We start from the raw sequence: 40,727 nt of genomic DNA, 5'->3' as shown, positions 1-40,727 counted from the left end.
CCGGCGGCGGGACGAGGAGCCGAGGAGACGAGGAGACGAGGAGACGAGGAGACGAGGGGAGACGGACGGGCCCGGTGGCCGCGGGCGACTATGGGCGGCGGCGCAGCGTGTGCGCGGCGCCGAGCAGGGCCGCGCCGAGCAGGAGCAGCGAGCCTGGCTCGGGCACGGCAGTTGCCCTGCTGGAGACGCTGTTGTCGAACCGGAAAGCGAAGCTGGCACTCGGGCCGGCCACCTCGGTCGACCCCGGACCCGCGAAGGCCCCGACCAGTTCGTCGTCGCCGTAGAACGGCAGTTCAGCCCCCCAGGGCAGCCCGAAGTGCTGCTGGTCGGCGGCCAACTCGATGGCTGTTCCTGTGTTGGGGTCGCGCGCCATGCTGACGGCGTCGGGATCGAACGTCGAGGTCACGATACCGTTCGAGCCGCTGCCGAAGCCGGGCATGAACCAGTTGTAGTCGTCGGGGCCGCCGCCGGGAACGGTGTACGGATCGGCGTGGGCCGTGGCCGCGGAGAGACCGAGAACGAGAAGCGATGAGAAGAGCGTGCGCGTCATGAGCCGTTGACTCGTGTGCGGCACACCCTCGGACGTCTGCCCGAAGGGTACCGAACCGGTAGACGGCGGCTGGGGCACCGTCGAACTGCCCCTTTGTGTAGCGAGGACCGTGCCATGGGCGCGGCCCTCGTCGTTTGTCGGCTATTTCAATGATTTCACGGGCAGGCGGCCGGTTTGTCGAAGCAACAGTCGCCCATGGGGCCGACTTTATGGCCTCGCGGAGACGCCAGGGAGATGCAGGGGCGACGCATGCGTCGCCCCTGCGCGGGGTCACTGGCGGCTCAGCTCATACGCCTGCATGATGGTGGCGTACTTCGTGATCATGTTCGGCACTTCCCAACCGGGGAGTGCGCCGGCCCTGAGGGACGAGAGGTAGTGCTCGGTGACCTGTCCGAAGTGCGCTTCGTGGCCCACGTTGTAGCTCGCCGGCACCTCCATCACCCACCGATTCCCATCGCGTGCCACCGACACGCCCGGGTACGTCGTCTGGATGGCGGCCACGGCGGCGTGCAGCGCGGTTTCGTGCTCGGCCACAGGGACCGCCTCCACGCGCTCGACGTACAGCTTCGGCGCGTAGCCCTGCTCGGCACCCTGCCGGATCACGAGGTTGGCGCGCGTGCCCCGCATCATCGAGAAGTGCGTGTCGCCCGCGCCGGCGGGAGCCTCGAAGTTCCACACCACCGACACGCGCGCATGGACGTCGCGCAGGCGATACGTGAACGCGCCGTTCGAGTAGACGTGCAGCACGTTGTTCTTCACGGCCCCCGACAGGTACGCAGGGAACGACTTCGCGTTGGTCACCTTCGCGAACTCCGCGCGCGTGACCGGTGTCGTCCACCGTCGTGCCTGGAGCACCGTGACGTCCGAAGGCGACAGCGTTTCGTCGGGGAACACCGCCCACTGGACCAGGTCCACCAGGTGTGTCGTGACGTCGATGATCCCTTCGCCCTGCTGTTCGACGTCGAAGAACCACGCCGGCCTGATGAGCGGCGATCCGGAGACCGTCTTGGAGAAGTGGTGCACGCTCTCCTTCGTGATCGCCGGTTCCTCCGGCGTGCCGCGCTGCAGTTCGCCGAAGAGGCTCGACACGCGCGAGAGCGCGCGCTGCAGGAGGCTCGTGACCTCGAAGCGCTCCGTCATGATGTCGTAGAGCAGCACGCCCTTGTCCTTCGCCACGGCGAAGGCCTGCTCCAGCGTCTTCAGGTCGGCGGGCGTACGCGCCATCGGCTTGTCGGCGAGCACGTTGAAACCCGCTTCGACGGACCGCAGGATGTACTCCGCCTTGCGCGCGTTGTTGCCGGCGATGACCACGATGTTGCCCGGGCGATCGGCGAGCATGCGGTCGAGGAAGTCGGCGCTCGTGTGGACACGCTCGTCCCAGTGCGTGGGATTCTCCGCGCGCGCGTTGTAGCCGGTGATGCGCGCGAGGTGCTGTTTCAGCTCCTCGCCCTCGGGCGCGAAGACGTGCACCACCGGATCGACGTCGGGGTACATCGACTTCTGCACGAGCGCGGCGTGGAAGTGGCCCGGGTCGAGCGTCATGAGGCGGAACCCGCCGGGCGCAGCGGGCGCTTCGGCTGGCGTCTCCGCCGGAGCGGGCTCGGGCTCGTCTGCGCGGCCGCAGCCCGCCATGAGCGCGGGCACCGACAAGGCACCGGCGGCCATCGCGCCGTGCTGCACGAACGCGCGACGCGACAGCAGATCCTTACGACTCACGGCAGCTCCCTCACGCGGATGTTGCGGAACTCGACGGGCGATCCTTCGGCCTCGAGGCACAGGAACCCGGTACGCGGGTCGGCGTTGCGCCCGCCGGACACCTCTTCGCCGTTCACCCAGAGCCGGATCTCGCCGTTGATGCCGCGGACGTAGTAGTGGTTCCACTCGCCCACGCCACGGCTCAGTTCCTTGCGCGGGAAGCTGCGCGATCCGTCAGGCGATCGCGGCTCGAAGTTGTCCAGCTTCGAGTTGCCGACGGGGAAGATGTCACCGTTGGTCGTGAACCAGCCGTCGGGTTTGCCGCCGCTCTGCTTGCGGAACCATTCGCGATAGCCGTGGTCCAGCATCTGGATCTCGATCCCGTAGCGCGGCAGCCGATCGGGCGGCAGCCCGTCGAGCGCCTTCATCGGCACCCACGCGAACACGCCGGAATTGCCGGCCGACTTCATGTGCCGCCACTCGATCACCAGCTCGAAGTTGAGGAACTGATCGCGCGTGCGCATCACGCCGATCGGCACGCCCGTCGACTTCAGCAGGTCGCCCTCCCACCTCCACGTGTCGGCATACCCGTTCACCGGCGCGAAGTCGTCGGGCCCGAGCGTGCGCCATCCCGGCCCCGTGCCGTCGATGAACGCACGCGGCGTCGTGGAGGGTGTCTGACCGGCGAGCCCGACTGGCAACGAGCCCGCCAGCATCAGGGCGGCGAAGGAAAGCAGGAGCGGCGGCGTGCGCATGATGAGCGACGGTACGGTGAGCGGGACATTCAGTCAATGCCGCGCTGCTGCGCTGCCGGAAACGCGGAGGATGACGAACGACGAATGCGCAATGACGAAACGCCGCGAGCTCGGCCGATGTCGGGATCCGGGCGCCGTTTTCGATGACTCCTGTGCGGCCCCTTCGTGGAGTCGTTTCATTCGGGACCGCATCGGTCCCTGTACCAAGGAGTCATTCATGAGCTCGAAGATTCGTCCACACAACATGCAGGCGGCAGGCGTCTGGAGCCGCGGCGGCGGCGCGTACGACCAGATCAGCCGCGGGATCGCCGATGCCATCGAGCACACGGTTCTGCGTCTGGACCCGATCCATGGCGAGAAGATCCTCGACCTGTCCACGGGAACAGGATGGGCTTCGCGCGTGGTGGCCCGTCGCGGGGCGCAGGTCATCGGCTGCGACATCGCGGAGGAACTGCTCGAGACGGCCAGCGCCCGGGCGCTGGCCGAGAAGCTGTCCATCGACTACCAGATCGGCGACGCCGAGCAGCTTCCGTTCGCAACGAGCGAGTTCGACGCCGTGATCTCGACGTTCGGCGTGATGTTCGCGAGCCGGCCCGAAGCCGCGGCGGCCGAACTCGCGCGCGTCGTGCGGCCCGGCGGGCGCATCGCCCTCGCGACGTGGTCGCCGGATGGCACCGTCTTCGGCATGTTCCAGGTCATGAAGGCGCACATGGCCGTGTCTGCCACGCCGCCACCTCCGTCGCCGTTTGCCTGGGGACGGACAACGCGGATCGAGGAACTGCTCGGCGCGGCGTTCGAACTGCGATTCGAGCCTGCCACGTCGTACTACCGCGAGCCGAACGCCGCGGCGGCGTGGTCCACGTTCTCGACGGGATACGGCCCGACGCGGACGCTCGCGGAAAACCTGAGTACCGAGGCGCGTGAGGAACTCCGCGAGGACTTCATCGCCTATCACGGGCGGTTCACGAACGCGCTCGGCATCTGCGTGCCGCGCGACTACTGGGTCACGATCGGAACCCGACGCTGAGCCTCCGGCGTCGGCGCCTCGCGCGCGGGCGTCGCAGCCCTTCGTGTTCCGGTGGCGGCCGCGAGCAGTGCGTTCGCGGCCGCCATGTCCCAGTCGTCGCTGGCCATGGTGCGCCGTCGCGCCGGGACCACGAGAGGCGCTCGCGATCGTGCGGTGACGGCCTCCGCAAGGCGTGGAAGCGCAGCCGCGGTCTCGCCCATGGCCACGTACGCTGCGGCCCTGTTGAGCGCGTAGATCGCCACGAGTTGATGCTCGGGGCCCAGCACGGGCTCGACGATGGCGAGCGCACGATCGAGCGTGAGCGCGGCATCGCGTGGACGCCCGAGCGCCATCTCGGCTCGCGCGAGGCTGTTGAGCGTCGTGGCCACCGTCGGGTGCGACGGTCCCATCGTCGACTGCTGCATGCCGAGTACCGTGCGAAGCTCGCGCTCCGCCTCTGCCCAGTTGCCACGGCCAGCCGTGACGAGTGCAAGGTCGTGCAGCGTGGTGGCGGTGTTGGGATGCGTGGCGCCTCGCGTCTGCCTGTTCGTCTCAAGGCTCAGTCGGAGCAACGCGTCGGCTCCATGGACGTCGCCGGCGAGCCGCAGCACCGACGCAAGGTCGCTCTGACTGACGGCCGTCTGGGGATGCTCCTCGCCAAGGACGGCTCGCCGGATGGCAAGGGCTTCGCGGTGCAGCGCTTCAGCACGGTCGGACAGTCCCTGGTCCTGGTACACGCGCCCGAGCTCGGCGAGCGTGATGGCCACGTCGGGATGCCGCGCGCCGAGCAGCGCGCGCTGACGTACCAGCGCCCGTTCCAGAGTGCGCGCTGCACCGGTGTAGTCGCCCTGATCCACGAGCACCACGCCCAGTTCGGCAAGCGCGCTCGCGCCGGCGCCCGGATCGGCGTCGGCCGCACGCGAGGCGTTGTCGACGGCCTGCACGAGGAGCGCCTGCGCCTTGTCGTACTCGCCCAGGCGGCGGTACGTGCGTCCCAGCAGCCCGAGCATCTCGGCCTGCAGTCCAGGTTCGTTGGCCAGTTCGCGCCGCACGCGATCCGCGCCCTCGTCAAGCATGCTCCGCATCGTCGGCTCTCCGGCGCCGCTGCGAATCGCGTACGGGTCGGCACTCGTCAGCACCGACATCAGCATCTCGCTCACCTTTACCGCCTTCGCGGCCTCGCGCTGCGCCCGGTCGCGTTCGGTGGCGAGGCGGGTTGCGTAGAGGAGTGCCATCGACACGAGACACACGACGGCGATCGCGACGCCGGCGACGCTGCGCACGTGACGTCGGAGGAAGCGGCCCGTACGGTATGCGACGGCGCCACCGCGTGCGGCGATCGGCTCTCGGTCGAGATACCGCCGGATGTCGTCGGCAAACGCCGCCACCGAGACGTAGCGCTGCGCCGGGTCGTTCCGCAGCGCCTTCGCGACGATCGTGTCGAGATCCCCGCGCAACGCGCGACGCAGGCGTGCGGTGCCGGAGCCGCGACGGGGGGCGTGTCCGGCAACCTCCTCGCTCCGGTCATCGATGACGGCCATCGAGACCGGCGGCGGCTCCTCGTCGAGGACGGCGCGAACGAGCGACGCCGACGCGTTCACCCTTCCGCCGGCGGGATGCCGGCCGCTGAGCAGCACGTACAGGAGGACGCCGAGCGCGTACACGTCGGTCGCCGTGGTGACGCATCCGCCGGCGAGTTGCTCGGGCGCCGCGAACGCCGGCGTCAGGGCCCGTCTGATCTCCCGCGTGAGCGGTCCCGCGACCGGCTCGTCTCCGTCAGACGCGCGCCGCACGAGTTGCGCGATGCCGAAGTCGAGCAGCTTCACGCGTCGGTCGACGCTCACCAGTACGTTGCCCGGCTTGATGTCGCGATGCACGATGAGGTTCGCGTGCGCGTGCGCGACGGCGGCGAGCACGTCGAGGAACAGGCGCAGGCGCGACGCGACGTCGAGCCCCTGCTCGTCGGCGTAGCGATCGATCGCCTGACCTTCGACCAGTTCGAGCACGAGATACGGCTGGCCTGTCGGCGAGACGCCGGCGTCGATCAGGTGCGCGATACCCGGATGCGTGAGGCGCGCGAGGATCGTGCCTTCGCGCCGGAACCGTTCCTCGCCCGATCGTCCGATCAGCGCAAGGTCGAGCAGCTTGATGGCGGCCTGGCCTTCGAAGCGACCGTCGCAGCGCTCGGCCCGCCACACCATGCCGCTGCCGCCCTGCCCCAACAACTCGACGAGCCGGTATGCCCCGATCACCTGGCCGGTCAGCGGCGGAGTATCGCTCGTGAGGGTCTCGAGCGCCGTGCCCTCGAGAAAGCCGGTGTGCGAGCGATCGAGCAGGAGCGAGCGGAGATCCCGGGCCAGTAGTGCGTCGATCGCCTCGAGCGAGGCAAGCCATGGGCCGCGCGCCTCGGGTGCGAGGTCGAGCGCCCGATCGACGTACGGGCTCAGGACGTGCCAGCGATCACGCGGGAACGGCAGCATCGGCGGGAGTGGCGTGGGGGTGCGCCTGCGCGATGGCGTAGTGCAGATAGAGCCGGCCCTTTTCCCAGGCGCGCTGGATGGTGCGCTCGGACACGCCGCGCATGCGCGCAATCTCGCCGAAGGAGAAGCCGCAGAAGAACTTCAGCTCGACGATCTCGGCCAGCGCCGGATCGGCCTGCGCGAGCGCGTCGAGCGCGTCGGCGACGCGCAGCACCTGGCTCGTGTGCGCGAGCACCGGTGCGTGCCGCGTGTCGAGTGCCGTGATGTGGAAGTCGCCGCCGTGCTTGCCCGATCGCAGTCGGCGGATGTCGTCGACGATGATGCCGCGCATCACGCGGGCGGCGTATGCCATGAACCGTGCGTGATCGACGAAGACCGTGCCTTCGCGCGAGGACATGGACAGATACGCTTCGTGCAGCAGCGTTGTCGCGCTGAACCCGCCGAATGGCTGGCGTCGCCTGACCTCTCGCCGCGCGAGGCGGTGCAGCTCGGCGTACAGCGTGCTGAACAACTCATCAGCAGGCATGCCTGCCTTGACGGCCGCGTCGGCGAATCCTGACGTCACGTCGCTGAAAACGAACCCGCGGTGAGAGACCGAACGGGGGCTGACGATTGGGGAATGGCTGAGCCGCGTCCTTACTGCTGCGAGCGAAGCGATCTCAGGACAGGATCGCCGTTTCGCCGATCGCGCGCAGCGCGAGTCGATCGTGTTCCTTCGCGAGCATCGCTTCAACGCGTTCCAGCGGTTCGTTCACGGGTTCGCGACTCAGCTTGAACGACAGGTGATGGATGGGTACGAACAGCCGGGCACCGGCGGCGTCGGCCATCTGCACCGCCTGTTCGGGCGTGCAGTGATTGCTGAGCCACGGGTTGTACGCGCCGATGGGCATGACGGCGGCATCGAAGGGACCGTGACGCCTGTGCGCACGGAAGGCCGGGGTCTCCGCGGTGTCTCCACCGAGGATCAGGCGCCGCCCCTCGCGCTCGACGATGAAGCCGGTGTAGCCGCGCCAGGTGTCGCGCTGGACGCGGGCGCCCCAGTGGCGGACCTCGATCGCGCGCACGAGAGCCTCACCGCGCGGCGTGCGCACGCGTACCGTCTCGTCCCAGCGCAGCTCGTGGATGCCGGCCGTGTCACGTCGCGGCAGGAGATCGGACGTGCCGTGGGCCATGACCACGACCGGCTTGCCCGGCACCGCGGCGAGCGACGGCGTGTCGAGGTGATCGAAGTGGGCGTGGGTGACCAGGACCAGATCCACGTGCGGTACGGCACCGGGTGCGAGCGCGCACGCCGACAGGCGCAGCGGACCGAGCGTGCCGACGCCGACGGACATGCCGATCCTGTTGAAGAACGTCGGGTCCGTGAGGATGCGCAGTCCGTAGAAGTCGACGAGCACGCTGGCGTGCCCGAGCCATGCCAGGGTGATGGCGTTGGCATTCCACGTCGCCGGCGTTGGCGTGAACGCGGCGGATGGCACGTCCTGCCCGATCTCGGCGATCCGGCCCCTGATGAAACGGGCCGCCCAGGACTCCGAGAGGCTCGCCCAGGCGGCGGTCCCCGTCGTGGCGGCAAGACCCGTGGCGAGAAAGGTTCGTCTGGTGTGGCGCATCAGGACTACTGACGCCGCAAGAGGACGGCGCGTTCCGTCCGGCCGGTGTCCGAGGACGCCGGTCACCGGCGATGCGCGATACACTGCGGAAATCCTCGATTCGGAGAGCTGGCCCGCGAATTGAATACTCACGGGCAGGAGCGTCCCATGATGTCCAGACAAGTGGTCACCGTAGCAGTACTCGCAGGGTTGCTGGTGGCGTCGCCCGCATTGGCGCAGCGACAGCGGAATCCCGGTGGGGACGGCGGATCCCGAGGCGGCGGAGGTGGCCGCCCGAGCGTCAGTCGGGATGGGGGCGGTGGTCGTCCGAGCGGCGGACGTTCGTACGGCCAGCCGCAGCAGCGCCAGTCGGCGCCCCAGGTTTCGCGTCCATCGGCCGGACCGCGTGGCGGCTCGGGCCGGTACGCCGCGCCTCGAGGGGACGGCGGACGCGGGTACTACCAGTCAGCGCGCCCAGCCACGCCCCAGTACTCGCGTCCCGGTTACGGCGTGCGCGGGGATCGCGGTCGTCCGGCGTACGCGCCGCGTCCCGGCTACTCGGCGCGCTCCGGCTACTACGGTCGTCCCGGGTACGCCGCTCGTCCGGGCTACGCGGTCCCGCGTGCGTACGTCTCGCCGCGCGCCTACAGCTACGGCTACTACGGCCGTCCGCGCTACGTGGCGCCGGGCTGGCGTGGGCCCTGGAGCTACAGCGTCATCTCGCCGCGCTTCATCTACCCGCGCGTGCTCGGCTTCGGGTACTGGCAGCCGTACTATTACCGCCCGAGCATCGGCGTCGGCGTCTACTACGGCGATGACGGTCTCTACCCGTTCGGCACCGTCCCGACGACGTACTACGACCCGACTCCGGGCGTGACGTACGGCGGACTGCGGATCACCGATGCGCCTCGCGACGCACAGGTCTTCGCCGACGACAACTACGTGGGCATCGTCGACGACTTCGACGGCGTCTTCCAGCACCTGAACCTGGAAGCCGGCCCCCATCGCATCGAGATCCACTCTCCTGGGCTCACGCCGATCGCCTTCGACGTGGAGATCCCACCGGGGCAGACGGTCACGCTTCGCGCTGAGATGCGGTGAAAAGGGAAAAGGTCAAGGGGTAACGGACAAGGGCAGCGAAAAAGGCGCAAGGGGCAAGACGAAAGAGGACAGAGGGAAGGCCAACGGTGCTCGCACACCGCTGCCACAGCCTTCCTTCTCCTTCCTTCGTCTTGCCCCTTGTCTCTTTGCTCCTTGTCTCTTTGTCGCTGTCCTTGTCCGTTGTCCCTTCCCCTTTTCTCTTTGACAGGTTCACAATGTGCCCCGTGGACATCGCCGTCATTGGCCTGGGTGTGATGGGGGGCAATCTCGCTCGCAACATCGAGAGCCGGGGATTCTCGGTCGTCGGGTACGACCTCGATGCGGCGAAGACGCAGGCGTTTGCCGTGGGTGACGGGCGGCGCGTCGTCGGGGCGTCGTCGGCGGCGCACCTGGCGGAATTGCTCGTGCGGCCACGCAAGGTGCTGCTGATGGTGCCGGCGGGCAAGCCCGTCGACGAGGTCATCGCCCACGTCACGCCCCACCTCGAGCCCGGCGACATCGTGATCGACGCGGGCAACTCCTTCTTCAAGGACACCGATCGCCGCGAAGCGGAACTCGCGGCGCGCGGGCTGCTCTACCTCGGCACCGGCGTGTCGGGCGGTGAGGAGGGCGCGCTGCGCGGCCCCGCGATCATGCCGGGCGGATCGACGGCGGCGTGGGAGGCCGTGGCGCCGATCCTCGAGGCCATCGCCGCACGCGCCGAGGACGGACAGCCGTGTGTCGGTCACGTCGGCGCCCGCGGGGCCGGGCACTACGTGAAGATGGTGCACAACGGCATCGAGTACGGCGACATGCAGCTCATCGCCGAGGTCTACGACGTCTTCAGTCGCGGCCTCGGCCTGCGAGCGCCGGAGATCGGTGCGCTGTTCGCGGAGTGGAATCGCGGCGAGTTGAAGTCGTACCTCGTCGAGATCACCGCCGCGGTCCTTGCGCAGGTCGACCCCGAGACCGGAGGCCCGCTCGTCGACGTGATCCTCGACGAAGCGCAGCAGAAGGGCACCGGCAAGTGGATGAGCCAGAACTCGTTCGACGTCGGCGCACCGATTCCCACGGTGAACGCGGCGGTGGATTCGAGGCTCATCTCCGCCCAGAAGAGCGCACGCGTAGCGGCAAGCAGCGTGCTCACGGGGCCGAGCGCCGCGTTCAGCGGCGATCGCGCCGCGCTCATCGACGCCGCTCGACAGGCGCTCTACGCGAGCAAGGTGTGTTCGTACGCGCAGGGGATGGCGCTGCTGCGGATGGCGTCGGCCGAGTACGGCTACGACGTCGACCCCGGCGAGGTGGCGCGCATCTGGCGCGCGGGCTGCATCATCCGCGCGACGCTGCTCGAGGACATCCGCGCGGCGTTCGCGCGCGACGCGTCGCTCGTCAACCTGCTGATGGACCCGTCGTTCAGTGCCGCTGTGGCCGAGCGTCAACAGGGCTGGCGTACCTTCGTGCAGACCGCGGTCGGCCTTGGCATCCCCGTGCTCGCCACGGGCGCGTCACTGGCCTACTACGACGCGTTCCGCAGCGCGAGGCTGCCTGCCAACCTCACGCAGGGCCAGCGGGACTACTTCGGCGCGCACACGTACAGGCGCACCGATCGCGACGGTTCGTTCCACACGCAGTGGGCCGATGCCTGACGCACGAAAACCGTCGGCCGAATGCCGACCCTCTCCCTGAACCGATCGCTCATGACTCTCTCCGTCCCCGCGCAAGGCTCGCTCGATCTCGTCTCTCTCGGCGCCATCATCCACAGGCTCGATCCCGGTCGCGTCCCGTTCAGGAAGGCGCGCTCGCTCGACATCCACGTGAGCGGCGGCGAGTTCAACGTCGCGGCCAACCTCTCGGACGGCTTCGGGCTGCGCACGGGGATTGCGACGGCGATGGTCAGATATCCCGTCGGCGACCTCATCGCGGAGCGCGTCAGGGCGATGGGCGTCAAGCCGTTCTACAAGTACTTCGATCACGACGGCGCGCGCGGGCCGAACATGGCCACCGTGTACAGCGACCAGGGCATGGGCGTGCGCCCGCCGGTGGTCTTCTACAACCGCGCAAACGAAGCGGGAGCACTCCTGAAGCCCGGCGACTTCGACTGGGCCGCCATCTTCGGCGAGGGCGTCCGCTGGTTCCACAGCGGCGGGCTCTTCGCCGCGCTGTCGGAGACGACGGCGGAAGTGATCATCGAAGCGCTGCAGGCCGCGCGCAAGGCTGGCGCCGTCACGTCGTTCGACCTGAACTACCGCGAAAAGCTCTGGAAAGCGCAAGGTGACGTGTCGCGCGCCGCCGGGGTCTTCTCGCGCATCGTCGAGCACGTGGACGTCCTGGTGGGCAACGAGGAAGACCTGCAGAAGGCACTCGGCGTGAAGGGCCCTGAGGCGGGCAAGGACTCGGCGCTCGACACGAGCGCGTTCTTCGAGACCATCCAGCAGGTCGTGGACAAGTACCCGCACATCAAGGTGGTGGCCACGACATTGCGCGAAGTCCACACCACCAATCGCCACAGCTGGTCGGCTGTCGCGTGGTTCGGCGGCGAGCGCGTCACGGCACCCGTGATGCAGCTCGACGTGCTCGACCGCGTGGGCGGTGGCGACGGATTCGCGTCAGGGTTGATTTACGGATTGCTCTCCGGCGAATCCCCCGAGCAGAGCGTCCGCCTCGGCTGGGCGCACGGCGCCCTCATCACCACGTTCCCCGGCGACACGACGATGGCGACGGTGGAGGACGTGCGTGCGCTCGCGAAGGGCGGTTCGGCGCGCATCCAGCGGTAGGAGAAGACCGGGCAACAGGGAAGGCGTGAACGAGTGACCACCAGCAAGAAGGTCATCGTACGGTGCGTCCTGGCCGCGGTGGTGGCCGGCGCGACCGCCGGCTGCGGCGTGCCGGGGCCAGCCGTCGAAGGACTGCCCGAGCGCGTGGACTTCGCGCTGCACGTCAGGCCGCTCCTCTCGGACAGGTGCTTCATGTGCCATGGCCCCGACGAGGCGGCGCGCAAGAGCGAACTGCGGCTCGACGTCCGTGACGTCGCGTTCGCGCGCCTGTCGTCGGGCCGCACGGCCGTGGTGCCCGGCCGCCCGGGCTCCAGTGAGCTCGTGCGCCGTATCCTCAGCGACGACCCCGCCGTACTGATGCCGGCGCCGGCGTCGCACCTCACGCTCACCGATTACGAGAAGGCCCTGCTCGTGCGCTGGATCGATCAGGGCGCCGAGTGGACGCCGCACTGGGCGTACACGCCGCCGTCGATGCCGGAGGTGCCCGCCCTGCCCTCGCACGATTCCGCGAGCAACCCGATCGACGCGTTCGTCAAGGCGCCACTCGCGTCGAAGGGGCTGTCGCCGCAGCCGGAGGCGCCGCGCGACGTCCTCATCCGCCGCGTGACGCTGGCGCTCACGGGCCTGCCGCCCACGCCGGCGGAAGTCGACGCCTTCGTGAGCGACGCGTCACCGAACGCCTACGAGTCGCTCGTCGATCGCCTGCTCGCGTCGCCGGCCTATGGCGAGCGGATGGCCGCCGAATGGCTCGACATCGCGCGCTTCGCCGACACGCACGGCTATCAGGACGACGTGCCGCGCGACATGTCGCCGTGGCGCGACTGGGTGATCCGCGCGTTCAACGACAACATGCCCGTCGACAGGTTCATCACCTGGCAGATCGCGGGCGACCTGCTGCCGGATGCCACGCGGGAACAGCGCCTCGCCACCGCCTTCAACAGGCACCACATGCAGAGCCAGGAAGGCGGCATCGTACCGGAGGAGTACCGCGTGGAGTACGTCGCGGATCGCGTGCAGACGCTCGGGCGCGCGTTCCTCGGCGTGACCCTCGATTGCGCGCGCTGCCACGACCACAAGTACGACCCGATCAGCCAGAAGGAGTACTTCCAGCTCTTCGCGTTCTTCAACACCGTCAACGAGTCCGGACAGGCGCCGTACTCGGGCATGGCGAGCCCCACGGTGATCCTGCCGTCGTCCGAGGCCGAGACGCGACTCGCGGATCTGCGCGCCAGGCGCGCCGGGCTCGAACCACAGGTCGCCGTCGAGGCTCCCGCGTACGACGAGGGCTTCGCGGCATGGCTGCGCACGACGAAGGGGACAGACCGCCTGCCCGCCAACGATGGCCTCGTGGTGCACCTGCCGCTCGACGACATGCGCCCGGGACGCGTGCTCGTGAAGGACAGGAAGGGAAACAGCACGCTCGTGCCGATGAAGACGTTCGTCAACACGGGCTCGGCGGCGGGGCCGGCGTTCCTCGGCGGCGACGAGGATCGCGCGCCCGTGACCGTGCCAGGTCGCATCGGCGGTGCACAGCGGTTGCGCGGCGACAGCGAGATCAAGGCACCGCAGGACGCGGCGTTGTTCGACAGGCACGAGCCGTTCTCGCTCGCCACGTGGTTCCGCATGGACGTGGCGGGCACGGCGGGTCCGTTGATCACGCGGTCGGGCAGCTTCGCGAACGGCTATCGCGGGTACCTCGTTCGTGTCGAATCCGACGGGACCGTGACAGCGGCGCTGCACCACGTTGCGCCTGATGACTCGATCGAGATCAGGAGTACGGAGGCCGTTGCACCCGACCAGTGGCGTCACCTCACCCTGACCTACGACGGATCGAGCCGCGCGGCGGGGCTTCGCCTGTTCCTCGACGGACGGCCGCTCGCCACGCGCACGCTCGTCGACAACCTCCACCGCAGCCTGTTCAACAGCGGCATCGAAGGGCGACAGATGTCGGGCGCACCGCTCGGCCTGCGTCTCGGGAGCGTCGGCGAACTGAGCAAGGAATCCCTGCGCGACGTGAGCGTCGACGACTTCCGCGCGTACGCCAGGCAGTTGAGCGCCGTCGAAGTCGCGGCACTCGCCGGTCGCGACGACGCGCTCGCGAGCCTCATCGCAAAGGTCCGGGCATCGGGCACCGGGCATCTGACACCGGGGTCGGTGAACCTGTCGGCCGACGAGCGGGCGGCGCTGCGCGAGCACTACGTCCTGCGCGTCGACAAGGCGCACCGCGAGCGCCTCGCCGAAATCACCACGATTCGCGGAGAAGAGAACGCGATCCTCACCGCGCAGCCCAGCGTCATGGTGATGCGCGAACAGGCGACGCCGCGCAAGACGTTCCTGCTCGCGCGCGGTGCCTACGACGCACCAACCGAGGAAGTCTCCCCGGGCACGCCGCAGGCCATCATGCCGTTCCCGGACGACCTGCCGCGCAACAGGCTCGGCCTCGCGCGGTGGTTGCTCGCTCCGTCCAACCCGCTCACGGCTCGCGTGTTCGTGAATCGCTACTGGGCGCAGGCGTTCGGTCGCGGGCTCGTGGCGACGGCCGAGGACTTCGGCAGCCAGGGCCGGATGCCCAGTCATCCCGAACTCCTCGACTGGCTCGCGACGACGTTCGTGAAGTCGGGCTGGGACGCCAAGGCGACGCAGCGGCTGATCGTGACATCCGCCACGTACCGCCAGGCGTCGGTGGCCGACGAACAGGCGCGTGGCATCGATCCGGACAACACATGGCTCGCGCGCGGGCCGTCGTTCCGCATGTCCACCGAGCAGATACGCGACAGCGCGCTGGCGGCCAGCGGGTTGCTCGTGCGCCACATCGGCGGTCCGAGCGTGTATCCCTATCAGCCGCCCGGCGTGTGGGAAGCGCTCGCGGCAGGCTCGACGTATCCGCAGTCGAAGGGTGAGGCGCTCCATCGGCGCAGCCTCTACACGGCGTGGAAGCGTGCGGCACCGCCGCCCTCGGCCACGGCGTTCGACGCATCGGAGCGCCTCACCTGCATCGTCACGCGGCAGCGGACCAACACACCGCAGCAGGCGCTCATCCTGATGAACGATCCGCAGTTCGTGGAGAGTGCCCGGGTGCTCGCGGAGGATCTCGTTCGCAGCGACGCGTCGCCGGCCGATCGCGTGACGATGGGGTTCAGGCGCGTGTTGTCGCGCACGCCATCATCGTCCGAGGTGGACACGTTGATGCGGCTTCACGCGACCACGCGTCAGCGGTTCGTATCGGATGCGCACGCGGCGAAGGCACTGCTCGGCACCGGCGAACGGCCACCCGACGCGGTGCTCGACGTCGTTGACGTGGCGGCGTGGACCGTGGTGGTCAACACGATCATGAACCTCGACGAAGCCGTGTTCTCGCGCTGACGGCGCGTCACTGCAGGACGTCGCGCACCTTGCGTGCGAGGGCCTGCGGTGTGAACGGCTTCTGCAGGAAGGCTTCGGCGCCGTTCGGCCCCCCGACGTCACTCGTGTATCCGCTCATCAGCAGCACACGCATGAGCGGATACTGTCGCTTGAGCATCCCGGCGAGATCGCGGCCGCTCGTGACGGGCATGATGACGTCGGTCACGAGCAGGGCCACGCCTGCGAGTGTCTCGGGTGCGAGACTCAACGCCTCGCGCGCCGACGCTGCCTCGATCACCTGGTACCCCTGCATCTCCAGCGCGAGCCGCGCGAAGCGGCGCACGGCGCCCTCGTCCTCCACGAGGAGCAGGGTCTCGTGTCCACGCGGCGTCGCCCGCCGTGAGCGCGACTCTCCGGGTTCCACGTCGCCGTCGACTGCCGGCAACACGACGTGGAAGGTGGATCCCCGGCCGACGGCGCTCTCGACGGTGATCGTCCCGCCAGCCTGCCTGACGATGCCGTAGACGGTGGCGAGGCCGAGCCCCGTCCCCTTGCCGACGGTCTTGGTCGTGTAGAACGGCTCGAAGATGTGCGACAGCACGTTCTCGTCCATGCCGTCGCCCGTGTCGGCCACGGTGAGGCGCACGTAGCGGCCCGCCGGCAGGTCCAGTGGTTGCGCGCACGGCGACGCGGGAACGCGCACCTCCGATGTCGCGACGCGCAGACGTCCGCCGGCTGGCATCGCATCGCGACCGTTCGCGACGAGATTCATCAGCACCTGTTCGAACTGCCCCGGATCGATGCGGATGGTGGGCAGGAACGATGCGAACTCCGTCGACAGATGGATGTCCTCACCTACGAGGCGTCGCAACAGGCGCAGCGCCGACTCGGTCGCGCGATTCAGATCGATCACGCGCGGTTCCACGACCGCCTTGCGGCTGAACGTGAGGAGCTGTGCCGTCAGCGCCGCGGCGCGCTCGCCAGCGTCGCGGACGGCTTCGAGCGCCTCCCGCTGCGTGGCGTCCGCCGGCGCGTTGTCGAGCAGCAGGGTCGTGTAGCCGTTGATCACCGTGAGCAGGTTGTTGAAGTCGTGCGCCATCCCGCCGGCCAGCCTGCCGATGGCTTCCATCTTCTGCGACTGCCGGATCTGCTCGGCGAGTCCCTTCTCCCTCTCCTGCTGGGCGGTTTCGGCGTCCTTGCGCGCCGTGATGTCCTCGGCGATGCCGAGGATGCCCACCACGGTCCCATCGTCTGCGCGCAGGGGGCGGATGCTGGCGTCGAGCCACACGCGCGTGCCGTCCTTGCGGTAGTCCTCACACTCGCCGTGCCACTCGTTGCCGGCGAGTATCGAGCGCATCTGTGCGGCCACCGCCTCGCGCTCGTGCTCGGGCAGACGTTCGACGAGAGGGCGGCCGACGCGTTCGTCGGCCGTCCATCCGAAGACACGCGTCGCGCCGTCGTTCCAGTACGTGACGGTGGCGTCGGCGTCGGTGACGACAACCGCTTCGCGGAGGGCGGAGACGAGCAGGTCCGCGAAGGACGAGGGGTGATCCGGCCACGCAGACGCGCCGGGATGGCTCATGGCAGGGCGAGTATAGCCCTTGTGACCTCGGCTGTAGCGCATGGCGGCGCGACGACGTCCGCGAAGGCAGATGCCCGCCAACGACAACGGCCCGAGTCCGCGAGGGACCCGGGCCGCGTGGCTCTGCAGTCGCAGGCGCGTGTCTTACCGTCGACGCCGGGCCACGCCCATGGCGAGGGCACCGAGGGCCAGGAGAGTCAGGCTGGCCGGCTCGGGCACGCTGGTGGCGGCGTTCTTCTCGAGGACATAGCCGCGAGCGAACTGATAGTAGCGGTGCAACTCGTTCGGCGCGTCGTTCCACCCGTACCCATCGCGCAGGTCATACGCCAGGTAGTCCTCTTCATCGTCGCCGTACGCGGCGTTGTTGGGCTCTCCACCCCAGAAGTTCGTGTACGAAAACGGAGTCCCGTCCACCCAGGTGAAGGGGCCGGTCCCGACATTCTCTGCGCCAATCCAGTAGTGCGATCGCAAGGCGACGTTCGTCGGGAGCAGCAACTGGACGAACGCGTCCTCTTCTGCGCTGCCGATCGTCGCCAGGTATCCCCCGGCGGCGGTTGCCGCGACCTGTGCCGCAGTCCAGGTGATGCCTTCGGCTGCGACCACCTCGTACCAGTGGTCGTTCCCGCCGTCGACGGTCTTCCACTGGATCGGTGCCGCCACGGCGGGTGCTGCCTGAATCAACACAGCGACGGTTGCCGCCGCGAGTACGTGCTTGAACATGAGGGTCTCTCTCCGGCCGAAAAGGAACTTCCACAAGTGGTCCTGCGCGCGCACGAGCGCGTATCAGACGAGTGGGAGCCGACCCATGTTTCGTGACACCATCAATACGTGTCAAGCACAGCCGTATCGGCCCTGGCCTTGCTGGCAGCCCTTTTCGTCGCTCCTGTCGTTGTCGGCGCGCAGGCGCCTCGTATCGTCCAACCGGGCGCGCCGGGACAGCCCACGCGCGAGATCAGCGCGGACGAGGCGACCGACACGCACGGCGTGCGGCATCGTCCTGCCGACACGGCGTTCATGCAGGGCATGATCGGCCACCATGCGCAGGCGCTCGAGATGGTGGCGCTCGTCCAGACGCGCACCATGAACGACGATCTGAAGCGGATGGCGCTGCGGATCGACGTGTCGCAGCGCGACGAGATGCAGATGATGCGTGAGTGGCTGGAGCATCGCGGAGAGCCGCTGCCCGATCCGCACGCGCACCACATGGCGCACGGACAGATGCCCGGGATGCTCACGCCCGCGCAGATGGCGCGCCTCGCCGCTGCGAAAGGCCCGGCCTTCGATCGCCTGTTCCTCGAAGGCATGATCCAGCACCACGAAGGCGCCTTGACGATGGTGCGGGAGCTGTTGGCGGCACCAGGCGGCGGACAGGAACCCGAGATGTTCGACTTCGTCTCCGACGTGGAGGCGGATCAGTCGATGGAAATCGCGCGCATGCGCGCGATGCTGAAGGAGCAGGGAAGATGAATCGTGTCGTTCGTGTACTGGCCGTGGCGACCCTCACGGCCACGATTGTTGCGCCTGCCGCCGCGCAGACGTCCTCGTCATCCACCGATCCGCGCGTCGGGTTGAAGGCCGGTCTGAAGGACGCCGGCGTCGCCGCTCGCGGAATCGAGCTGCTGGCCAACGTACCCAAGCCCCAGGGGTTTTTCGATCCCAAGGCGCCCGCCGGCGAGCCGAATCCGCGGATGCCGGACGAGGATGGGCCCCCGGCGAACGCCAAGGCGAAGAAGCCTGCCGCGAAGCCGAAGACGCCGCCGCGCCCGTGGGGTGGGCTGAACTTCGCCAACTCCGATCTGGCCTTCAGCGGGAATCACCTGTTCGTCGGGAACTTCAGCGGCTTCAACGTCTACGACATCAGCAACCCGGCGAGCCCGGCGCTCGTGACCTCCGTCGTGTGCCCGGGCGGTCAGGGCGACGTGTCGGTACACGGGTCGCTGCTGTTCATGTCCGTGGAGCAGACGCGCGGGCGGCTCGACTGCGGCGTGGGCGGCGTGGAGGATCCGGTCAGCAAGGATCGCTTCCGCGGCGTGCGCATCTTCGACATCAGCGACGTGAAGACGCCCAAGCAGGTGGCGGCCGTGCAGACATGCCGAGGCTCCCACACGCACACGCTGGTCACCGATCCGAATGATTCGGCCAACGTCTACGTGTACGGATCCGGCACCGCCGGCACGCGCTCGGCCGAGGAACTCGCCGGGTGCTCGGGCAAGGAGCCCGGCGAGGATCCCGAGACGGCGCTCTTCAGCATCGACGTGATCAAGGTGCCGCTCGCCAGCCCGCAGGACGCGCGCATCGTGGCGCGGCCGCGCATCTTCGCCGACGAGAAGGGCAACATCGCCGGCCTGTGGGCCGGCGGCGATCACGGTCCCGGCACGCAGAAGACCGCGGTGACCAACCAGTGCCACGACATCACCGTGTACCCGGCTGTCGGCCTGGCGGCCGGTGCCTGCTCGGGCAACGGCATCCTGCTCGACATCAGCGATCCGGCGAACCCGAAGCGCCTCGACGCCGTGGCCGACAAGAACTTCGCGTACTGGCATTCGGCGACGTTCAACAACGACGGCACGAAGGTCGTGTTCACCGACGAGTGGGGTGGCGGCATGCGTCCGCGCTGCCTGGCCACCGATCAGCCCACGTGGGGCGCCAACGCGATCTTCGACATCGTCGATCGCAAGCTCGTGTTCCGCAGCTACTACAAGCTGCCCGCGCCGCAGACTGCCACGGAGAACTGCGTGGCGCACAACGGGTCGCTCGTGCCCGTGCCCGGACGCGACCTGATGGTGCAGGCCTGGTATCAGGGCGGCGTGTCGGTGATGGACTTCACGGACTCGGCCAACCCGAAGGAGATCGCGTTCTTCGATCGCGGACCGCTCGACGCCAAGCGGCTCATCACGGGTGGCTACTGGTCGGCGTACTGGTACAACGGGTACGTGTACGGGTCGGAGATGTCGCGCGGTCTCGACGTGTTCAAGCTGACGGCGAGTGACGTCCTCACGAGCAACGAGCTCGACGCCGCGGGGAAGGTGCACGCGAAGAGCTGGAACGTGCAGCACCAGGACAAGGCGACGTGGCCGGCCGACCGCGCCGTTGCGCTGGCGTACGTCGATCAGCTGGTGCGATCGGGTGCCGTGCCGTCCGACCGCGTGGAGATGCTGCGCGGCCTCGTGACGAGCGGCGAGGCGAGCCAGTTGTCGATGGTCGCCGATCGCATCAACGAGCGCGCCGCCACGCTGTCTGGTGCCGACGCCACCCGCATGAGGGCGCTCGCCGCCCTGTTGCCATCGCTCAAGTAGAGGTTCCGTTGGAGGCCAGGGGTTCCAACCCCTGGCTCACCGCTCGAGGAACCCGAGCATCAGGGCGTTGAGCTCGGCGCCGTGCGTGGCGTTCAGCCCGTGCGGCGCGCCCTTCACCACTTCCAGCTTCGCGCCGCGGATCATCGCCGCGGCGCGCGCACCGGACACCTCGAGCGGCACGATCTGGTCCGCGTCGCCGTGGATCACGAGCGTCGGGACGTCGACGGCCGCGAGGTCCCGACGGAAGTCCGTGCGACCGAACGCGTCGATGCAGTCCTGCGTGCCCACCGGCGACGCGACCCATGCGATCGACTTGCTGTACGCGACCACATCGTCACTCGGCGTTCCGGAGCCAGGCGTCCAGTTGAAGAACGGCTTCATGAACGACTCGAGGAACGCGATGCGATCCGACGTGACGCCGGCCTTCATTCCATCGAACACGCCGCCGTCGACGCCCTCGGGGTTGTCGTCGGTCTTCAGCATGAACGGCGTCACGGCGCCGATGAGGATCGCGCCCCTGACGCGCGACGTCCCGTAGCGCCCGATGTAGCGCGCCACCTCGCCGCCGCCCATCGAGAACCCCGCAAGCGTCACGTCGCGCAGGTCGAGCGCGGTGATGAGGTCGTTCAGGTCCGACGCGAACGTGTCGTAGTCGAACCCGCCAGCTGGACGGCCCGACTCCCCGAACCCGCGCCTGTCGTAGGCGATGCACCGATGGCCCGCTGCCGCGAGCGCATTCACCTGCCCTTCCCACATGCGATGACTCAGCGGCCATCCGTGAATGAGCACGATCGGCGCGCCCTCGCCGCGCTCCTCGTAGTGGATGGTGGTGGTTGGCGTGGCGGTGGTGGTGATGACTGGCATGGCGATACAGGCACCGTACCGCATCACCGCGCCATCGGTCGAGCACGTGCATGGCCGCATCACAGCCGTTGTACGCTGTGCGCACCGATGCGCATGTACGCCCCTCTCGTGGGTCGCTTCGCCGTGATCGCCACCGTAGGCGTGAGCGTCGTTGCGGCTCAACCGCAGCCGCGGCCCTACACGGAGCCGCTCCGGCCGCGCATCCATTTCACGCCCGCGCGCCACTTCATGAACGACCCGAACGGGCTCGTGTACTACAAGGGCGAATACCACCTCTTCTACCAGCACAACCCGCAAGGCCCCACATGGGGACACATGTCGTGGGGACACGCCGTGAGTCGCGACCTGCTGCACTGGCAGCACCTGCCGCTGGCGCTGGGCGAAGAGAACGGCATCATGATCTTCTCGGGTAGCGCGGTGGTCGACCACCGCAACACGAGCGGCCTGTGCCGCGTGTCCGGCGGCGACCCCTCATGCCTCGTGGCCATCTACACGGGGCACAGCCGCGACACGCAGACGCAGAACCTCGCCGTCAGCCAGGATCGCGGGCGCACATGGCAGAAGTACGCGGGCAACCCCGTCATCGACATCGGCCTGCGGGAGTTCCGCGATCCGAAGGTGTTCTGGCACGCCCCGACGGCGCGCTGGGTGATGGTGGTGGCGCTCCCCGATGAGCACAAGGTTCGGTTCTACGCGTCGCGCGACCTGAAGGCGTGGACGTTCCTGAGCGACTTCGGGCCCGCCGGTGCGACTGGCGGCGTGTGGGAGTGTCCGGACCTCATGCAGGTGCCTGTCGAGCACGATCCCACGCAGTCGCGCTGGGTGCTCGACGTGGACGTCAACCCCGGCGGTCCGCAGGGCGGTTCGGGTGGACAGTATTTCGTGGGCGACTTCGACGGCACACGCTTCGTGAGCGACACGCCGGCGTCAGCGGAGGCGCTCTGGGCCGATCACGGCAAGGACTTCTACGCGTCGATCTCGTTCTCGGATCTGCCGTCGCAGGACCGCGGCCCCATCTGGATGGGATGGATCAGCAACTGGCAGTACGCCAACGATGAACCGACGATGACGTGGCGGGGCGCGCAGTCGATCCCGCGGCGCCTGCGGGTGCGCCGTACGCCTGACGGCTGGCGCCTCCTCCAGCAACCGGCCGGCGGTCTCGGCACCCTGGTGGCCGGTGACGCGCGGAAGCATCAGGAGTTGCGCAGCACCCCGCTCCCGTTGCCCCCCAGCGCCGACATCACGTTCGTCGTCACGGCCGGAGATACGGAGGACGTCGGACTCCGCTTCAGTAACGACAACGGCGAAGAGGCGATCGTCGCGGTGAGCGCGGACCACAGGACGCTCTCGATCGACAGGGAGCGGTCCCGCCTCGGCGAGTCGTCGAAGGGCTACGCCGAGCGTCACACGGCACCCCTGCGGCCGTCGGCCCAGATCCCGATTCGCGTGATCTTCGACGTCTCGGTCATCGAGGTCTTCGCCAACGAAGGCGAAACCGTCATGACCGACAGGGTCTATCCGACGCGCCCGTTCACCCGCGTGGAATGGCTCGGCGGTCGTCGTCCCGCCAGCGGCGCCACAAGGCTCCTGGCGCTCGATTCGGCGTGGTGATCTCGGCGTTTTGGCGGCGGGTACGGTAATCTGGCGGGTGACATGTTCCGCAGGACCGACGACCTCCGTATCGCCCAGACCCGCCCGTTGCTGCCGCCCGCCATCCTGCTCGAAGAGCTCCCGATCTCGGAGGCCGCCTCGAACGTGGTTGCCAACACGCGGGCGGCCATCTCCGACGTGCTGGCCGGCCGCGACGGACGCCTCGTGGTGATTGTCGGTCCCTGCTCGATCCACGACACCCGCGCCGCCCTCGACTACGCGAAGCGGCTCCTGCCCGTCGCCGAACGCTACAAGGACCAGCTCATCACGGTGATGCGCTGCTACTTCGAGAAGCCGCGGACGTCTGTCGGCTGGAAGGGGCTCGTCAACGATCCCGACCTCGACGAGAGCTTCCACATCAACAAGGGGATTCGCCTCGCGCGCCGCCTCCTGCTCGACGTGAACGAGCTCGGCCTGCCGACGGCGTGCGAGTTCCTCGACACGCAGCTGCCGCAGCACATCGCCGACCTCACCTCATGGGTCGCGATTGGCGCGCGCACCACCGAGAGTCAGGTCCACCGCGAGCTCGCGTCGGGCCTCTCGATGCCCGTGGGATTCAAGAACGGCACCGACGGCAGCGCCCAGGTGGCTGTCGACGCCGTGCTCTCGGCGCGCTCGCCGCACCTGTTCCCGTCGGTCACCAAGCAGGGCGTGTCGGCGATCTTCCAGACCACCGGCAACGACACGGGCCACGTCATCCTCCGCGGCGGCACGCGCACGGGGCCGAACTACGACGCGGCAGCGGTGCGCGAGCTGTGCGACCGCCTCAGGGCCAACGAACTGCCCGAACGCGTGATGATCGACTGTTCGCACGGCAACAGCCGGAAGGACCATCGCCTGCAGGTGGACGTTGCGCACGACGTCGCCGCGCAGGTCGCCGACGGGTCGTGGCCGATCTTCGGCGTCATGCTCGAGAGTCACCTCGTCGAAGGCCGCCAGAACTACGTCCCGGGCTGCGCGGCCGTATACGGCCAGAGCATCACCGATGCGTGCCTGTCGTTCGAACAGACCGAACCGCTCCTCGAACTGCTGGCGAGCGCGCAGCAGGCACGCGGCGTGCGCGCCGACGCCGACGTGGTCTCGCCGCGCTGACCGCGCATGCCCGCCGCCCTCCTCCGTCCAGAGGACCAGCAGCTCCTGAGCGACGAGCGCGCCACGCTCGCCGCGCTGCTCGACCTGCTCACGGGGCTCGAGGCGGCACCTGACGCGCTCGACGCACTGCGCCGGTCCGTCCAGCAGCTCGACGACCTGTTCCTCGTCGTCATCGTCGGTGAGTTCAACGCCGGCAAGAGCGCGTTCATCAACGCACTCCTCAGGACACCGGTCCTCGAAGAAGGCGTCACGCCGACGACGGCGCAGGTGCACCTGCTGCGCTACGGTGACGAGGCGAGCCGCGTGGTGCGATCGGACCACCTCCATGTGATCGCGGCGCCCGTCGACGTCCTTCGCGAGATCACGCTCGTCGACACACCGGGCACCAACGCCGTCATCCGCGAACACGAAGCCATCACGGCCGAGTTCGTGCCGCGCTCGGATCTCGTGCTGTTCGTGACGTCGGCCGACAGGCCGTTCACCGAGAGCGAACGGCAGTTCCTCACCGCGATCCGCGAATGGGGCAAGAAGGTCGTCCTCGTCGTCAACAAGATCGACCTGCTGGAGACCGAGGCCGACATCGCGAAAGTGACCGCCTTTGTGGCCGATCACGCCCGCGAGACGCTCGGCACCGCGCCCGAGACGTTCCCCGTGAGTGCGAAGCTCGCGATGCGCGCCAGGCAGGGCCACCCCGAAGTGTGGACCGCGAGCCGCTTCGAGGCGCTCGAACGCTTCGTGCACGACAGGCTGGACCAGCGCGAACGCCTGCGCCTGAAGCTCGCCAATCCCGTCGGGGTCGGCGCGGCGCTCGCATCGCGCTACCTCGGCGTCACCGACGGCCGCCTTGCGCTGCTGCAGGATGATCTGCGCCTGCTGAGCGACGTCGATCAACAGCACGCGATCCACCGCGCCGACGTCCAGCAGCAGTTCTCGCTGCGCATGGGCGACATCGACAACGTCCTGCTCCGGATGGAACAGCGCGGGCAGGCGTGGTTCGACGATGTGCTGCGGTTCGCGCGGGTGATGGAACTGCTGGACAAGTCGCGGGTGCAGGAGCGCTTCGTCAGGGAAGTGGTGGCCGACGCCCCCGCGGAGATCGAGCGGAAGGTGTCGGATCTCATCGACTGGATGGTCAGCACGGACCTGCGTCAGTGGCAGCAGGTCACGTCGCACCTTGCCGACCGTCGTCGTCAGTATCGCGATCGGATCGTCGGCGATCCGGAGCTGGCGGGATTCCACCTCGAACGTGGGCGCCTGCTGGAGTCCGTCGGCAGGGAAGCGCAGCGGGTGGTGGACGGGTTCGATCGGCAGCGCGAGGCGGCGGTGATGGCCGAAGGCGCGCGCAACGCCGTTGCGGCAGCCGCGGCGGCGGGAGCGGGTGCGCTCGGTCTCGGCACGCTGGTGACCATCGCCGCGACGACGGCCGCGGCGGACATCACGGGCATCGTGCTGGCGGGCGTGATCGCGACCGTGGGCCTGTTCATCGTGCCGGCGCGTCGCCGCAAGGCGAAGCAGGAACTCCGCCAGAAGGTCCACGATCTGCGCGAGACGCTCGCCACGGCGCTGCGCGCGCAGTTCGAGCGCGAACTGCAGCGCAGCACGGACCGGCTGCAGGAAGGCATCGCCCCGTACAGCCGATTCGTGCGGGCCGAGCAGCAGTCGCTGACTGCCGCCCGGGATGGCCTCACCGGCCAGATCGACGCGCTGGCGGGCCTGAAGGCGCGCATCGATGCGATCGCCTGACGCGCGCGGTCAGGCCTTCATGCCGCGCCACGAGGCGAGACACTTCTCGACCGTCTCGAACGGCGTGTAGCGGCTGCCTTCCTGCTCGATGAGATACGTCTCGACGCCTCCGACCGATTCGGCGGCGGCGCGGATGGCTGGCCAGTTGGCGGTGCCTTCACCCGTAAGCACGTGGTATCCCTTGTCGGGTCCTTCGCCAGGCGCCCAGTCCTTGCAGTGGATGCTCGCGATGCGTCCGGGGTGCGCCTTGATCCACGCCACGGGATCCTGCCCGGCGTGGACGCACGTGCCGACATCGAGCTGCAGCACGAAGTCGCGCGGCGTGCGGCTGGCGATCACGTCCATCGGTCGCGTGCCCTCGACGGCCGTGAACTCGTTCTGGTGATTGTGGAAGCCCGCGCGCATGCCGAGCGGGCGCAGCGTCTCCGACGCCTGCGCGAGCCGATCGGACAGTCGTTTCCAGTCGTCGATGGTGCTGACGCCACGGCCCGCGCTCGCCATCACGACGAGCGTCGAGCCGATGGCCTGGTTCAACTCGACCGCCTTCTTCAGCCCCTCGGGCGTGAACACGTCGGCGGAGTTGTGCGTCGACGGCGCCTTCAGCCCCACGTCGTCGAGCAGTTGCCGCACCTGTTTGGCGTAGGCCGTGTCCCATTGGTAGTACGGCGAGAAGAACTCGACGGCTTCGTAGCCGATCCCGGCCACCTTGCGAACCGTACCGAACAGGTCCTTGGCGAGCTCCCCACGGACCGAGAACAGCTCGAGACCGACAGTGGGTCGGACAGCGGCCGAGAGCGCTGCCGTCAGCGGCGTGGCGAGGGTCGCCGCTAGGAACGTGCGGCGGGAGAGCGTCGAAGTGTCGATCGATGACATGTGATCCTCCGGGGTTGTCGCGAAGTCTGACACAGATGCGCCGCCCCTACCGTTGGTCGCGCTGACCCGGGAGGACGAGTTCGAATGTCGTCCCCTGCGCGCCCGACGCGCGGACGCGCAGGGTGCCGCCGTGCCAGGCGGTGATGGCGCGGCTCAGGGCCAGGCCGAGCCCCGCGCCGCCCGTGCGTCGCGATCGCGACGGTTCGCGGCGGTAGAAGCGATCGAAGATGCGCTCCCATTCGTCCGCGGGGATACCAGGCCCCGTATCCGACACCTCGATGCGCACCCGGCCCGTTTCCCACGCGTCGCCGGCCGCGGGCTCGTCGAACGCGGCGATGCGAACCGTCCCGCCGTCCCTGTTGTACTGGATCGCGTTGGACAACAGGTTGTCGATCACGCGGGCGAGGAGGCCGGGCTGGCCGTACGCCACGAACCCGTCGAGCGCGTCCGACGCGATCGTGACGCCGCGCGCGGTCGCCAGTCCTGCGACCCTGGTGCATGCGTCGCCGACGAGCGTGTCGAGCGAGACCTCCTCGGCTGCCACGTACTCTCCGCGCTCCTCGACGCGTGCAAGGAGCATGAGGTGCTCGGATACCTGCGTCAGGCCGTCGATCTGCGCGCGCAGGCGCTCCAGCGTGTCGCGATAGTCGTCGGTGTCGCGTTCGCGCCGCAACGCGACGTCGATCTCGCCGGCCATCGCCGTGAGCGGCGAACGCAGTTCGTGCGACGCGTCGGCGGCGAACCGCTTGTGGCTGTCGATCACGGCGTGCAGCCTGTCGAGCATCTCGTTCAGCAGCCGCGTCATTCGCCCGATCTCATCGTCCACGTGCGGCGGATCGAGACGCATGTCGATGTCGCCCGTCGCGATGCGCGCGGCGCGCGCGGTGATCGCGTCGATGGGTTCGAGCGCGCGTGACGCGAGGAGGAAGCCGATCCACGCCGTGGCGCCGAGCGCGAGGACCCACACGGCGACGAGGATGGCGGCGAGGCGAGACAGCATCAGGTCGAGCGCGTCGGTGAATAGCCCGATCGCCGCGACGTACGACGTGGAGGCATCGCGGATCAGCGCCGTGACCACGCGTCCGCGCCTGTCGCCGATGCGCAGCGTGATGACGCGGTGATCGCCCGCCAGCGCGCGCGCGAACTCCGCCTCGTCGAGCACGCGCCTGCCGCCGAGCACCGTCGACTGGAACGCGATGCGGCCGTCGAGGGAGAAGTACTGCACGAACTTGTCGGTGTAGTCGCCACCGATCAGGTCCTCGAGCGCGAGGTCGTGCAGGTGGAGCTCGCCGTCCTCGTCCGTCGACGACACGATCTCGGTGCCCGCCAGCGTGCGGAGCGTGGCATCGAAGTCGCGGTGCACGTAGGTACGCACGCCGAGGTACACCGCAAGGTTTGCGCAGGCGAGCAGCAGGCCGAACGCGATGGTCCAGCGCAGCGTGAGGCGGGTCCTGAAAGACAGCGGCGCGCGCACTCAGGTCTCCGAACGCGCCAACATGTACCCGAGCCCGCGAATCGTCCTGATCTGGTCGGCTGCCGCCGTGCCGGCGAGCTTGCGGCGCAGGTAGCCCACGTAGACGTCCGCCACGTTCGAGCCCGGATCGTAGTCGCCGCCCCACACGTGCTCGGCAAGCTGGTTGCGCGACACGATCGTACCGGCGCGCCGCATGAGGAACTCCAGCAGTCGGTATTCGGTGGCCGTCAGCGAGATGGGCGCACCCGCGACCCGGACCTGGTGCGCTTCCTGATCGAGCGTGATGACGCCTGCCGCCAGCACGGCAGACAGGCTGCGCGTACGGCCGCGCCGCGTCAGCGCGCGCAGGCGCGCGACCACTTCGTCGAACGCGAACGGCTTGACGAGATAGTCGTCGGCGCCGGTATCGAGGCCGCGGATCCGATCGTCGAGGGCGTCGCGCGCGGTCACCATCAGGATGGGCGTGTCCACGCCGTGCGCGCGCAGGCGCCGGCAGACGGCAAAGCCGTCATGGACGGGAAGCATGACGTCGAGCAGGATCGCGTCGTAGTCGCCGGTGAGCGCGCGGGCCTCCGCCGTCTCGCCGTCCTCGGCCAGGTCCACGAGGTGCTGGTCCTCGCGCAGGCCCTTCACCAGAAAGTGGCTGATCGTGGGGTCATCCTCGACGACGAGCAGTCTCATGGAACGCACCCTCGATCATTTCATACACGACTGGCAGCACGATCAGCGTGAGCAGCGTCGAGGTGATGATGCCTCCGATCACCACCGAGGCGAGCGGCCGCTGCACCTCGGCCCCCGCGCCGTGCGAGAGCGCCATCGGGACGAAGCCGAGCGCCGCCACGAGAGCCGTCATCAGGACGGCCTTCAGTCGCGACGCCGATCCGCGCAGGATCGCGTCGCGCAGCGGCACCTGCTCGGCCCTGAGCTGGTTGACGGCCGAGACCAGGACCACGCCGTTGAGCACGGCCACGCCGAAGAGCGCGATGAAGCCGACAGACGCCGACAGATTCAGATTGAGCCCCCGCAGCCACAGCGCCGCCACGCCGCCCACGAGCGCGAATGGTACGTTGAGGATGATGAGCAGCGCGTGGCGTGCCGTGCGGAACGTGACGTACAGCAGCGCGAGGATGATCGCGAGCGACAGCGGCACCACGATCGCCAGCCGCGCCATCGCGCGCGCCTGGTTCTCGAACTGTCCGCCCCAGCGGACATGGTATCCGGCGGGCAGCGTGACCGACGCAAGCCGGCTCTGCGCGTCGGCCACGAAACTGCCGATGTCGCGGCCGCGGACGTTGCACTGCACCACCAGCCGGCGCTGCCCGTCTTCGTGGGCGATGGCTTCCGGCGTGCTCGTGCGCGTGAGACGCGCCACGCGCGAGAGCGGCACCTTCTCGCCACCGGGTGCCGTCAGGATCAGGCCCGCGATGGCGTCCTCGTTCGCCCGCGTGTCTGCGGGGAAGCGCACGACGACGGGGATGCGGCGCGGCCCGTCGAGAACGTCGGTGGCCTCGTGGCCGCCGATTGCCACGGCCAGCACCTGCTGCACGGCGGCGACATCGAGGCCGTATCGCGCGATGGCGTCCCTGTCGATGACGATCTGGAGCTGCGACGCGCCAGACAGGATCTCCACCTGGAGATCCGCGACGCCGCGCACCTCACTCAGTACCCTCCGCACCTGCGCCGCGAGCCGTTCGAGCGTGGCGTCGTCGTCGCCGAAGATCTTCACCGCCACGTCGGCCTTCACGCCGGAGACGACCTCGTCGAGGCGCATCGCCATCGGCTGCGTGAAGTTCACGTCGAGGCCGGGCATCTCGCCGAGCGAGGCCGCCAGCGCGTCGATCAGCCCCGCCTTGTCCCTGCCCGTCGTCCACTCGTCTTCGGGATGCAGGTTGACGTAGACGTCGCCCTGGTAGATGCCCATCGCTTCCGTCGCGAGATCGGGGCGACCGATCTTCGTGACGACCTGCGAGACCTCCGGAAAGGCGAGCACCGCGCGCTCGACGCGCGTCGAGATGTCCACCGACTCCTCGAGCGACACCGACGGCAGCCGGCGCGTCTCGATCAGGATCGCGCCCTCGTCGAGGCGGGGCATGAACTCGGTGCCGATGAACCACAGCGATCCGATCGCGATCGACGCCGTGGCGACGGCCACCGCGATCGTACGCGCACGATGACGCATCGCGCCGGTCAGGTATGTCACGTACCTGTCGCGCAGGCGCAGGAACCACCCCGGCTCTTCGTGGTGTGCGGTGGCCTTCAGCAGGAGCGACGAGGCGGCGGGCACTGCCGTGAGCGCCAACAGCAGCGCACCGAAGACGGCCGAGCACACGGTGATCGCCATCGGGCGGAACATCTTCCCCTCGAGACCTTCGAGCGTGAAGATCGGCAGATACACAGCGATGATGATGAGCACGCCGAAGAGGATCGGCCGCGCCACTTCCATCGCGGCGGACCTGTCACTCCTGCCCTCGCCGCGGCGCCTGACGACGTTCTCCATCATCACCACGGCACCATCCACGATGAGGCCGAAGTCGATCGCCCCGAGCGACATGAGGTTGGCCGAGACGCCGAAGATGCGCATGCCGATGAAGCCGCACAGAAGCGATAGCGGGATGACGGCGGCGACGATGAGCGACGCGCGGACGTCGCGCAGGAAGAAGAACAGCACCGCCACGACGAGCAGCGATCCTTCGAGCAGGTTCCGCCGCACCGTCGCCGCCGTGCGATCGATGACCGCCGTCTGGTCGTAGAACGGCGTCAGCGTCACGCCGGCCGGCAGCGACTGCTGGATTTCCTCGATACGGAGCATCGCCCGCGCACCGACGTCGCGGCCGTTCTCGCCTTTCAGCATGATGACCATGCCGGCCACCGTCTCGCCGCGGCCGTCGCGCGTCACGGCGCCCTGGCGCGGCATCGGGCCTGAGCGCACGTCGGCGACGTCGCGCACGAGCACGGGCACGCCGTCGACGGCCGACACTACGACGGCGCCGACGTCGGCGTGACTGGTCAGCAGCCCCTCGCCGCGGACGGTGGTCCGCTCGGATCGATGCTCGATGAAGCCGCCGCTGAACGACGCGTTGTTGGCGGCCAGCGCCTCGATCACGCGCGCCGGACTTACGCCGTACCGTTCCAGGCGCCGCGGATCGACGATCACGTGATACTGCTCGGTGAGCCCGCCCCAGGAATTGATCTCGCTTACGCCGCGTACGGCGCGCAGGCGATTGCGCACGGACCAGTCGTGCAGCGTCTTGCGCGCCATCACCGACGCATCGTCTCCCTCGACGAGGTACTGGTAGATCTCGCCGAAGGCCGTCGCCACCGGGCCGAGCGTGGGTTCCGCGCCGGGAGGGATGCGGCTCCTCGCCTCGTTCACGCGCTCGGTGACGAGCTGGCGTGCGAGGTACACCGGCACCGAATCGTCGAATACCACGGTGACCATCGACAGCCCGAACTTGGAGATCGAGCGGACCTCCTCGGCCCCGGGCGTCCCCATGAGCGCCGTCTCGATCGGGTAGGTGACGCGCTGCTCGACTTCCGGTGCCGCGAGCTCGGGCGTCTGCGTCACCACCACGACCTGGTTGTTGGTGAGGTCCGGGAACGCCTCGACGGGCAGGTCGCGCCACGCCAGCAGGCCAGTGGCTGCCAGTGCCGCGACGCACACCAGCACGAAGGCGCGGCGCTCGAGCGCCCACGCCGTCAGGCGTTCGACGAGGCCGATCGTCACGGCTCGCCTGCCGAGGGGCCGAGCACCTGCGACTTGAGCAGGAACGCGCCGCGCGTGACCACGCTCTCGCCGGCTGCAAGCCCGCGGCGGACGTCGATGCGTCCGTCGCGCTCGGGTCCCGTCTCCACGTCGCGCGCGGTGTACCGGCCAGGACCGTCGGACACGAACACCACCCGTCGATCGCCGAGATCCTGAACGGCATCAACGGGTACGCGCACCCGCGTCGACGTACCCGCTCCCGCCATCGTCACGCGCGCGAACATCCCCGGCTTGAGCCTGCCGTCGGTGTTGGTCACCGTGCAGCGCACGATGGCGCGACGCGTGGTGGGATTGATGGTGTCGCCGATGCGCGCGACGCGTGCGTCGAATCGCTCCGATGGGTACGCCGCCACGACGACCTCGACTGGTGAGCCGATGCTGACGCGTCCGATGTCGGCCTCGTCGACCTCGGCGACGACCCACAGCGACGAGGTGTCGCTCACGACGAAGAGCGCGGTGCCCGGCGTGACGGCGGTGCCGGCCGTGACGAGGCGCTCCAGCACGACGCCTGCACGCGGCGTGCGCACCGGAATCTCGTCGGCGGATCGCGCGCTGGCATCGACGGGAATCCCGAGGTGCTCGAGCGAATCCTGTGCGCGCCGCACTTCTGCGGTCGCCGCGACGAGCTGTTGCCGCGCTCCCCCCTGCGATGCGCGCGCGCGTTCCGTTTCCATGACGGAGGCCGCCTTGTCGGCCAGCAACCGTTCGGTACGCGCGAGCGTCTCGTCGGCGAATGCGAGCTCCTGTTCCGCGCGCCGGCGATCGGCCACCGCCTTGCGGTAGTCGCCCCAGCCATCGTGGACGTCGTGGCTGTGCAGGCCCGCGAGCAGCGCGCCGCCGCGCACGCGATCGCCCACGTCCACCTGCGTGCGTGAGACGATGCCCTCGACGAGCGCGCCGATGCGTGCGGTGCGCGTGTCGTCCAGCGTGACGGTGCCGATGGCTTCGAGCGTCGGGCCTGCCGACTCGACCTCTACTTCCTGCGTCTCGATACCGGCCATCGCCTGGCCGGCCGGCGACAGGGCCACGCCCTCGGTGGGCGCGTCCGGCGTCGTGGCGCGTGGTTCGTGCGTCGACGAGCACGCGACGCTCGTGGCAATCGCGATCGTGGTGAGTAGCCGTCTGGGCGCGAAGCCGGTGCGGGTCATGGCAGAGGGTCCCATCCAAGCGCCACGCGGGCGCGGATGCTGGCGGTCACGGCGTCGAGTCGCACCGCGAGCGCGTCGCGCTGCGTGTCGAGGTACACGCGGTCGGCGTCGACGAGCGTGAGCGCATCGCCAGTGCCTTCGCGAAATGCCGCACGTGCCGCGCGGCGGGCGTCGACCGCCGGGGCGACGAGCGTATCGTCGACGCGGCGGGCCTCTTCCGCGAGCACCTGCATGGCCAGGAGCGCGCCTTCGATGTCGGCACGAGCCGCAGCGCGCGCCTGTTCGAGATCGAACGCGGCGGCGGAGGCGTCGGCGTCGGCGCGCAGACGATCCGTGGCGTTGCGGGCGCCGATCGGGAGATCGATCGAGACGCCGGCCGTGGCCGTGTTGAACCCTGACGTGCGCTTGTAGCCAGCCATCGCGGCGAAGGCGGCCGAACCTGCCGCGCGTTCGGCTGACGCCAGGGCCCGCCGCTCCTCGACGCGTGCGACGGCTGTGCGGATGTCGGCACGCCGGTCGACGGCAGACGCGAGATCGGCGTGTCCGTCGTCGAGCGGGGGCAGCGCGGGGAGCACGACGTGCTGGCCGAGCGTGCTGTCGACGCGTCCGATGAGGACGCCCAATGCGAGCGACGACTGCCGCAGCGCGAGCTCGGACCTGACGCGCGCGAGACGCGTGCGTGCGGCCTCGGCTTCGAGCTTGCGAAGATCGCCCTCGGGGGCCACCCCTTCGCGGACGCGGTGGGCCATCACCTGCACCGCCTCGTCGATCGTCGATTCGTGCCCGGCGAGCAGCGCTGCCGTTTGTTGCACCTCGACGAGGGTCAGGTAGGCGTCGATGACGGCGACGTCCGTCTCGCGGCGTCTCGCGTCGGCTGTCGCGGCAAGCCACTGTTGCGACGCGCGCGCCGCGGCCACGCGTGTGGATCGCCGCGGACCGATGTCGAGCGGCTGCGTGATCCACGCGAAGCCATCCCGGTCGAGTCCTCGCACGCCGAGGTTCTCGACAGACAGATCGAGACGCGGACCCTGCCATCGCCGGCTGGCATCCGCGACGGCGGCACCGGACGTGGCATGCGCGTCTGCCGCGCGAATCGCGGGCGAGTACGCCCTCGCGCGCGCCAATGCCTCGGCAAGCGTGAGTGGCCCGCTGCCTGCCAGAGCGACACCAATGGCATCGGCCGTCGCACCTGCCTGGCCTGATGCGGCGCCGGGCAGGCAGAGCAAGCCCCCGAGTACTGCGGCAGCCGTCCGGCCAGTCGTCACTGCACCACTGTGACGACTACAGATGAGAACCACATGAGACGTCCGGCGCGGCAGGCCATCCGGCGGGCAGTCACACCGCGAGGGCCCTGCGCCACAATGCTCTGATGCGCGTCCTGCTCACCCGGGCCAGCCTCGCGATCCTGCCGCTGGCGGTCTGGCCGGGACTCGAGCAGCCGTTCTCGGACCCGAAGCTGGCGTGGCTGGTCGTCATGACTGTTGCCCTGTGGGCCGTGCCGTTGAAGGGCGGCCACCCCCGCCGCCACGACGCGGCGGCGGGGGCAAGCAATGGCCGTCCCTGCGACGGTGCGCAGGCAGGCGCGGTGCGCCCGTCGACTGCCGCGCATGTCAGGCCGACCGTCGTCGTCGTGACGCTTGCGTGGGTGGCCGTCGTGCTCGTGTCCGGGATGGCCGCGGCGCTGCCGTCGTTCGAGGCGATGGCGCTGGCCATCACGGCGCCGATGTTCGCGTGGGCGCTGGCACGCCACGACATGCCCGTGGAGCGCCTCCTGCGCGCGCAGGTGCTCGGTGCCACGGGCTGCGCCATCGTCGCGCTCGCGCAGTGGTGCGGCTTCGATCCGTTCGCGGTGATCGGCTGGCACGCGCCGATCGACGGCGCCAGCGTGCGCATGCGCGTCTACGGCACGCTCGGCAATCCGAACTTCGTCGGGGTGCTGATGGCGTCGACACTGCCGCTGACCGCCGGGCTGCTCGCGCCGGCCGTTAGCGAGCGGACCATCGACTGGCGACGCGCATGGCCGTACGTGGCAGCGGCCGTGCTCCAGGCCCTGGCACTCGTTGCCACGGGATCGCGCGGTGCCGTGCTCGGCCTCGCCGCCGCGATGGCGCTCTACGCCGCCCTGCGCTGGTCGCGCCGCGTGCGCCTGGGACTCGCGGCCGTCGTCGCGTTCGCGCTGCTTGCGGTGCTCGTCTCACCCGCCCGTCCGCTCGACACGACTGTCGCCGGCCGTCTCCATCTCTGGCGCATCGTCGCGCGGCATGCCATCGACGCGCCGATCGTCGGGCTCGGTCCGGGAGCGGTGCCCTTGAAGTTCGCCGAATGGCAGCGCTCGGCCGCGCGCGACGGCGTGCGCGATGCGCGCTTTGCCGGACTCACGGACCACGTGCACAACGACTACCTCGAAGTGCTCGTCGAACGCGGCGTGCCGGGCCTGCTCACGCTCTGCCTGCCGCTGGCGCTGGTGGGCCTGACGGTGGTCCGCGCGCCCCGCCCCGTCTCGCCGCTCCTGGCCGGCACCGCGGCTGCCGTCGCCGCCGGCGCCGCGTGCGCGATCGTGGACTTCCCGCTGGCACGCCCCGCGGAACTCACCTGGTGGTGGGTGGCCGTGGTGATGACGCTGCAGGCCTCGCCCGCCGCATCCGCCGTCCCTCCGCTTCGTCACGTTTGACGCAGGCGCAGCCACCCTCCACTGTGCCGGGCCGGGCGACCTGTCCGCCGTAGCCCGGAGGGCGAAGTTGGCCGACTGGAGGAACTCGAGATGATGCGATTGAACCGCCGTGCGAGCGGCGTGCTGATGACGATGCTGGCGATGGTGTGTGCGGGCGCACTCGTGCGGGCCGCAGGGTTGTCGTCGAAGTACGACGCCGAGATGAAGCGCCTGCGATCGGAGTGGACTGCCGCCCAGCGGGCGGAGGGGCTCGACCCGCGCGCCGGCCGCAAGACGCTCTACGGGAAATACCCCACGCCGCAGGTCACGCTGAGCAAGACCGCCCTCGCCGCGCCGGGCGCGTCGGTCCCCCTCGCGTTCTCCGGCACGTTCCCGGCGGAGACGACGTTCCTCGTGGACCACGACCAGGTCACGCTGTCCGGCGCATCAACGACAGCGGGCAAGTACAGCGCGACGGCAGCCATCGCGGCCGGTGCTGCAATGCCCGGATACGCGCGCGTGTTCGCGTACGCGCCGGTGAGCGGTGCCTGGAAGCGCGTCGGCGCCATCCTCATCAACACCACGCCCACCTTCGCGCTCACGGGGACCAACGGCTGGAAGATCACGCTCACGCCCGAAGGCAGGCCGTGGACGACAACGGCACTGGAGGCGTCGCTGGCCTACAAGGCGGAGTACTTCAAGCCGGGCGCGACAACGCCGTTCGAGACCACGACGGGGGCGTTGACGCTCTCGCTCGACGGCGGACCGGACCAGCAGCTGAGCTTCGGCATGCAGGCCCCGACAGGCGGAGCGATGCAGGAGTATCAGGAACTCGCCGAGAAGATGGGCGACCCGAACGTCATGCTGAAGATGTCTTCCAAGGAGATGGACGCCCTGCAGAAGAAGATGGAGGCACTGAGCGAGCGCATGACGAAGGAGATGGAGCAGATGGCGGCCAATGCCTCGGCGATCGCTGCGAAGCAGGCCGAGTTCGGGTGCGGCAACATGTCGTTGTCGCCCGCAGGCGGGCGCGTGACCGGGTACGTCTACTGCGGCGAGAAGGTCGGCACGCTGCAACTCCAGGGCACGACGAAGTAGGCGCGCCGGGCACGCCGGTTACACGCGATTGCGTAGCGAAATGCGACACGAGGTTCAATCATTGAACATGAAGAACTGACGCCAACTCGACGAAATCGCCATGAATGGCGGTGATGGCAGGGATGCTGCAGTAAGGGGCGCTGTGCCGGCATGCGCCGGCCCGCCCGACCATGAAGCCCCACGCGTTCCTCCACGTCGCCGGCCGCGCCATCCCGGGCACCCTTGTCAGCGGGTGGACGCCCGCCGCGGCGGCCTCGCGCGAGATCCGGCTCGTCGTGCGGGATGAGGAAGGCCCGGGCGCTGGCGCTCTTCGTCGAGGCGTGGAGTTCGCACTTGCCGATGTGGAGTGGCGTGCGCGCCTGATGCGCGTGCTGTTGGCCGTCACGCGCGTGCGGGGCAGCGCGTCTGGCGACGTCCTCTGTGACACGACAGCTGCCGCCGTCAACGTGGTGGTTGCGCGTACCGACGACCACGCCTTTGACGGGCAGGACGAGTGGGGCACGGTGGTCTACACGTGTCCGTTGCGCGAATGGCGGCCAGGCGCGTGGTCGGTGGCGTCCGCCACCCCGGCGCCGTATCAGCCGCGCCACCTCGACTGGCACCCGCGGATCGACACCCCGGAGGCGGCATCGCTCAACGCGCGCTTCCGCCAACACACGGGTGTGCCGATGGACCAGGAGGCCTGGCGCGGCTGGATGGCGGTGCAGGTGGCCTTCGAGATGGCCGTACGGTCAGCGGCCGGCGAATCGGATCCGCTCGCCCTCTCGTTCGACGGACACAAGGGCGCGCCGCTGCGCTTCTCCGAAGACGGCCACCTCGTCCAGCCGACGGTTCGCCTGTCTGGCGGTCGTCCGGTCCTCGTCGCCGCGATCGACTACGACGCCTTCGTCGCCTGACAACCGGCGCCACGCAGGCTGTGATGTCCGGTTGCCGGTTTGCCGATTGCTCGTTGCCGGCTATTTTTTGAACTTCATCCCCGGCGAGTTCCACTTGATGACGTGGTACACGGCAGGCTCCGTGCCCACGTTGCGGATGGCGTGCGGCTGGTTGGCTGCCTGAAAGATCACCGACCCCGGTCCGACCACCTGCGTGCGATCGCCGAGGAATGTCTCGACGGTCCCTTTCTGGATGATCAGCACCTCTTCATCGGGATGCTGGTGCGGCGCGTGCGGGCTCTGCCCCGGCAGCAGCGTCGTCACGTGGAGCTCCAGCTCGTCGAGCGTCGCGGTGCGGTCCTGGAACACCTGGCGATACTCACCGATCTTCGTCGTCCGCGCCTTCATGTCCTTCCAGTCGACGGCGCGCGATCCCATGATCGCGGCAGGCCCCTGCGCCCACGTCGCGCCAACGGCGCCGATGGCGATACCAAGACCGAGCGTCAGCCCCAGACCGATGCGTTGCATGGCAGTCTCTCCAGTAGTGTGATGACGGCAGATGGTACCCGGAATCGATGGAGGCCCGGCGTCCGGGGATTCAGCTGGAGGCCAGGGGCTTTCAGCCCCCGGCATTGATCACCGCGCGTTGACCCGCGTCCACGTCGACGCGCGCGAGGATCAGGGCACCGGCGATGAAGAAGACGATCACCGACAGGATCGCGCCGCGGCTCGATCCTGTGAGCGCGATCGCGGCGGCAAACGTGAGCGGGCCGAGGATGCCCGCCGTACGTTCGGTGACGGCGAAGAAGCCGAAGAACTCCGACGATCGCTCGCGAGGAATCAGGCTGGCGAAGAGCGATCGCGAGAGTGCCTGGCTGCCGCCCTGTACCATCCCGACGAGGATCGCGAGCGCGTAGAAGTGCACGGCACTGGCCATGAAGAACCCGAGCACGCTGATGCCCGTGTACACCGCGAGCGCCAGGAAGATCGCGCGTTTGGCACCCATGCGCCCCGCCAGCCAGCCGAAGACGAACGCAAACGGTACGCCGACGAACTGCACGAGCAGCAGCGCCGCGATCAGGTGGTGCTCTGCGATGCCGATCTGCGCGCCGTAGAGCGACGCCATCCGGATGATCGTGCCGATGCCGTCGTTGTAGATGAGGAACGCCAGCAGCATCAGGAACGCCTGACGATACTGACGCAGGTGCGTGAACGTCTGCCGGAGACCCGCGAGCGCACGCCGCGTTGCCGCGCCGATCGAGGCCTGGCCGCCACCGGCGATCGCCGGCTCCGGCACCCTGCGCAGCAGCGGAATCGAGAACACGATCCACCACACGCCGACGCTGAAGAACGAGAGCCGTGTCGCGACGCCCGCATCGCGGATCCCGAACCACGCCGGTTGCAGAATCCACGCAAGATTCAGCGCCAGCAACAGTCCGCCGCCCAGGTAGCCGAGCGCGTAGCCGGATGAGGAGACCCGATCGAGCTCCCCGGGCGCGGCCACGTGCGGCAGCAGGGAATCGTAGAACGCGATCGACGCGCTCACGGCGATGTTGCCCACCATGAACAAGCCGATGGCCAGACGCCAGTCGCCCTCGCCGATCGTCGCCATCGCCATCGAGGCGAGTGCTCCGGCCACCATGAAGAGACCGAGGAAGCGCTTCTTGTACGGCCGGTGGTCGGCGATGGCGCCGAGCACCGGCGCGACGAGTGCGCTCGCGGCCAGCGCGATCGTCGTGCCCATGCTGAAGTTGAACGCGGCGGTCTCGGGCGCGATGCCGCGCGCCGCCACGTTGTTGTAGTAGATGGGAAAGACCGCCGCGACGATCGTCGTGATGAACGCGGAGTTGGCCCAGTCGTAGAGCGCCCACGCCCGCAGTTCGGGCCGGCCGAGACCCAGGTGGTCCAGCCAGCGGCTCGTTGCTGTTCCGCTCACCGCGGACCTCCGGTCCCTGGTGTCGCGGCCGGCTGCAGCGGCGCGGCGTTGGCGGGCGTCGATGAAGGAACGGGCAGGACGAGTGGTGCGAGTGGCATGGCCACCTGCTGCACTTGGTTGGCGATCACGGGCAGCATCACGAGGTGCTGCGTCATCCACGCCGTGTGCGGTGCCTGCAGCCACGCGGGGACCTGACCGCCCGGTACCGCGTCTGGCAGCGTGAACCGTGACACCCAGACTTCCATCGCCGAGAGTCTGTCGGCCTGACCGGACGGGATCGTGGCGCGCCACGTCATGCCGTCGGCCGGCACGGCCGTCATCCACGCCTGCCAGCGATCCGCGCGCGTGCGTCCCGCGAGCGACGATCGCGTGGGCACCAGCGACTCCGGCAACACGATCGCCATGCTGCTCCAGTCCGGATCGACGGGAACCACCGTGACCTCGACGTCCGCATCACCCTGTCCGCGCGCCACTGTCGCGGTGACCGTCACTGGCGCTGGCGACGAGGGATTCGGGACGCGCGCGCGGAACAGGTGCGCCTTCGGTGCGACCAGCGCCCCGGCGATCGCCAGACCGTCGACACCCTCCCACGCGACGTCGGCTGGCCCGCCCGGGCCTATGTCGACACCGGGTTCGTTGCCGTACAGCGCCCACTGCGCCGTCTGGCGCACGCGATCGTCGATGAACATCGCCGATCGCTGCTGCGGCCGTTCCGCCGTGAACGCCGGCGCCATCCACGCGAGCAGGCCAGACACCACGAGGGCCACCATCAGCACGCTGCCCGCCACGCTGTGCGCCAGCCGCCATTGCACGCGTCCCACGAGGACGGCCAGCATCGGCGGCCACAACACGATGCCCGCGACGAAGAACGCGACGGGGTAGACCCACGTTGGCGTCACGACAGGCAGTCTGCCGAGCAGCGTGACGACGAATGGCAGCAGCACGACGAGGTCGGGCGCCCACAGGATCCAGACGAGCATCGCGACGAGCGCACTCGCGACGCGCGCCGGCCACGTACGCAGCGCATCACCGGTGCCGGCAACCCCCACAGCCGGGCCCGCGAGCAGTGCCGCGGCGAGGAGCGGCATCGACACGAGGTACGACGCCGCTGGTGCGTGCAGCAGCGCCGCGACGAGCATGAGGATCCACACGGGCAACGCGGCGTACCAGACACCGAATGGCGTGCCGTCCGGTCGCAATGCTGGCGGCAGCGCCGTCGCGAGCCGTCGCACGAGCCACGTGACGGTCACGACCATCACCGTCATGAACGCGAAGAGGCGCCAGGGATGCGCGAACCACGGATGCAGTTCCGCGCGTCCCGCCCTCAGCAACCACACGGCCGCCACCAGCGCGCCGAACACGGCCGCCGCGGCAAGTGTCGCCCACGCGATCGTCACGAAGGCATGACGCAC

At 69.1% G+C, this 40,727-nt stretch carries 31 protein-coding genes (1 of these 31 running past the window's edge); 13 read left to right on the top strand and 18 right to left on the bottom strand.

Features of this window, described 5'->3' with window-relative positions:
- Positions 1–88: 88 nt before the first annotated feature.
- The 3 genes from IT182_00945 to IT182_00935 form a co-directional block, all read right to left on the bottom strand.
- On the bottom strand, positions 89–550 hold the full coding sequence (locus IT182_00945; GenBank protein MCC6161901.1) for a PEP-CTERM sorting domain-containing protein: 462 nt from the start codon (positions 548–550) through the stop codon (positions 89–91).
- Positions 551–820: 270 nt separating this feature from the next.
- Positions 821–2,182, bottom strand: coding sequence for a Gfo/Idh/MocA family oxidoreductase (locus IT182_00940; GenBank protein MCC6161900.1), 1,362 nt, complete (start codon positions 2,180–2,182; stop codon positions 821–823).
- Positions 2,183–2,262: 80 nt separating this feature from the next.
- A complete protein-coding gene (locus IT182_00935) occupies positions 2,263–3,000 on the bottom strand; it encodes a DUF1080 domain-containing protein (GenBank protein MCC6161899.1) in 738 nt (245 codons plus the stop codon).
- Positions 3,001–3,217: 217 nt separating this feature from the next.
- Here IT182_00935 and IT182_00930 point away from each other — a divergent pair, with 217 nt between their 5' ends.
- Positions 3,218–4,027 carry a class I SAM-dependent methyltransferase gene (locus IT182_00930; protein ID MCC6161898.1) on the top strand — a complete coding sequence of 270 codons (810 nt, stop codon included), beginning with the start codon at positions 3,218–3,220 and terminating at the stop codon, positions 4,025–4,027.
- Here IT182_00930 and IT182_00925 read toward each other — a convergent pair.
- The 3 genes from IT182_00925 to IT182_00915 all read right to left on the bottom strand — a co-directional run bounded on the left by IT182_00925 (position 3,997) and on the right by IT182_00915 (position 8,096).
- Positions 3,997–6,486, bottom strand: a complete 2,490-nt coding sequence (locus IT182_00925; GenBank protein MCC6161897.1) for a serine/threonine protein kinase — start codon at positions 6,484–6,486, stop codon at positions 3,997–3,999. The two genes, IT182_00930 and IT182_00925, sit on opposite strands and share 31 nt — an antisense overlap.
- Entirely contained in the window at positions 6,467–7,051 is a 585-nt protein-coding gene (locus tag IT182_00920; GenBank protein ID MCC6161896.1) for a sigma-70 family RNA polymerase sigma factor, read from the bottom strand. The genes IT182_00925 and IT182_00920 overlap by 20 nt, the downstream gene beginning before the upstream one ends.
- Before the next feature lie 94 nt (positions 7,052–7,145).
- Positions 7,146–8,096, bottom strand: coding sequence for an MBL fold metallo-hydrolase (locus tag IT182_00915; protein MCC6161895.1), 951 nt, complete (start codon positions 8,094–8,096; stop codon positions 7,146–7,148).
- Between the two features lie 147 nt (positions 8,097–8,243).
- Between IT182_00915 and IT182_00910 the strand changes: the two genes are divergently transcribed.
- From IT182_00910 to IT182_00895, 4 genes are all read left to right on the top strand, one after another.
- Complete coding sequence (locus tag IT182_00910) at positions 8,244–9,176, top strand: hypothetical protein (GenBank protein MCC6161894.1); 933 nt, start codon at positions 8,244–8,246, stop codon at positions 9,174–9,176.
- A 215-nt stretch (positions 9,177–9,391) separates the two neighbouring features.
- The gene (gene gndA / locus IT182_00905; GenBank protein ID MCC6161893.1) at positions 9,392–10,801 is read left to right on the top strand and encodes an NADP-dependent phosphogluconate dehydrogenase; all 1,410 of its coding nucleotides are present in this window, start codon (positions 9,392–9,394) and stop codon (positions 10,799–10,801) included.
- A 51-nt stretch (positions 10,802–10,852) separates the two neighbouring features.
- The gene (locus tag IT182_00900) at positions 10,853–11,929 is read left to right on the top strand and encodes a sugar kinase (GenBank protein ID MCC6161892.1); all 1,077 of its coding nucleotides are present in this window, start codon (positions 10,853–10,855) and stop codon (positions 11,927–11,929) included.
- Between the two features lie 33 nt (positions 11,930–11,962).
- Positions 11,963–15,292, top strand: coding sequence for a DUF1553 domain-containing protein (locus IT182_00895; GenBank protein ID MCC6161891.1), 3,330 nt, complete (start codon positions 11,963–11,965; stop codon positions 15,290–15,292).
- A 7-nt stretch (positions 15,293–15,299) separates the two neighbouring features.
- Here IT182_00895 and IT182_00890 read toward each other — a convergent pair whose 3' ends face one another.
- Positions 15,300–16,853 (bottom strand): PAS domain S-box protein, encoded by a 1,554-nt coding sequence (locus IT182_00890; GenBank protein ID MCC6161890.1) that lies wholly within the window; start codon positions 16,851–16,853, stop codon positions 15,300–15,302.
- 144 nt (positions 16,854–16,997) lie between these two features.
- Complete coding sequence (locus IT182_00885; GenBank protein MCC6161889.1) at positions 16,998–17,573, bottom strand: C-type lectin domain-containing protein; 576 nt, start codon at positions 17,571–17,573, stop codon at positions 16,998–17,000.
- A 108-nt stretch (positions 17,574–17,681) separates the two neighbouring features.
- On the opposite strand from IT182_00885, the gene IT182_00880 reads away from it, so the two are divergent.
- Together IT182_00880 and IT182_00875 are read left to right on the top strand one after the other, a co-directional pair.
- Positions 17,682–18,320 (top strand): DUF305 domain-containing protein, encoded by a 639-nt coding sequence (locus IT182_00880; protein MCC6161888.1) that lies wholly within the window; start codon positions 17,682–17,684, stop codon positions 18,318–18,320.
- Positions 18,317–20,149, top strand: coding sequence for a hypothetical protein (locus IT182_00875; GenBank protein ID MCC6161887.1), 1,833 nt, complete (start codon positions 18,317–18,319; stop codon positions 20,147–20,149). Before IT182_00880 ends, IT182_00875 begins: the two co-directional genes overlap by 4 nt.
- Positions 20,150–20,185: 36 nt before the next feature.
- On the opposite strand, the gene IT182_00870 is transcribed toward IT182_00875, so the two are convergent.
- Entirely contained in the window at positions 20,186–21,013 is an 828-nt protein-coding gene (locus IT182_00870; protein MCC6161886.1) for an alpha/beta hydrolase, read from the bottom strand.
- Between the two features lie 108 nt (positions 21,014–21,121).
- On the opposite strand from IT182_00870, the gene IT182_00865 reads away from it, so the two are divergent.
- From IT182_00865 to IT182_00855, 3 genes are read left to right on the top strand one after another with little or no spacing between them, the layout of a single operon-like run.
- Complete coding sequence (locus IT182_00865) at positions 21,122–22,624, top strand: glycoside hydrolase family 32 protein (GenBank protein ID MCC6161885.1); 1,503 nt, start codon at positions 21,122–21,124, stop codon at positions 22,622–22,624.
- A 42-nt stretch (positions 22,625–22,666) separates the two neighbouring features.
- A complete protein-coding gene (locus IT182_00860; protein ID MCC6161884.1) occupies positions 22,667–23,755 on the top strand; it encodes a 3-deoxy-7-phosphoheptulonate synthase in 1,089 nt (362 codons plus the stop codon).
- A 6-nt stretch (positions 23,756–23,761) separates the two neighbouring features.
- A complete protein-coding gene (locus IT182_00855) occupies positions 23,762–25,498 on the top strand; it encodes a dynamin family protein (protein MCC6161883.1) in 1,737 nt (578 codons plus the stop codon).
- 9 nt (positions 25,499–25,507) lie between these two features.
- Here the strand turns inward: IT182_00855 and IT182_00850 are convergent, their stop codons facing one another.
- The 6 genes from IT182_00850 to IT182_00825 are packed head-to-tail and all read right to left on the bottom strand — an operon-like array spanning position 25,508 to position 34,021.
- Positions 25,508–26,371 carry a sugar phosphate isomerase/epimerase gene (locus IT182_00850; protein MCC6161882.1) on the bottom strand — a complete coding sequence of 288 codons (864 nt, stop codon included), beginning with the start codon at positions 26,369–26,371 and terminating at the stop codon, positions 25,508–25,510.
- Between the two features lie 46 nt (positions 26,372–26,417).
- A complete protein-coding gene (locus IT182_00845) occupies positions 26,418–27,845 on the bottom strand; it encodes a HAMP domain-containing protein (GenBank protein MCC6161881.1) in 1,428 nt (475 codons plus the stop codon).
- Positions 27,846–28,526 (bottom strand): response regulator transcription factor, encoded by a 681-nt coding sequence (locus IT182_00840; GenBank protein MCC6161880.1) that lies wholly within the window; start codon positions 28,524–28,526, stop codon positions 27,846–27,848.
- Positions 28,501–31,569, bottom strand: a complete 3,069-nt coding sequence (locus IT182_00835) for an efflux RND transporter permease subunit (GenBank protein ID MCC6161879.1) — start codon at positions 31,567–31,569, stop codon at positions 28,501–28,503. Before IT182_00835 ends, IT182_00840 begins: the two co-directional genes overlap by 26 nt.
- A complete protein-coding gene (locus tag IT182_00830) occupies positions 31,566–32,756 on the bottom strand; it encodes an efflux RND transporter periplasmic adaptor subunit (GenBank protein MCC6161878.1) in 1,191 nt (396 codons plus the stop codon). Before IT182_00830 ends, IT182_00835 begins: the two co-directional genes overlap by 4 nt.
- Entirely contained in the window at positions 32,753–34,021 is a 1,269-nt protein-coding gene (locus tag IT182_00825) for a TolC family protein (protein ID MCC6161877.1), read from the bottom strand. Before IT182_00825 ends, IT182_00830 begins: the two co-directional genes overlap by 4 nt.
- Positions 34,022–34,125: 104 nt before the next feature.
- Here IT182_00825 and IT182_00820 point away from each other — a divergent pair, with 104 nt between their 5' ends.
- From IT182_00820 to IT182_00810, 3 genes are all read left to right on the top strand, one after another.
- Positions 34,126–35,427 (top strand): O-antigen ligase family protein, encoded by a 1,302-nt coding sequence (locus tag IT182_00820; GenBank protein MCC6161876.1) that lies wholly within the window; start codon positions 34,126–34,128, stop codon positions 35,425–35,427.
- A 90-nt stretch (positions 35,428–35,517) separates the two neighbouring features.
- A complete protein-coding gene (locus IT182_00815; protein ID MCC6161875.1) occupies positions 35,518–36,504 on the top strand; it encodes a hypothetical protein in 987 nt (328 codons plus the stop codon).
- 170 nt (positions 36,505–36,674) lie between these two features.
- Entirely contained in the window at positions 36,675–37,400 is a 726-nt protein-coding gene (locus IT182_00810; protein ID MCC6161874.1) for a hypothetical protein, read from the top strand.
- 60 nt (positions 37,401–37,460) lie between these two features.
- Here IT182_00810 and IT182_00805 read toward each other — a convergent pair whose 3' ends face one another.
- The 3 genes from IT182_00805 to IT182_00795 all read right to left on the bottom strand — a co-directional run.
- Positions 37,461–37,907, bottom strand: a complete 447-nt coding sequence (locus tag IT182_00805) for a cupin domain-containing protein (GenBank protein MCC6161873.1) — start codon at positions 37,905–37,907, stop codon at positions 37,461–37,463.
- Positions 37,908–37,998: 91 nt separating this feature from the next.
- Positions 37,999–39,315, bottom strand: coding sequence for an MFS transporter (locus tag IT182_00800; GenBank protein MCC6161872.1), 1,317 nt, complete (start codon positions 39,313–39,315; stop codon positions 37,999–38,001).
- Positions 39,312–40,727, bottom strand: the 3' portion of a protein-coding gene (locus IT182_00795) for a M28 family peptidase (GenBank protein MCC6161871.1). Its footprint extends 1,026 nt past the window's final position; only the last 1,416 of its 2,442 coding nucleotides appear in the window; its start codon lies beyond the right edge, outside the window; the stop codon is at positions 39,312–39,314. The genes IT182_00800 and IT182_00795 overlap by 4 nt, the downstream gene beginning before the upstream one ends.

The organism is Acidobacteriota bacterium (genome assembly GCA_020845575.1).
Classification (GTDB): domain Bacteria; phylum Acidobacteriota; class Vicinamibacteria; order Vicinamibacterales; family Vicinamibacteraceae; genus Luteitalea.
Note: the sequence above shows the minus strand (reverse complement) of the source record. Positions and strands in the feature narration are given on the sequence as shown.

Coding starts and splice junctions, on each gene's coding strand:
- IT182_00945 (MCC6161901.1), bottom strand. CDS start 550: ATGACGCGCACGCTCTTCTCATCGCTTCTCGTTCTCGGTCTCTCCGCG.
- IT182_00940 (MCC6161900.1), bottom strand. CDS start 2,182: ATGGCGGGCTGCGGCCGCGCAGACGAGCCCGAGCCCGCTCCGGCGGAG.
- IT182_00935 (MCC6161899.1), bottom strand. CDS start 3,000: ATGCGCACGCCGCCGCTCCTGCTTTCCTTCGCCGCCCTGATGCTGGCG.
- IT182_00930 (MCC6161898.1), top strand. CDS start 3,218: ATGAGCTCGAAGATTCGTCCACACAACATGCAGGCGGCAGGCGTCTGG.
- IT182_00925 (MCC6161897.1), bottom strand. CDS start 6,486: ATGCTGCCGTTCCCGCGTGATCGCTGGCACGTCCTGAGCCCGTACGTC.
- IT182_00915 (MCC6161895.1), bottom strand. CDS start 8,096: ATGCGCCACACCAGACGAACCTTTCTCGCCACGGGTCTTGCCGCCACG.
- IT182_00910 (MCC6161894.1), top strand. CDS start 8,244: ATGATGTCCAGACAAGTGGTCACCGTAGCAGTACTCGCAGGGTTGCTG.
- gndA (MCC6161893.1), top strand. CDS start 9,392: ATGTGCCCCGTGGACATCGCCGTCATTGGCCTGGGTGTGATGGGGGGC.
- IT182_00900 (MCC6161892.1), top strand. CDS start 10,853: ATGACTCTCTCCGTCCCCGCGCAAGGCTCGCTCGATCTCGTCTCTCTC.
- IT182_00890 (MCC6161890.1), bottom strand. CDS start 16,853: ATGAGCCATCCCGGCGCGTCTGCGTGGCCGGATCACCCCTCGTCCTTC.
- IT182_00885 (MCC6161889.1), bottom strand. CDS start 17,573: ATGTTCAAGCACGTACTCGCGGCGGCAACCGTCGCTGTGTTGATTCAG.
- IT182_00875 (MCC6161887.1), top strand. CDS start 18,317: ATGAATCGTGTCGTTCGTGTACTGGCCGTGGCGACCCTCACGGCCACG.
- IT182_00870 (MCC6161886.1), bottom strand. CDS start 21,013: ATGCCAGTCATCACCACCACCGCCACGCCAACCACCACCATCCACTAC.
- IT182_00860 (MCC6161884.1), top strand. CDS start 22,667: ATGTTCCGCAGGACCGACGACCTCCGTATCGCCCAGACCCGCCCGTTG.
- IT182_00855 (MCC6161883.1), top strand. CDS start 23,762: ATGCCCGCCGCCCTCCTCCGTCCAGAGGACCAGCAGCTCCTGAGCGAC.
- IT182_00850 (MCC6161882.1), bottom strand. CDS start 26,371: ATGTCATCGATCGACACTTCGACGCTCTCCCGCCGCACGTTCCTAGCG.
- IT182_00840 (MCC6161880.1), bottom strand. CDS start 28,526: ATGAGACTGCTCGTCGTCGAGGATGACCCCACGATCAGCCACTTTCTG.
- IT182_00830 (MCC6161878.1), bottom strand. CDS start 32,756: ATGACCCGCACCGGCTTCGCGCCCAGACGGCTACTCACCACGATCGCG.
- IT182_00820 (MCC6161876.1), top strand. CDS start 34,126: ATGCGCGTCCTGCTCACCCGGGCCAGCCTCGCGATCCTGCCGCTGGCG.
- IT182_00815 (MCC6161875.1), top strand. CDS start 35,518: ATGATGCGATTGAACCGCCGTGCGAGCGGCGTGCTGATGACGATGCTG.
- IT182_00810 (MCC6161874.1), top strand. CDS start 36,675: ATGAAGCCCCACGCGTTCCTCCACGTCGCCGGCCGCGCCATCCCGGGC.
- IT182_00805 (MCC6161873.1), bottom strand. CDS start 37,907: ATGCAACGCATCGGTCTGGGGCTGACGCTCGGTCTTGGTATCGCCATC.